This window comes from Lysinibacillus sp. NPDC093197, assembly GCF_044754025.1.
In the GTDB taxonomy this organism is placed as follows: domain Bacteria; phylum Bacillota; class Bacilli; order Bacillales_A; family Planococcaceae; genus Lysinibacillus.
In genome coordinates, this window is record NZ_JBIVOH010000007.1 from 1 (window position 1) to 57671 (window position 57671).

Below are 57671 nucleotides of genomic sequence, written 5' to 3' on the forward strand. Positions count from 1 at the left end.
ATGTCCAAAATTTTGTTTCGTTCACTAACGAAGTTAGCTAGTAAAAACTATATTGATTACGTTTTGCTTGTTCAGTTTTCAAGGTTCATTTTGTTTCGTTTTGTGTGTCACCTCTTGGCGACTCATTAATAATATCAAGTTTCATAATCTATGTCAACACTTTCTCTAAAAAAAATAAAATAGTTTTTAATAACATTAATTCACTCTTATATTACAGCAAGTTAATAAGGCAATCAGAACCTTAATGACTGCCTTATTAATACTTTGTCGACGCTATTCATTTGTAATTATTCGTGAAATATAAAAAGTACGGTTTTTACCTAAATCAAAAATCTCACCAGTAATACTTAATTTAACTATTGGGCGAGTTGGAGCATATTTGTTAACGAACATTACTTCCCCGCGCTCTAAATTTGAAAGCTCAATAATTGTACCAATAGGTAGGTCTGCCACTAAATCAATCAGTGCTCTTACTACTTTAATATCAAACTTTCCAAACTCCGACTCATTAATCATTTCTATAACTTTAAACGACGATTGTTTAGATCGATAGATACGCTCACATGTCATAGCATGAAAAACATCCGCAACAGCAATGATTTGTGCAAAGATAGATATATTAGCGATTTTCTCACCTTTAGGATAGCCGCTTCCGTTTAAGCGCTCATGATGCTGGAAAATAGCTTCTTTTATTGTATCTTTTAAGATTGTTAAATCCTTTATCATGTTGTAGCTATATATAGGATGTTTATAAATCTCTGCAAATTCTTGTTCGGTTAAAGTCGTTTTTTTATCTCGAATACGCGGATGAATTTTAGCCATTCCGCAATCTGCTAATAAACCACCAATTGCAATTTGAATCGTTAACCCTTTATCATAACCTAATTTTTGAGCAATAACAGAAGAAATCAAAGCTGTAGCTACACAATGATGATATAAATAATCTTTAGGGCTAGAATACTCGTTTAAATTAAAAATTACAGTACGATCTTCTAATACCATATCCAGTAAAGGCAAAATAATTGTACGAGCTTTTGTAATATCTACCTTTGCACCAGCCTCCCAATTTTTGAACTCCCTTTTAAATTGTTCCACAGAATTGTCGTATACTCTTTTAAAGGTTGGGATAGCTTCCGGTTGTATAGCTAAATCTATTTCTTTTTCGGTTTCTACTAAAACATCCTTCACATTATCTTTATATACAGGCGCTCTTGAAATATTGAATGCACTAAAAACTTGTAAATGTTCATGGGATACTACTGTATCTTTAAAGATAATAGGATATTGTGTATTAGCAAAAATATCTTCAGAAATAACTTTTCCTAAACGTAATTCTGAAATTGGGATATGTACCGTTTCCACGAAATTAAACACCTCTTTACTATTTCACTTACTTAAACTAAGGTCTATTAATATATTATCACGAATTTCAAAATTATTACTTATTTTTCATGATATATAATAAAAACCGATGAGCAGCAACAAGGGCTGTCTTCATCGGCCTTTTTTTTATTCTTCTATTTGTTCATCTTCATCTTCGTCGGACACATCTTCATCTTCTTTTTCTACTTTTGCTACAGTAGCAACCAGTTCGTCATCTCCTAAACGAATTAAACGAACACCTTGAGTACTACGACCGATTAATGAAATATCATTTATATCCATACGTATAAGCATTCCGTTGATTGTAATAAGCATTAAATCTTCAGAACCATCCACAGTTTTAACAGCTACCATAGGACCGTTTTTGTCGGTAATTTGAATTGTTTTTAAACCAACGCCACCGCGACTCTGTAAACGATACTCCTCTTCGGTTGTACGTTTACCATAGCCTTTTGCGGTAACAACTAAAATTTCTTGTCCTGGTTCAACAATTTCCATTCCAACTACTTCATCGCCGTCACGTAGTTTAATACCACGGACACCGCCTGCTGTACGACCCATTGATCGAATATCATCTTCTTGGAAACGAACAAGCATCCCATCACGTGTACCTATAATAACTTGTTTTATACCATCCGTTAAACGAACAGCAATTAAATCATCATCTTCTCGTAAACTAATAGCAATTAAGCCATTTGTACGGATATTAGCAAATTGCGATACTGGTGTACGCTTCGTAATACCTGTTTTCGTCGTAAAGATAAAATAAGCATCCTTATCAAATGAATCAACGCGAATCATTGCAGTAACTTTTTCACCTTTATCGATGTTGAGTAAGTTAACGATAGGTAAACCTTTAGCTGTACGGCCATACTCAGGAATTTCGTAACCTTTTGCACGGAATACTTTCCCCTTAGTTGTGAAGAATAAAATCGTATCATGCGTAGAAGTATTCATAAGATGTTCTACGAAGTCATCATCGTTTGTACCCATTCCTTGTACACCACGGCCACCACGCTTTTGACTGCGGTATGTATTGGCAGCTAAGCGCTTAATATAACCATTATGCGTTAAAGTAACAACAGAATTTTCTACAGGAATTAAATCTTCATCTTCAATCATTTCCATACCGCCAGATGTAATTTCTGTACGACGGGCATCATTGAAGCGCTCTTTAAGTTCTAATATTTCAGTACGAATAATCTCAACAATTTTAGCTTCGTCAGCTAAGATTGCTTTTAATTCAGCAATTAGCACTTGCAACTCTTGATATTCTGCTTCAATTTTTTCTCGTTCTAATCCACTCAAACGGACTAAGCGCATATCTAAAATGGCTTGCGCCTGACGTTCAGATAAATTAAATCGCTCCATTAATTGTGGTTTTGCTTCTTCACCACTACGAGAACCACGAATAATCGCAATAATTTCGTCGATATGGTCAAGTGCAATACGTAAGCCCTCTAAAATGTGTGCACGATCTTCCGCTTTCTTTAAGTCAAATTCAGTACGGCGTCGAATAATGACTTTTTGATGCTCTAAATAATGATACAGCATCTCTTTTATGCCCATTACTTTTGGTTGACCATTTACTAACGACAGCATATTAACACCAAAGCTTGATTGCATCGCTGTTTGTTTATATAAATTATTTAAGACTACATTAGCATTTGCATCTTTTCGTACTTCAATAACTACTCGCATACCACGGCGGTCAGATTCATCACGTAAATTTGTAATGCCATCGATTTTTTTATCGCGTACTAGCTCAGCTATCTTTTCGATTAGTTTTGCTTTATTTACTTGGTAAGGTAATTCATGAATAAGAATTGTTTCCTTACCATTAGATTTTTGTTCAATTTCTACTTTAGCTCGAATAATAATTGAGCCACGGCCGCTTTCGTAAGCACGGCGAATACCACTACGTCCTAAAATTATCCCACCTGTTGGGAAATCCGGACCTGGAATGATTTCCATCAATTCTTCGGTTGTAATAGCAGGATTTTCAGATAGTGCTAACACTCCATCAATCGTTTCCCCAAGATTATGTGGAGGAATGTTTGTTGCCATACCAACGGCAATCCCCGCTGCACCATTAACTAATAAGTTTGGATAGCGACTTGGTAAAACAATTGGTTCTTTTTCAGAGCCGTCATAGTTATCTGTGTAGTCAATTGTGTTTTTATTTATGTCACGAAGCATTTCCATTGCAATACGAGACATACGTGATTCTGTATAACGCATCGCCGCAGCTCCGTCACCATCGACAGAACCAAAGTTCCCGTGACCATCAACTAGCATGTAACGATAACTAAAATCTTGCGCCATACGTACCATTGCATCATAAATAGAGGAGTCACCATGTGGATGGTATTTACCCATTACATCCCCAACGATACGTGCTGATTTTTTATACGCTTTATCTGCTGTATTACCTAGCTCTTGCATGCCGTATAAAATACGACGATGAACTGGTTTTAATCCGTCGCGCACATCTGGTAATGCACGCGAAACGATTACACTCATTGCATAATCGAGGAAGGATGTTTCTATTTCTTCTGTTATATTAACTCCTTTTACACCGGAGCGTTCTTGTTCTGACAAAGTGTAGACCTCCCCTCAAGAAAAATTAAATATCTAAATTAGCGTATACTGCATTTTCTTCAATGAATTGACGACGAGGTTCTACTTCATCGCCCATTAAGCGTTCGAAAGCTTCATTTGCTTTAATCGCATCATCTAATTCTACTTGTAACAATGTACGGTGCTCTGGATCCATCGTTGTATCCCATAACTGCTCTGCATTCATTTCCCCAAGACCTTTATAACGTTGAACAACAGGCTTTGGCATACTTGATAATCTTCCTAAAATCTCTTGTAGCGCAATATCATCATAGCAATATTCAACATGCTTACCTTGCTTCACTTGATAAAGTGGTGGCTGTGCAATATAAATATAGCCAGCATCTACTAGCGGTCTTAAGAAACGGAAGAAGAATGTTAAAAGTAACGTACGGATATGCGCTCCATCTACGTCGGCATCCGTCATAATAATAATTTTATGATAACGGGCTTTTTCTAAATTAAATTCCTCACCAATACCAGTACCGAATGCTGTAATCATTGCTCGAATTTCTGCATTCGATAAAATTTTATCTAATCGTGCCTTTTCAACATTCAAAATTTTACCACGCAAAGGCAAAATGGCTTGGAAATGACGGTCACGTCCAGATTTTGCTGAACCACCGGCAGAGTCACCCTCTACAATGTAAATTTCACATTCTGCAGGATTTGTAGAAGAACAGTCCGCAAGTTTACCAGGCAAACTTGATACTTCAAGCGCTGATTTACGGCGTGTAAATTCACGAGCCTTTTTCGCTGCTACACGTGCACGAGCAGCCATTAAGCCTTTATCAATTATTTTACGTGCTACAGTTGGATTTTCTAACATAAAACGTTCAAATCCATCTGAGAATAATGCATTCGTTATTTGGCTTACTTCTGAGTTACCGAGCTTTGTTTTCGTTTGTCCTTCAAATTGCGGATCAGGATGCTTAATAGATACGATAGCTGTTAATCCTTCTCGAACGTCTTCACCTGTAAGGTTGGCATCAGCTTCTTTTAATAAACCATTTTTACGTGCGTAATCATTGATAACACGAGTAAGAGCTGTTTTAAAGCCAGACTCATGTGTACCACCCTCGTACGTATTAATATTATTAGCGAATGAGAATATATTCGAAGAAAAGCCTGCATTATATTGCATTGCAATTTCAATTGAAATACCATCCTTTTCACCAAGAACATCGATTGGTTCATGGATAGGCTCTTTAGATTTATTTAAGTGCTCTACATAAGAACGAATACCACCCTCATAATGATATGTAGTAGAACGAATCTCATCTTCACGCTCATCTGCAATTGTAATTCGAATACCGCGATTCAAATATGCTAGTTCGCGAATACGATGTGCTAAAATATCGAATTCATAAACGGTTGTTTCTTTGAAAATTTCTGGGTCTGCTTTGAAACGAGTAGTTGTTCCGTTATGATCTGTTTCGCCAATAACAGTTAATTCTTGTTTAGTTTTGCCACGTTCGAATTTTATTTCATGAATATGTCCCTCACGGTGAACTTGGACGATTGTCTCGATTGATAAAGCATTTACAACCGACGCCCCTACACCATGAAGACCACCAGATACTTTGTAACCCCCACCGCCGAATTTACCTCCGGCATGGAGCACTGTCATAATTACTTCGACAGCTGGTTTACCCATTTTTTCTTGAATACTAACAGGAATTCCTCGTCCATTATCTTCTACACGAATCCAGTTATCTTTTTCAATCGTAACTGAGATATCAGTACAAAATCCTGCAAGTGCTTCATCAATACTATTATCAACGATTTCCCACACCAAATGGTGAAGTCCTTTAGAGCTTGTTGAACCGATATACATCCCAGGTCTTTTACGAACCGCTTCTAAACCTTCTAATACCTGTATCTGATCGGCTTCATACGCTTGATCTTGTAAACCTTCGTTTTCTATAGCCACGGCTTCCATCTACTCCTTCATAACATCATTGTGTGTAAATGAATGAACAGTCAACCGAGCTGACTATTACCATTCTTTTATAATCTAAAAAACTCCCTGGCTAACTTTCTTCAATCGCACCTTGTTTCACGTGGAACAGCTGTGCATGTTCCATCGTCTCATGATGAATTCCGTCAACACTTGTAGTCGTTACAAAGGTTTGGACTTCACCCTGAATGGTATTTAATAAATGCGATTGGCGATAATCGTCGAGTTCCGACAATACATCGTCTAAAAGTAGAATGGGTGTTTCATTTGTTTCTTGTTTAATTAACTCAATTTCGGCAAGCTTTAATGATAAAGCAGTTGTACGTTGCTGCCCTTGGGAACCATATGTTTGCACATCATAGTTGTTCACCAAAAATTGCAAATCATCTCGATGTGGACCAACCATAGTGACGCCACGATCAAATTCACGATCCTTAACCTCTATTAGCTTTTTAAGCAAGAGATCTTCAATTTCACCAGTCGTCTGTCCTTTATCAATACCTGCTACGGTGCGGTATTTAATAACTAAAGTTTCCTTACCTTGTGAAATTCCTGCATGAATTGGTTCTGCCCACTCCTGTAACAAATCCATAAATTGAAATCTTTTTCGAATAATTTGGGTAGCTGCGTGAATATACTGCTCATTATAAACATCATACATCACGTCGTTAGTCATTACCTTGCCCTGATTCATCTTCAAATAGTGATTACGTTGTTTTAAAATCTTTTGAAAGGTTAATAAATCATGTAAGTAGACTGGCGAAATTTGGCCAATCTCCATATCGATAAAACGTCGACGTATTTGTGGACTTCCCTTTACAACATTCAAATCTTCTGGCGCAAACATCACTACGTTCATTTGACCAATATAATGGCTTAGGCGACTTTGTTCAATATGATTAATCTTACCTTTTTTGCCCTTTTTCGTAATACTAAGCTCTATCGGTAAAATACCATGCCTTTTTTGAACGGCCCCTTCTATTTTACCATAGTCTGAATCCCAACGTATCAATTCTTTATCGTTCGTCGTACGATGCGATTTAGCCATCGCTAAAACGTAGATAGATTCCATGACATTTGTTTTACCTTGGGCATTTTCACCAATAAATACATTTATTTTCGGCGAAAAATTTAACGCCAATGCGTCATAATTACGGTAATTTGTAAGTTTTAACTGCTCTATATGCATAATTTATTGTCCAATAGGCCCAACAATTCGGAATCGGCCAGATCCAGGGATATTTACAACATCTCCGTTACGTAATTTGCGACCACGGCGATCGTCTACCTCGCCATTTACGTAAACATCATTTTCGTGTAAAAACCATTTGGCCATTCCACCTGAGCTAATAGCATCGGTCATTTTTAAAAGTTGCCCTAATGTGACAAACTCTACGTCGATTTCAATGTCTTTCATAGCTGTGTTACCCTCCAAATACAGAATGTCTATCTCTCTATCATACCTAAAAATACATCATAAGTAAAAAAAGATAGCCGCAACTAGCGACTATCCCAAAGTTTATCCAAATAAAGTAAACGTAACACAAATATCTTTTCTCAGCATTGCTCAACTAATAAAAATTAGAGGATCAATATGTTCGTACTGGTAAAATTAATTGTAGAATTGCATCATCATGGACAGAACGTAAAATAAACGGTCTCATTGCGCCTGTAAATTGAATCACTACATCTTGGCCATCAATTGCTTTCAATGCTTCCATCATGTATTTCGCGCTAAAGGAAATTTTTAAGTTTTCCCCTTCTAATGCTTCAACAAGTATTTCTTCTTGTACTTTACCAATCTCCGGAGAATTCGATGAAACTTCAACCGCTTGACTGTCTAAAATTTCAAATCGCACGACATTATTACGATCACCTCGCGCCACAAGTGATGCACGATCGATTGCTTGTAACAATGCTTTACCGTTAATCGTTACATTTGTTTGATATTCTTCTGGAATTAAACGTGATGTATCTGGATAGTTACCTTCAAGCAAGCGAGAGAAGAATAATACATCTCCTGTTTTAAATAAAACTTGCTGACTTGTAATAACAATTTGGACAAGGTTTGTAGAGTCTTCTAACACTTTGTTTAACTCATTTAAACTTTTACCAGGAATGACAACGCTATGTTCAACTTCTGGTAAGTCTTCTAATTGTACTTTACGTCTTGCTAAACGATGGCTATCTGTTGCAACACAGATTAATGCTTCATTTTTTATCTGCCAGTTTACACCTGTCAACACCGGTCTGCTTTCTGAAGTAGCAACAGCAAATACTGTTTCACGGATAATTGATTTTAGTAGGTCTGCAGGTATAGTAAATTTTTGATCTTCGGTTAATTCGGGTAATAAAGGATATTCAGCTGCATCTGAGCCAATTAAATGGAATTCAGATTTACCTGAGCGAATATGCGTTTGGAAACCTGTTGTAACTTGAAGTTCTACCTCATTTGTTGGTAATTTACGTACGATTTCATTGAACATACGTGCTTGTACAACAATTGAACCTGTTTCTGTAATGTGAATAATTTGTTGTCCATCTTCTTCTACTGGGATAAATGTTTGAATTGTAATATCAGCATCACTACCAGTTAAACTAATTCCTTCGTTTGTCACATCAATTTTAATTCCCGTTAATATTGGAATAGTTGTTTTTGAACTTACTGCTTTCATGACATCATTTAAACCTTCTAGTAAACGGTCACGTAAAATATCAAATTTCATTTCTTTTCCCTCACATATTTATATTATTTATTTATTTAAATATAAAAGATATAGTAATAGGCCCTGTGGATTTGTGGATAAGTGCTTCTATGTGAATAAAATCAGTCTATCCACATGTAGATAGACTGTGCATAAGTTTGTGTTTAAATATTTGAGTTGTCCACAAGATTATTTCCCTAGCATGCTACGAATTTGTTTAATATCTTGTTGCAACTGGGTGTCATTTTTCAACAACGAAGATATTTTTTCATGAGCATGAATAACTGTAGTATGATCACGACCACCAAATTCTTCGCCAATTTTCGGCAATGAGAAATCTGTTAATTCGCGCGATAAAAACATCGCAATTTGTCGAGGAAAGGCGATTAGTTTTGTTCGTTTTTTAGCTGTAAAGTCTTCTAAACGAATATTAAAGTGCTCTCCTACGGCATTTTGAATGTCTAAAATAGTTACAGTTCTTGGCTTCGTATTAGGAATAATATCTTTTAACGCTTCAGCGGCTAATGTAGCATTAATATCTTTGTTAACTAGCGATGAGTAAGCTACGACACGAATAAGCGCACCTTCAAGCTCCCGGATATTGGAGTCAATCTGGTTCGCGATATAGAGCATTACCTCGTTTGGTACATCCAAACCGTCCGCTTTAGCTTTTTTTCGTAGAATCGCAATACGTGTTTCTAAATCTGGTGGTGCTATATCAGTAATAAGCCCCCATTCAAATCGAGAACGTAAGCGATCCTCTAAAGTAGGGATTTCCTTTGGTGGACGGTCACTAGAAATGACAATTTGTTTTGATTCTTCGTGTAATGTGTTAAAAGTATGGAAAAATTCTTCTTGAGTAGATTCTTTTCCAGCAAGGAATTGAATATCATCAATTAGCAGAACATCTACATTACGATATTTATTGCGAAAATCGAGTGCTTTATTATCACGAATAGAGTTAATAAATTCATTCGTAAATTTTTCTGATGATAAGTACACGACTTTTGCATTTGGATTATGTTCTAACACATAATGGCCAATAGCGTGCATTAAATGCGTTTTGCCAAGCCCTACTCCCCCATATATAAAGAAAGGGTTATAAGCCTTTGCAGGGGCTTCAGCGACAGCTAATGATGCAGCATGAGCAAAGCGGTTTCCAGAGCCAATAACGAACGTATCAAATGTATATTTCGGGTTTAACATTCCTGGTGAAATATCATGATGGTCGTTATTTTTAGCTTGGATAATCGGCGCTGGTAAGTCAAAATCGTCCGAATCCTGGTTTTTTTGAACAACAAATTTAATAAGCAAGTCTTCGCCTGTTAGCTCCGTTAATATACCTGTAATCAAATGAATATAATGATTTTCAAGCCAGTCTCGAGCAAACGAATTTGGCGCGGCAATTGTCACTGTCGAACCACTTCCATTGTAAGAAAGTAATTTTGTAGACTTTAGCCACGTTTCAAAGCTTGGTTTAGAAATTTTTTGTTCAACTTGAGCCAGGACATTATTCCATAATTCTTCTAAATGTTCCAAGCTGCTATTCTCCTTTACAGTTCAATACATATACAGCAATAAAAAAAATATAGTGCATTTATGTGATAAGTAAATACGTTCATTTTACGACTAATCCACAAAATCACAAGCTGTGGATAATACTTAACCAAAGGCTGTGATAAAAATTATCCACAGCATATCAACAGTTGTGGATAAAAGAATAGTTCGTTTTAGTTTTCAACAAAGTGAAGCACAGTAATCGTATCAGAAAAACAAAGCCATTTCAATAGTTTATGAAACTTATCCACACAACCTTGAATTACTCACTATTGAGTTGTCCACAAGCACTGCTTATGTGAAAAAGCTGTAGATAACCGTTGTGGATAAAAAATAAGGCAAAAAATACTATACACAGGTCTGTGTAAAAAAAACAAGTATTCTGTGGATAATTTAAAAGAGGGAAATTAAAAACATAGATTAGACGGATTAAAAGAATTTTTTAAAATTCATTGACAAAATAGCTGTTTACTTTATATAATATGCAGGTCTGTATGTTGAAAAATTCAACTTTCATTCAGGAGGTGTCTATATACAATGAAACGTACTTACCAACCAAAGAAACGTAAGCACAGCAAAGTTCACGGTTTCCGCGCACGTATGAGCACGAAAAACGGTCGCAAAGTTCTTGCTGCTCGTCGTCGTAAAGGAAGAAAAGTTTTATCAGCATAAAATAAGTCCACTGAGCCACATCAGTGGTCTTTTTTTTCTTTATTTTTTGAAGCCGATAAGGATCAAAAGTATAATTTAGTAGCAGGTGAAAGTAATGAAAAAACGCCAACGAGTGAAAAAGAATGAGGATTTTCAAAAGGTGTTTAAAAAGGGTAAATCTTTCGCGAATCGACAGTTTGTCGTTTATTTTTTCCCAAAAGAGGGACAAACAGAATTTCGTGTAGGTTTATCAGTTAGTAAAAAACTTGGTAATGCGGTAACACGCAACCAAATTAAACGTTATATTCGACAAAGTATTCATGAATTAAAAGATGAACTAAAGCCGAATATGGACTATGTTATTATCGCCAGACATCCGGCGGCCACTATGGATTTTCATGAAGTGAAACAAAGTTTGCAGCATGTACTACGAATTGCTAGAGTATTGAAGAAATCGTAATACATACGGCAACCAAAGTGGCGATAAAGTACACTTATAAAAGATTCCACGATAACTTTTGTAAATTTAGTAAACACTTTACTGCATGAGCCTATAATAATTGGCATATTTAGTAGAGTGAAAGCTAATTTGCATGATAAAATAACTGATAACTTTATTCAGAGTCAAAATGATTAAATTGAATAAAGACAACGCATATAGATTTAAGAAAAGTGAATAGTAATTGTAGGGGGAAGACGGTTGAAGAAACAACTTTGGGTGATTTTGTCGCTAGTATCAGTAGCATTACTACTATCTGGATGTACAGAATTTAATGAACCAATATCCAAAGAAAGCCAAGGCTTCTGGAATGAATTCATTGTTTGGCCGCTAGTATCAGCAATTAAATATTTTGCTGATTTACTTGGTACGTATGCATGGGGGATTATTGCGGTAACAATTATTATTCGTTTAGCAATTCTTCCATTGATGATTAAACAAACGAAGAGCTCTAAAAAAATGCAAGAAATTCAGCCAAAATTGAAGGAATTGCAGAAGAAGTATGCTTCTAAGGATGCACAAACACAGAAACAGTATCAGCAAGAAATGATGAAGCTGATGAGTGAGTCCGGTGTAAACCCAGTTGCTGGATGTTTACCGGTAGTCATTCAAATGCCAATTTTAATTGGTTTCTATCATGCGATTAGTCGAATGAATGCTACACCCGCTTTTGATTTAGGAAATTTCTTTATCTTCCCATTAGCAGAATCTGCGCCTGCTTTGGCAATAACTGCTGGTATCATGCAATTTTTCGTGTTACGTACGGGTCCAGCAATGGATAACCCTCAAATGAAAATAATGATGTATATTATGCCATTCATGATTATCGGTTTTGGTATGGCGTTACCAGCTGCATTATCACTATATTGGGTAATCGGGAATATTATCTCGATTCTTCAAAACCTGTATATTTATAAACCTTGGCAAAAAAATAAAACACAACCTGCTCAAAATGGAGGGGCTAAAAAGTGAAACAACTTACGCAAATAGGCGCAACAACACAAGAAGCGATCTCATTGGCGTTACAGAAACTTGGCAAAACCCGTGAACAAGTAGATGTTGAAGTTTTACAAGAAGGTAAAAAAGGATTTTTAGGTTTTGGAGCACGTTCTGCAGAAGTGCGTGTGACTGTAAAGGAAGTACAAGTTCGTCCAACTACAGAAACAGAAATAGTAGCTGAGCAAGGCAATACGGCTACTGAGCAATTGAACGAACAAATGGTAGTGGATGACGTTGAAAAAATAAGTTCACAAGTTTCAGAACAACCAATGGATATTGAAGCTATTCAACAAGTAGTTAAAAAAGAGGAAGAAGATCACTCTATAAATCCAATTGAAGAAGCAAAAGCTTACCTAGTAAGTATAGCTAAGCAATTGGACATTCAAGATCTTGAAATTGAAACAAAGCGCGAAGGTAAATATGTGATGTTTCAATTGAATAGTGAGAAGGCAGCGCTGCTTATCGGGAAACGCGGTCAAACGTTAAATTCCTTGCAGCAATTAACACAACTTGTATTAAATAAAACGGCTAAACAGTTCCTAATGGTTAAATTAGACGTTGAAAACTACCGAGAACGTCGCCAAGTAGCCTTAGAGCAACTGGCGGATCGTATGGCTGATAAGGCACTTCGTTTAAATCAACGTGTGGCATTTGAGCCGATGCAATCATACGAAAGAAAAATTATTCATAATCAATTAGCGAATCGCCTTGATATTGAAACATATTCAGAAGGAACAGAACCGAATCGCTATTTAGTTATTGAACCAGTAAAGAACGCTTAGGCTCTCTTTACGAAAAGGCATACAGACATATGCTATAAAAAAAACGGTCATTTTATCATAGATAAAGTGGCCGTTTTTTACTGTCTTATAAGCCAAATAATATGTGTAACAATACAACAAGTCGTAAAATGTCGGATATTGCATGTTTCAAAGCGAAATAGATGAAGGATTAATAATTTAAGCTTATCCACAATTGGAAATTATCCTTACTTTAGATTTTATCGAAAATATGTTAGTCTAAGATGTTAGAAAGTGTTGATCGGTTAATTATCCACATGTGGATAACGTTGAGGAGGTAATGAAATGGAGTTCGATACAATTGCTGCGATATCCACACCTATGGGTGAAGGTGCTATTGCTATAGTTCGCTTAAGTGGAGATGAAGCGGTAGCCATTGCAGATAAAATATTTAAATCGCCTGGTGGGAAAAGTTTAACGCAGCAGGCTTCACATACAATTCATTATGGGCATTTAGTGGATCCTAAAACAAATGAGGTAGTAGAAGAAGTTATGCTATCGTTAATGCGAGGACCGAAAACGTTCACGCGTGAGGATGTAATAGAGATCAATTGTCACGGAGGACTTGTGTCAGTTAATCGAGTATTAAAATTAGTATTAACGAATGGTGCAAGACTTGCAGAGCCTGGTGAATTTACAAAACGTGCATTTTTAAATGGACGTATTGATTTATCGCAGGCTGAAGCGGTGATGGATTTAATTCGAGCGAAGACAGATCGTGCGATGAATGTAGCACTTGGTCAAATGGATGGGAAATTATCTCGCCTCATTGGTGATTTACGCCAAGCATTGCTAGAGACATTAGCGCAAGTAGAGGTTAATATAGATTATCCAGAGTATGATGATGTAGAAGAAATGACAGTGCCCGTATTGCTTGAAAAATGTACATGGGTGCGTAATGAAATTATTAAACTTTTACAAACTTCTTCTCAGGGAAAAATTTTACGTGAAGGCTTATCGACTGTTATTTTAGGACGACCGAACGTAGGGAAATCTTCACTTTTAAATAGTTTAGTGCAAGAAAATAAAGCGATTGTGACAGATATAGCAGGTACAACTCGTGATATTATAGAAGAGTACGTAAATGTACGTGGCGTACCTCTTCGTTTAGTCGATACGGCCGGCATTCGTGAAACAGAAGATATTGTAGAGCGAATTGGTGTTGAACGTTCTCGTGAGGCGTTACAAAGCGCAGATTTAATTTTATTCGTATTAAACTATGCGGATGAATTAACGATTGAGGATGAGCGTCTTTTCGAAACAATTGAGGCGATGGATTATATCGTCATTGTCAATAAAACAGATTTACCGCAAAAAATCGATTTAGACCGTGTAAAAGAATTAGCAGGTGGTCATCGTATTGTGACAACGTCTCTTTTACAAGAAGAAGGAATAACAGAATTAGAGGAAGCAATTGCAGCATTATTCTTCGAGGGTCAAATTGAAGCGGGCGATTTAACATATGTATCAAATGCACGTCATATTGCATTACTCCACCAAGCGCAAGCGACCGTAGAGGACGCATTAGCTGGAGCACAGGCTGGAGTACCGGTTGATATGGTGCAAATAGATGTAACAAGAACTTGGGAAATACTTGGTGAAATTATTGGGGATACAGTGCAAGAAAGCCTAATAAATCAGCTGTTTTCACAGTTCTGTTTAGGAAAATAATTCTACTAGAGAAGGGAAGATACGAGCATGCCAACACAATATGAGGCAGGCACGTTTGATGTGATTGTTATTGGAGCAGGTCATGCAGGCGCAGAAGCCGCTTATGCTGCTGCTAAAATGGGCGCTAACACGCTCATGTTAACAATTAACTTAGATATGATTGCATTTATGCCATGTAACCCATCCATTGGTGGCCCTGCAAAAGGGATTGTCGTACGTGAAATTGACGCACTAGGTGGAGTCATGGGGAAAGTTATTGATAAAACGCATATTCAAATGCGTATGTTAAATACAGGGAAAGGTCCAGCTGTACGTGCTTTACGTGCCCAAGCGGACAAAGTTTTATATCAAAACGAAATGAAACGCGTGTTAGAAGAAAACGAAAACTTAACTATTCACCAAGCTATGGTGGAAGAGCTTATTATAGAAGAAGGCGAAGTAAAAGGTGTTATTACACAAATTGGTGCTATTTATCGTGCCAACGCAGTAATCGTCACAACAGGTACATTCCTACGTGGTGAAATTATTATTGGTGACATGAAATATTCAAGTGGTCCAAACAACCAACAGCCTTCAATTCGCTTAGCGGATAATTTAAAAGAATTAGGTTTTGACCTTGTACGCTTTAAAACAGGTACTCCGCCTCGTGTAAATAGCCGTACAATTGATTATTCAAAAACAGAAAAACAACCAGGTGATGATGTCCCACGTGCATTTAGTTTTGAAACAACTGAATTCATTATGGATCAACTTCCTTGTTGGTTAACATATACAAGCCCTCAAACACATGAAATTATTGAGGCTAATTTACATCTTTCACCAATGTACTCAGGTATGATTAAAGGAACTGGCCCGCGCTATTGTCCTTCAATCGAAGATAAAGTAGTGCGATTTAATGATAAGCCGCGCCACCAAATCTTTTTAGAGCCAGAAGGACGCAATACACGAGAAGTCTATGTACAAGGTTTATCGACAAGCTTACCTGAGCATGTACAACAGCGTTTGCTAAAATCAATTCCAGGTTTAGAACAAGCTGAAATGATGCGTGCAGGCTATGCTATTGAATACGATGCCATTGTTCCAACGCAATTATGGCCAACTTTAGAAACAAAACGCATTAAAGGTTTATATACAGCAGGCCAAATTAATGGAACATCTGGCTATGAAGAAGCAGCTGCTCAAGGCTTAATGGCAGGGATGAATGCTGCTGCCAACGTTCTTGGTAAAGAAGAGCTGATTTTAAGCCGTTCAGAAGCTTATATTGGTGTCTTAATCGATGATTTAGTAACGAAAGGTACGAATGAGCCTTATCGTCTCCTAACATCTCGTGCTGAATATCGTTTACTACTGCGTCATGATAATGCAGATTTACGCTTAGTAGAACACGGTTATAAAATGGGTATGTTATCAGCGCAACGTTACGAAAAGTTCATGGAGAAAAAATCATTAATTGAAAATGAAATTGCACGCCTTCGTGAAGTCATAATTAAACCGAATGAAGCAACGCAATCTGCCATTCGCTCTGTAGGTGGTAGTGAACTGAAAGATGGAATTCGAGGAGCAGATTTATTAAAACGTACGGAAATGCACTATGATTTAGTCTCTTCATTAATACCAGCTGATATTGAATTTTCGGATGAAATAAAAGAGCAAATCGAAATTCAGCTAAAATATGAAGGTTATATTGAAAAGGCATTGCAACAAGTTGAAAAGCTTCATAGAATGGAAAATAAAAAAATTCCAGAAAACATTGATTATGACGCCATTTCAGGTCTTGCAACAGAAGCACGACAAAAATTAAAACAAGTAACGCCACTTTCTATTGCACAGGCGTCTCGAATTTCTGGTGTAAACCCTGCAGACATTTCGATTTTACTTGTTTACATCGAACAAGGAAAAATCGCGCGTGTAAGTGGCGAATAATAGAGGAACAGCAAAGTGAATAAGAGGCGGGCATACCATTGTGCCCGCTTCCTATTTTTAGGCTATATTATGCCTCAAGGTTGATTGCTTCCTACTAGGCATGACAATCAGCAATAGACTATACTGAGCCAATTTTTAAAAGGAGACCTTACATGAACGAACAACAATTTATTGAGGCATTGAAGGACAAGGGCATCGAGCTTTCTGAAAAGCAAGTTGCACAGTTCAAAAAGTATTTCGAACTGCTTGTCGAGTGGAATGAAAAGATGAACCTAACTGCTATCACAGATTTTGAAGGGGTCTATTTAAAACATTTCTATGATTCAATTAGTGCCTCGTTTTATTTTGATTTTACAAAGGTAACAACAGTTTGTGATGTAGGAGCAGGAGCTGGTTTCCCAAGTATTCCTATTAAAATCTGCTTCCCACATTTACAAGTAACAATTGTAGATTCTTTAAATAAACGAATTACATTTTTAAATCATTTAAGTGATGAATTACAGTTAGACCATATGAATTTTGTTCATGCACGCGCAGAGGAATTCGGTCAAAACGTAAAATATCGTGAGCAATTTGATGTTGTGACAGCCCGTGCAGTAGCTCGCTTGTCTGTACTATCAGAATTATGTGTGCCATTAGCAAAACAGGGTGGTTATTTTGTTGCATTAAAGGCTTCTGCAGGTCCTGAAGAATTAAAAGATGCAAAAAAAGCATTGAGCACTTTAGGTGTTTCACTAAAAGAAGAATATTCTTTCTCTTTACCTGTTGAAGAAAGTGAACGTACTTTATATGTTTTTGATAAAATAAAAGGAACACCAAAAAAATACCCGCGTAAACCTGGTGTACCAAATAAAACACCTATTCAATAATTAGTGTTTCATGTGAAACTTCTCAAACTGGAAAAATATTTTCTCTAGTTTGAGCATACATACTAGTTATGGATGGTTCACGCAAATGACATCTATGAACTATATACATTTTAGGAAATATAATAAATAATAATAGAATGAGACAGAGCAAGATAGTTACTTAAAGGTGGTGCCACTTGGATGAAAAGTCCTTTTTCACGTTTTTTTGGAGGCGGAAATAAAGCAGAGCCTATTGTGGAAAATGAAGTAGAACAAGCAGAGGCGGTTCGTGCAACAGAAGAGGTTATTAAGCTTCCAATCGATCAAATTGTACCAAACCGTTTTCAGCCACGTACTATTTTTGATGACGAAAAAATTGAAGAATTATCAAGAACCATTCATACTCATGGTGTAATTCAACCAATTGTTGTACGTAGCACAGCAAACAATCAATATGAAATCATTGCTGGTGAGCGTCGTTACCGGGCAATGAAAAAGCTACAATGGACGGAAGTTCCTGCGATTGTACGAAATTTAACGGATAAGGAAACAGCATCAATTGCATTAATCGAAAACCTTCAGCGTGAAGAGTTAACGGCAATTGAAGAAGCGGTTGCCTACCAAAAATTATTAGAGCTTCATGAACTAACACAAGAAGCACTGGCTCAACGTTTAGGAAAAGGACAATCCACGGTAGCCAATAAATTACGTCTATTAAAGCTTCCTGAAGAAGTACAGCAAGCTATTTTAAAGCGTCAAATTTCTGAAAGACATGCACGTGCACTAATCGCAATTAAAGACCAACCTTTGCAATTAGAAATTTTGCAAGGAGCCATTGAAAATGATTGGAATGTGCGTCAACTAGAAGAGCACATTTATACATTGCTGCATCCTGAAGTGGTGGATCAAGAAGAAGATATTCCTAAAAAGGTGAAGCCGAAAAGGAAAGCGATAAGTAAAGATGTTCGTATCGCCTTGAATACGATTAAGCAATCGCTATCAATGGTGACGAAAAGTGGAATAACGGTTAAAACAGAGGAAGAAGATACGGAAGAATATTATCAAATTACAGTGAAAATACCTAAAAAGAAGAAATCTTAATGAATATTTAATTATACTAAAAAAGTAATTTGTACTGTATTATATCTTCTGTACAGAGGAGGATCTTAGAATTATTTCTAAGATGCCTCCTTTTTTGTATATATTCTTAATATTTTATACAACTCTATTCGTTTTTTTTGATAGAATGATAATTAAGATAGCGGTATTGAACAATGATTTTACAAATGGATTTGTCAAAGCAAACTTTGATAGATGAAAGCAGGTGCTTTTAAATGGGTAGAATTATAGCAATCGCCAATCAAAAGGGTGGCGTAGGAAAAACAACGACATCGGTCAATTTGAGCGCTTGTCTGGCATACTTGGGGAAAAAAGTGCTATTAATCGATACAGATCCACAGGGCAATACAACAAGTGGACTTGGCATTAATAAAGGTGAAATACAAAGTTGTATTTATGATGTCCTAATCGATGATGAAAATGTTGAAAATGTCGTTCAACAAACAAATGTAGAAAATCTATCAATCGTTCCTGCAACCATTTCACTAGCGGGAGCAGAGATTGAATTAGTTTCAACTATTTCGCGGGAAGTACGTTTAAAGCACGCACTTCAAGATGTGAAAGAAGACTACGACTATATTATTATTGATTGTCCACCGTCACTAGGGCTTTTAACGATTAATGCTTTAACTGCGTCGGACGCGTTGATTATTCCTGTACAATGCGAATATTATGCATTAGAGGGTTTAAGCCAATTATTGTCCACTGTACGTTTAGTGCAGAAGCATTTGAATCAACAGCTTTATATTGATGGTGTATTATTGACAATGCTTGATGCAAGAACCAATTTAGGTTTGCAAGTAATTGATGAAGTAAAAAAATATTTTCAAGATAAAGTATATAAAACGATCATTCCTCGTAATGTGCGATTAAGTGAGGCTCCGAGTCATGGACAGCCTATTATCATTTATGATGCAAAATCAAGAGGAGCTGAAGTTTATTTAGAGATGGCGAGGGAAGTGATTAAAAATGGCTAAAGGTTTAGGAAAAGGTATTGGTGCTCTATTTCCAGGAGAATCGTTAGAACAAAGCGGACAAGTAGAAGAAATACAACTACAGCTAATAGTCGCAAATCCATTTCAGCCTCGTAAAATATTTGATGAAGAAGCATTGCAAGAATTAGCAGATTCAATTCAAGAGCATGGTATTTTACAGCCGATTGCTGTACGAAAAAAGGCACGAAAATACGAAATTGTAGCGGGCGAACGTCGTTTTAGAGCAGCACAAATAGCTGGGCTAGACATAATACCAGCGATTGTTAAAGAGCTCACAGATTCTCAAATGATGGAACTTGCAATATTAGAAAACCTTCAGCGTGAAGATTTAACGGTTATTGAAGAGGCAGAAGCATATCAAAGTTTAATGGAAAACTTACACTTAACACAAGAGGAGCTATCCAAGCGATTAGGTAAGAGTAGACCACACATTGCCAATCACGTTCGATTGTTAGCTTTGCCAGAAGATGTTCGTGCCTTAATGAATGACGGTACATTATCAATGGGGCAAGGCCGTGCATTACTAGGATTGAAAAATAAAAGAAGAATTCCAGAAATTGCACTCAAGATTATAAAACAAGGTTTAAACGTGCGCCAAGTTGAAATTTTAGTGCAAAATTTAAATGAAGAAGTTTCACGTGAAACATCGCAGCCGAAGAAGAAGGATATTTTTGTTGTAGCGAAGGAATCTCAGTTGAGAGATTATTTTGGTACAAATGTCCAAATTAAAAAAGCAAATAATAAAGGTAAAATTGAAATCGAATTTTACTCAGAAGATGACTTAGAACGTATTTTGGAAATATTAAACATTCAAGAAGATGATTAAGGGACCATTAATGTAAATTAGAGCGCCGACATACTAGGCGCTCTCTATTTTTTAGAGAGAAAGAAGGCCTTTTAGTGGTAATTTTAGGAGCATTAATTAATGCACTACTAATAGTAGTAGGGGCATTGGTAGGGCGCATTTTCAAAAATATTCCTGAGTCGATGAAAACTTCTGTATTATCGATTATTGGCTTATCTGTCGCACTATTAGGAATAAAAATGGGCTTTGAGAGTAATAATTTTATTATTTTAGTGGTAAGTTTAGTAGTAGGAACTGTGATAGGAGAATGGTTAGATTTAGATAAGCAAATGAATCGACTTGGTCAGTGGATTGAATCGCTTTTTAGTAAAAGGCGTAATAGCGACAATCAAATTAATATTGCAGAAGGCTTTGTAACTGCTTCATTAATATTTGTTGTTGGATCAATGGCGATAATAGGTGCACTCGATAGTGGTCTTCGTCATGACCATAACGTCCTAATAACAAAAGGCATTATTGATGGATTTACATCTATTATTTTAGCGTCTACTTTAGGTATTGGCGTACTATTATCAGCCGTTCCAGTATTTGTTTATCAAGCTATTATTGCAATTTTTGCAGGTGTTATTAGTGTTTATATCCCAGATGATGCACTACAGATGTTCATTACAGAAATGACTTCTGTAGGGGGTGTTATGATTTTAGCGATAGGTTTAAATATAGCTGGCTTAACAAAGATCAAGGCTGCCAACTTGTTGCCGGGTATCGTCGTTGTCGGTATTATGGTTGCCGTCATCTATCCTTTTCAGTGAGTAACGATGTGCAGCAAGCAGTAAAGCTCTTGAAAGCTTTTCAGCCATTGCGTAAGATATATGCAACCTAGTATTTTGTAAAACAAGCATTTCCATAAAGCCTCCAATATTGACGATTCCTTTAACGGAAATGTCACCGATTGGGGGCAATTCTTTTTTTACAGCTTTCCCAGGCAATATTGGTCCATCCTGCACGGCAATATGACCAACATTTTGTTCACTACCGAGACATGCATCAATCGCAATGATAAATGGTTTCGTAGTATGATGGTGTAGCTGTTGTATTGAAGTATCTAAGTTGAGGGCATGTAATGGATTTTCCAAAGTTCCTACAACTTCATAAGGAAAACTAACAGACTTTTTCAAAAAGCTACCGGTTAATGGACCGAGTGTATCGCCAGTACAACGATCACTTCCGATACAGCAAAAAACAAGACGTTCATGATGGAAAGGGATATACTCTAAAAATAATGTACTCAATTGCCAAACGGCATTTTTACTTTCATGATGAAGAGAATAGGGTAGTACTAAATTAGGTATAGTATTCATAAAAAAACTCACTTTCATTTTTATTTGTTGGAAGTGCTCAATTTTTATGCAGTATACGCAAATTTTTAACAAGTTATTCAAGAGGTGGTAATAATGGATTCAAAAACGAAATGGATACAGAAGAAATGGGATATAGTGACGTCCGAGACATTTTGGGATCAGATAATTGATGCAACATTTGAGATTACGATAATCCTTATTGCATCGTGGTTAACAGTGCGATTAGGTAAAAAATTTATCAAAAAAGTATTCCTAATACGAATGCGCTCACCATTAAATCACTCAGAGCGCCGCCAACGAACAATAGCGCGCTTACTACAAAGTATTATTTCCTATGTAGTCTATTTTTCAGCCATTATCGCGATTCTATCTTTACTCCATATTAAAGTAGCTGGTTTACTTGCAGGAGCAGGGATTGTCGGTTTAGCAATCGGTTTTGGTGCACAAAGTTTAGTGAAGGATGTCATTACAGGGTTCTTTATTATTTTTGAAGACCAATTCGGTGTAGGGGATTATATTAAAATAAATGCAGCAGAAGGAACTGTTGTAGAAATAGGATTACGTACAACAAAAATTAATGGTTCTACTGGAGAGCAATTTATTATTCCAAATGGTTCAATTGGAGAAGTGATTAATTACTCTATCAATAACTCGAAAATTTTTATAGATTTACAAATGACAACAGATGCAGACTTTGAAAAAGCGGAAGCAATTATTAAAAAGTATTTAGATACATTACCAGAAGCGCATAAAGAGCTCGTGGCAGCACCTGCCTTTTTAGGTGTGCAAAATGTAAAAGGAACTGAAGTGACGATACGTATTGTCGCGGAAACATTACCACAGCAACAATATGGTGTGGCACGAACAATTCGTCGTGATGTAACAAAACTGTTTGAGGAACATAATATTCCTATGGCGTATCCTAATATGATGTTATATGGTGGAAATGGAAAAGAAGATGGGAGTAGTGAATAATATGGAAGCGAAAAAGTTTGAACTAAATGATATTGTCGAAATGAAAAAACAGCATCCTTGTGGCACAAATGAGTGGAAAATTATTCGGATGGGTGCGGATGTGCGCATTAAATGTGAAGGGTGTCAGCACAGTGTGATGATTCCACGTCGAGAATTTGAGAAAAAAATGAAAAAGGTCCTTAAGCATGCAAGTGAAGCCTAGCTTTTTGCGTATTAGACTTTTTATGGGCGAATCAATATAATAGATAGGGTTATACAGAAATCTCTAACTTGCTTCAAAAGTCCTCAAAGGGATGAATATCAACTATGCACTTAAATTCATTGAGCATTCTAACCTCAGTTGAATCAAATTCAATACCCCTGCGAATGTCACAGATTTTCAAAAAGATTTTCGGACAGGTTCGCAAAGAAATCTGGATGCAATTACGCGGGGACGTAATTGATTGTGTGTGGTTTACTTCAATCTTACCGATTTATGGACGGCATATGGACTAAGAGCGTCACATCGGCTAAGAAGAAGTAATGAACGAATGTTGGACTGAACAGTACTGCTTAGACGGCTTACGCAGATATGCTGTTTGAAGTAAGAATTTTAGCACCTAATAATATAGGATAAAAACAACAAATTGAACTGATCATAGAAAGGTTGTGTCCATTTATGGCATTAACAGCTGGAATCGTTGGTTTACCTAACGTTGGAAAATCAACACTATTTAACGCAATTACAAAAGCAGGCGCGTTGGCTGCAAACTATCCATTCGCAACAATCGATCCAAACGTAGGTATCGTGGAAGTACCAGATGCACGTTTAGATAAACTTACAGAATTAGTAGTACCGAAAAAGACAGTTCCAACAGCATTTGAATTTACTGATATTGCTGGTATCGTAAAAGGCGCTTCTAAAGGAGAAGGGCTAGGAAATAAATTCCTTGCACATATCCGTGAAGTTGATGCAATTTGCCAAGTAGTACGTTGCTTTGTAGACGAAAATATTACACACGTATCTGGCGCAGTAGATCCAATTGATGATATTGAAGTCATTAATTTAGAGCTTGCACTAGCTGATTTAGAATCAGTTGATAAGCGTTTACAACGCGTGAGCAAAATGGCGAAGCAAAAAGATAAAGAAGCTATGGTTGAAGAACCAATTCTTCTTAAAATCAAAGCTGAATTAGAAAATGGCAGACCTGCTCGTGCAGCAGAGCTTTCAGAAGACGAGTTCAAAGTCATTAAAGGTCTTCACCTATTAACTATTAAACCAATGCTATACGTTGCAAATGTTTCAGAAGACGAAGTTGCAGATGCAGATAATAATGAATATGTTCAAAAGGTACGTGAATATGCAGCGGCTGAAGGTGCTCAAGTAATTACAATTTGTGCAAAAATCGAAGAAGAAATTTCAGAGCTTGACGATGAAGAAAAAGCGATGTTCCTAGAGGAATTAGGTATTAAAGAATCAGGCCTAGATCAACTAATCCGTACTTCTTATGATTTATTAGGTCTTGCTACTTACTTCACTGCTGGCGTACAAGAAGTACGTGCATGGACATTCCGTAAAGGCATGAAAGCACCACAATGTGCTGGTATCATTCATACTGACTTTGAGCGCGGATTCATTCGTGCAGAAACAGTTGCTTACAATGATTTAGTAGAGGCTGGCTCACAAGCTGCTGCTAAAGAAGCGGGTAAAGTACGTCTTGAAGGTAAAGAATATATTGTACAAGACGGCGATATCATGTTATTCCGCTTTAACGTCTAAATAAAATACAAACTGCTGTGCTACCCATAGGTGTGATGTTAATTACATCGTTATCGAGTGCTTTCTGCCGTACAATGTACATTTGTCTTTTCTGTGGGATTCTATGCGGTTTTTACGAAAAGTTATACAAACAAAATAGGCTTCTCCTAGCGTAGTATTTGGACGTTTGGAAAAGCCTATTTTTGGTTATATAATATCAGAATTTTCAATTTCCACAGGGGGATATTATGAACATAATAGAAATAAAAGAACGTGCATTAGAAATCGAACAGTTAGGAAAGTTGCCACAAGATATTTTAGAGGTTATTTATGAGCAACAATTGTTTAAATTGTTTATAGCAAAGGATTTAGGTGGCAAAGATTTAGATTTACTAGAAGGAATAAAAGTGTTTCAGCGTATGTCCGCTATTGATGGAAACTTCGGATGGCTTGTGACAATTGGAACAGGTGGTAATTTATTTATTCCTACGTTAAATCAAGAAATAGGAGAAAAGATTTTTTCACCAAGTGATGCTGTCATAGCGGGAAGTGGCTACCCTAATGGCACGGCCGTAAAAAAGGATGGCGGCTATACTGTAACAGGGCAATGGAAGTTTTGTAGTGGTGCTGACTATGCAACAACCTTTACAATGAATTGCTTTATTAAAGAAGATGGTATTATGACAGATAAAATCATTAGTTGTGCAGTAAGTCGTGAGCAAGTGGAAATCCTAAATGACTGGCAAGCGATGGGTTTAAAGGCTACAGCAAGCCATACAATTCGTCTTCAAGATGTATGGATACCGTTCGATAAAACATTCCAATTAGGCATTAGTAAAAATAGATTTAATAATGTAGTCCATAGTTTTCCGTTCGCTACTTTTGCAGAAGCTTCTTTTTTAAGTGTCTGTCTCGGAATTACAGAGAATTTTTTAGATGAAGCTTTTTCCCTAATGGAGCAAAAAAATAAGAAATCCTCTTATAGTGACCGTATAGGCGCACTGCAATTTTTATTTATGCAGCAAAAAAAGCGCTTTTTACAAGTTGAAGAACAATTTTACGCTATGCTAACAGACTATTGGCAAAAACATAAACTTGGGGTTGAATTGACAGAGCAAGAATTACAACAATTTACGCAAATGAGCAAGGAAAGTGCAGCTGTCTGTGTGGATATTGCAAATAATATCATTCGTAGTCTTGGAATGGACGCTATTATTGAAACAGCCACTATTAATCGAATTTGGAGAAATTTATGTACAGCTGCACAACACGGATTTTTAACACCATAGAAAAGATGTAATTACTTTTGAGATAGTTTCTTTTTCTGTTGGGAATAAACATAGAGCTTTGGTAACTGAGGATCGTCTTGTACAAGGGCGTTTTTTGGATATTTGCGTAAAGCCTTATACATGGCGAAATCTCCTACTGCTCCCGCTATTAAAAAGGCACCAGCAAGTAATAAAACAGTACTGTTAAAATAAAAGCCAGCAATCGTTGGTACAATTCCAGTTGTCCAAAATGGTAATAGCAACGCTTTTTTCATTGCGTGATTAGGGAGTAGCTGGTCAGTCGTTGCATAGGCAATACCAAGCTCTAAATTAACACCGTACTTTAACGATTTGTAGGGCACACCCCCGAAAATCATAAAGCCTATCAAATGAAAAGCTTCATGCAGGACGATAAGCACAATATAAAGTATGACAAAAAGGACAAATCCGCTTAGCATGCTCCATAACGAAAATTGAAAATCTTTTAGACAAATATATTGTATGGCAATAAATAATATAGAGAGACCACTAGTAATAACGACACTATCCATCATTAGCTTTTTAATATCTAATTCAATTACATTAGGTTCTTGATCTGGTAGCATAGAAATAGTTCTCCTTTATAAAATTAATTATGGTCTTTATTATATCGAATGAATTATTTGATTGCGACTTGAAAGACAGATGCCAATGTGTTACAATTCATTGATGTGAGTAATATTTATTGCTTACTCCTTGCTCCCTGTAAACAGGAGAGCCTGAGTCCATAAGGAGGTGTAAACAGATGAGAAAATACGAATTAATGTACATTGTACGTCCGAACATTGAAGACGAAGCGAAGAAAGCTTTAGTTGAACGTTTCAACGAAATCTTAACTTCTAACGGTGCTGAAGTCATCGAAGCAAAAGAGTGGGGCAAACGCCGCTTAGCTTACGAGATTCAAGACTTCCGCGAAGGTTACTACCAAATCGTAAAAGTAAACGCTCCTTCAGAAGCAATCAACGAATACACACGTCTTGCTAACATCAGCGAAGATATCATTCGTCACATTGCAGTACGTGAAGAAGCAAAATAATTTTAAACAAAATGCTGAAAAGGAGGTTGCATTCTGATGATAAATCGTGTCGTATTAGTTGGAAGACTAACAAAAGACCCTGAGCTGCGCTACACACCGAATGGTATTGCGTCTACTCGTTTTACAGTAGCTGTAAATCGTACATTCTCAAACCAACAAGGTGAAAAAGAAGCAGATTTCATTAGCTGCGTTGCTTGGCGTAAACAGGCTGAAAACTTAGCGAACTTCATGAAAAAAGGAAGTTTGATTGGAGTAGAAGGTCGTATCCAAACAGGTAGCTTTGAAGGACAAGATGGTAAGCGTGTATATACAACTGATGTTGTGGCAGATAGCGTACAGTTTTTAGAGCCTCGTAGTGGTGGAGGTGCTCCTGCATCAAACCAATACGGTGGACAATCTTACGCAAATAGCCAACCGTCATATGGCGGTGGTCAACCACAGCAACAGTATGGTGGCGCGATGCCTCAGCAAGGTTCATTTGGCGGCGGTAATTCTTATCAGCAAAATCAACCACCAATGAATCAGCCGAACTATACACGAGTAGATGAAGATCCATTTGCTAACAGCAAGGGACCAATTGAAGTATCTGAAGACGATCTTCCATTCTAATCTTCAAACTACAAAAACTATAAACTTATAAGGAGGAGACATCACTATGGCACCACGTCGCGGAGGCCGCAAACGCCGTAAAGTTTGCTATTTTACATCTAATAACATTACACATATCGACTATAAAGATGTGGATTTACTTAAAAAATTCATCTCTGAGCGCGGTAAAATCTTACCACGTCGCGTAACTGGCACTAGCGCTAAGTACCAACGTAAATTAACTTCAGCTATCAAAGTTTCTCGTATTATGGGATTACTTCCATTCGTATCTGAAGATAAATAAGATTGCTAAACACAACAAGGTTTATACCTTGTTGTGTTTTTTTTTGTTTGAAAATAGAGGTTACAATTCGAGAAGTGGTAGCGGATGTACATAAATGCTTGAACAAAAATCTTAGTATAAAACTATCAAATTTTTTTAATTATGAAAATTGACAAATAAATAAATATCGATTTATTATAATGTTTAAAATTATCAAATTTATTTTGTAAATCAAGGGGTGTTTTAATTGAAAACTACAAAATGGATGTTGGTAGGTGCACTTACATTAAGTTTAAGCGGCACAATTTTATCTTCAGCAAATGCAGTAACACTAGATGACCCAACGATTTATGGTGGGTGGAGTGAAGATACGGGCTATTTTACTGTACGACAAGATAGTGATATTTCTTCATTTGCTACTAGTAACCCGATACATAGGGCAACAAAAGATTACACTAGAAGAGGTTCAGCTGTTTATGAGCGGGTCATTGCAGACACGACATGGCCAGGTGTATACCATTATTCTAGAGCTCGTTACGAATCCGCTATTTCTGGTCGTGCAGAAGCAGATAGCGGCCGTGTATGGGATTTTGGTACAACACAAGCAATTAGCGGTTGGCACCCTGGGGACTTAGACTGGGTTGCGAAAACTTACTATGGAAAATAACATACATGAAGAGATAATCAATTGATTATCTCTTTCTTGCAATGAAGGAATAAACATGATGAAAAAATATATAGTATCCAGCAAATTTGTGTTACTAACTGCACTATTGTTTGCTAGTGCCGCTGCCCTGCTTTATATAATGGACTCTGTTAGCTATACCAATATGATTAACAATGGCTATATCGACAAAAACGCTGTTGAATTCATTATCAATACAGAAGAGTCTTCTCTAGATATCGACTTAGAAGAGCCCTATTTGTTAATGCAATATAAACTAGATAATCCACAATTAAAATATATCTATATTAACAAATCGGTAAAGTTGCCACCTATAAACTATAAAAAACAACCACTATCAACAGACTATATAATTACAGGTACCGTTTTTCCAGAAGGTTCACTTTCAAAAAATTTGAAAAGCCTCATTATTGGCCAATTTGACACATCAGGCTCTTATTTGAATAGGGAGGCTTGGTATATATCAGAGTCTCAACAAATCAACTTACAAAATGGGACAAAGTTTATTCTCAATGTAGAAAGTGGAAATCCACATAAATTGATGCAAAAAATGTTTCCTAATACGAGTTATAAGCTTCTTGAAACCGAGGATAGAGGTACTTCCATATTGAAGTCAAATATTTTATTGAAAGGGTTCTTACTCATTTCTTTACTGTTTGTAATCATCACTCAAGCTGTTACAGTCCATTATTCAATTCAAAGGAAAAAATCAATTGTTCAAATATTGTATTTAGCAGGCGGGAAATTGCAAATCATATTTGTTAAAGTTTTTAAATCAGAATTCATTGCGTTATTCGTGATAATGTTATTGGAATCTTTAGTATTAATAGCCGTTAACCATTTCTATGCGATTTGGGGGAATCATTGGTACTACGTATCGGTTTTCTATATGTTCATAACATTTATAGGATATTTTTTCGCCTGTCTACTTGTAACAAAGTCCTTGATTAAAAAAGGAGTAAGATCGTTTTGAATACAACTAGACTTTTATTGAAAAATAAAAAATTGTTTACGTTGTTAACTGTGCTACTTTCATTTATATTTTCTCTCGTTTTATTTGTTCTGTTAGTAAATATAATTATTTCCAAAATAGAAATACGTTCAGCAAGTAAATTTCATAACTACAACATCTATCAGATTTCGGATGATTTAATAGGTGAAAGGGAAATTGAATTTTTCAAAGATGTAAAAAACTACGATATACTCAATGATTTTAATAATCGGGTATTTAAAAATAGTAAAGTGGTCTTTTATAATGCCGTATCGCAACAAATAGGCTTAAAAGAATATCCTCCTGATAAGAAGTTCTCCGCCTATTATGAATGGGGCTCTAATAATGATATATATGAGTACGAAGGTGAGTTTTATCAAACCACTAAATCGATACAAGTGACTAAATCTGTATTTGATTATAATATCGTTGAACTGATGGAAGGACAGCCATTTGATGATTCCGCTTATGTCTACGTAGCAGGGAGAAAGGAAATACCTGTCATTCTCGGCTCTGAATATCGTCCATACTATAAGTTGCATGACCAATTAGAGATTCATTATTATTTTGAAAAATTTATTGGGCGAGTAGTAGGCTTTGCAAAGGAAAATTCATCTATTTTCACTAACCTTGAACCGCAACAAGTACTCAATCGTTATATTCTACTGCCTTCCATGTCGCTTTCTGAACAGCCCACTAAGTTGTTACAAAAAACGGAGGTAGATGAAGTATTCTTTAGGGCACTTCTTTTAAGTAAAATGGGAGGTCATTTAATGACCAACTTAAACGCCCTTGAAGTAAGAAAGGAAATTGGAGAGATAGAAAAAGCGACGAATTTCACTGATTATCAAATTATTGGTGCGAATTCGCTATCAGTTGATCTCTTATATAAAATGATTGATGCCAATCAAACACATATTTTTACAATATCGGGTGTTGTATTTATTTTTATTTTGTGTGCCTTCTATTTGTTCGTTAAAAGCTTTATAAAAAGACAATTTGATACGTATTTAGTGTTCATTATGAGTGGGGTTGCAAATCATAAAATCAAAAAAAATATACAACTTGAATTTTCAATCCTCAATGGCATGAGTATAGGATTAGCATTGTTGTGCACCGTTCTATTCATGCAAGACATTTCGATTATATCCATTTTAATAATTGCCGGGTTCTTTGTTTGGTTGTTATTCAATGTCGTTGTTTACATGTTAGTGAATAACTTATTAGCGACAACGAATGTCATTGAAAAGTTAAAGGGTGATTAAAATTATAAACTTTATATCATTAGTTAACATAGTAAAAGCGTATAAAGAAAAAACGATATTGACCAACATTAATTTAGAAGTTGCCGACAATCAATTCATCTCTATAAAAGGGCCAAGCGGTGTCGGTAAAAGCACGCTTCTAAATATATTAGCTGGACTTGAAAAAGCAGATAGTGGTCAGTATGTTATGGATAGTATAAAAATGCATGAGCAAAATCGTAACGAACTTTCGAATATAAGAGGCAGTCAAATCGGATACATTTCACAATACAATCCAATGATACGCAACCTCACAGTTCGAGAAAATATAGTAGCACCGTTATTATTAGGTAAATATGATAAAAAACAAACCATGGCGTGTATTGATGAGCTGAGTGCGTATTTAAAAATTAACCATTTACTTAATAAGAAAATCGACAAGTTATCTGGAGGAGAAAGACAACGGGTAGGGGTCATTAGAGCATTAATTAAAAAGCCTAAATTGTTAATAGCAGATGAGCCTACTGGATCATTGGATGACGATACGACGATGTTAGTGTTCAACCTTTTTAAAAGGTTATGCGAGAACGAAACGACTATCGTTATGGCTACTCATAGTCACTTAAGTTCTCAGTATGTTGATAAAGAGTATGTTATGAGTTCTGAGGGGATTCTCTTGAATACCCAAAACTCTAAAGGTTGAACTGTGCGCGATCAATAGCCATTATCTTTAAAGTCACGTCTGTTATTTCGCGAGGGTTATAAAAATGAGTTCGGTATTGCGCCGGACTCATTTTTAATTTTTTCTTCATCCATTTTCTTTTTACTGATTAAAACAGTAAAATGCCATACGATTTACCTTTTTTTATTAAGAAATTTTACTTTTGACATCAATTGATCATAAAGCATACAGACGTTCTTAGCGTTTTTTGTTCAATAAGGTGAAAAAATGGTACAATAAAGTTTAGTAAGTTTGACTGACAAAAAGGAAGGTTTTCAATGCCGAATAATCAAACAAAGGCGCTTGTACAAGGCTCGATGATGGTTGCAATTTTTACAATCTTAATGATTGCTTCAGCGTATGTACCAATCATTTCTATGGTAGCCTTATTATTTACTCCATTACCGATTGCTTGGTATAGCGCAAGTTACAAGCGTTCCTCATCAATACTCGTTGCAGTTGTTGGCTGTATTTTAACAGTTTTAACGAGTGGACTATTTATGCTGCCATTTGCCTTTATTATGGCGTTGCTTGGAGTAGTCATAGGTAATGGAATTCAATTGAAGAAGAGCAAACTTTATTTATTCATGTCATCAGGTATCGCGGTACTTTTATCGTCAGCACTTGTGTATCTAGCCTATGTGCAATTAGCGGGAATTAACGTGATTGAAATGAGTTTGGATCTTGCTCGGGACAGTTATGAGCAATCCAACGAGCTTGCTAAAAGTGTAACGGGTCAAGTTGCAATTCAACCTGAACAAATGGAGGTTCTGCTTAAAACTATTGAGCTAACAATACCTTCGACGGTGACAATCTTAGCATTTTCAATAGCTTTTATTGTTATTACACTAAATTTACCAATTTTAAAACGATTAGGTATAAAAGTTCCTAAATTCTCACCGTTTGAAAATATGCGACTTCCACGTTCTGTGTTATGGTACTACATGATTATATTGTGTATTAATCTATTTTTACGTCCAGAAGCAGGCTCTATGCTAGATGTTATCGTATTAAATGTGTCTTATATTTTGTGGCTTTTATTAATCCTTCAAGGGATATCATTTATACATTATTTCATTACAACGAAAGGAATGCCGAGTGTTGTAAAATGGATCGCTACGATTTTAGCCATTCCACTTGCATCATTCATTATTTTACTCGGTATTATAGATTTAGGTTTCGACGTGCGTTCACTTGTAAAAGGGAAGACTAAGGAATAAGGGGCTGATGTAATGGGGACTTTTAGAAGACGACCAATCCGCTATCCGCTTTTTGTTCTTTCCATTTTTGGCATTGTGACGTTTGTGCTTCTATGTATATGGAATATTGGGATTGGTATTGGCTATGGAATAGGCTTCGCTATATTAATGGCCTATACATGGAAAATTGAAAAAGCTACTTTTGAAGAGACAGAAAAGCATATTGAATCCATTTCCTTCCGTATGAAAAAGGTTGGAGAAGAGGCATTACTAGAAATGCCAATTGGGATTTTGCTGGTGAATGAGGAATATGAAATAGAATGGTCCAATCCATATATGCAAAATGTGTTAGACAATGAGGCATTAGTGGGTGAGGGGATCGTTAATATATCCGACGACATCTATGTACTGATGAAGACCGAGGAGACAAAAGAAGCTACGATTACGCTGCGTGATCGGAAATATCGTGTCTTTTACAAAGAAGAAGAGCGTTTACTATACTTCTTCGATATTACTGAACAAATCGCTATTGAAAAACAATATTTCGCAGATCGCACAGTCATTGCAATTTTATTTGTTGATAACTATGATGAAATTACGCAAGCAATGGACGATCAACCACGTAGCTTAACAAATACGATGGTAACATCCATTGTCAACGACTGGGCAGCGGAGCATGGTATTTTTGTAAAACGCATTTCATCGGACCGTTTTTTAGCGGTTTTAAATGAGTCCATTTTAACGGAACTAGAAAAGAAGAAATTTGCTATTTTAGATACGATCCGTGAAAAGACAGCACAAAAAAACCTTTCCTTAACGCTGAGTATTGGCGTTGGAGCAGGCTCTTCTTCATTAGTGGAACTTGGTGAGTTAGCCCAATCAAGCTTGGACCTTGTATTAGGTCGAGGTGGGGATCAGGTAGCCATCAAGCAGCCTACTGGAAAGCTTAAATTTTACGGTGGTAAAACCAACCCTGTAGAAAAACGTACTCGTGTAAGAGCGCGTGTTATCTCACATGCATTACGTGACTTAATACAAGACAGTGACCAAGTGTTTGTAATGGGACATAAAAACCCTGATATGGACTCTATAGGGGCATCTGTCGGGGTGCGCAAAATGGCACAAATGAATGATGTAAAGGGCTATGTAGTTATTAATTTTGATGAATTAAACGGTAGCGTAACACGTTTAATGCATGAAATTGAAAGTAAATCCGACTTCTATGAGCATTTCTTAACGCCAGAAGAAGTTGCAGCGAAAATGACTGAAAAATCGTTACTGATTATTGTGGATACACATAAGCCTAATTTAGTAATCGATCCATACTTATTAAAGCTTGCGGAAAAGGTAGTAGTTATCGACCATCATCGTCGTAGCGAAGACTTTATTGAAAATCCGACACTCGTTTATATGGAGCCGTATGCTTCGTCCACAGCAGAGCTTGTAACTGAATTGCTAGAGTATCAGCCAAAGCGAGCAAAAATTAATATGCTAGAGGCGACAGCATTATTAGCGGGAATCATTGTTGATACAAAAAGTTTTACACTTCGTACAGGTGCACGTACTTTTGAGGCAGCTTCATATTTACGAACAAATGGTGCCGATACAGTGTTAGTGCAGCGGTTATTAAAGGAAGACATCATTACGTACATCGAACGTTCAAGAATTGTGCAAACGGTAAAATTCGTGAAGCCTGGCGTAGCAGTAGCTGTAGGTGAAGAATCGAAAATTTATGATTCCGTATTAATCGCACAAACGGCTGATATTTTACTTACAATGAAAGACGTTAACGCATCCTTCGTCATTGCGCATCGTGCTGACGGTAAAATCGGTATTAGTGCAAGGTCGCTAGGGGAAGTAAATGTACAGCTTATCATGGAAAGGCTTGGCGGTGGCGGGCATTTAACGAATGCAGCTTGCCAAATAGAAGCACTTTCCATTGATGAAGTAAAAAAATATTTAGAAGAGGCCATATATGAGGTACTCGAAGGGAGTTCTGAATTATGAAAGTAGTATTTTTAAAAGATGTTAAAGGTAAAGGAAAAAAAGGGGAAATAAAAAATGTAGCAGATGGCTATGCACAAAACTTCCTAATTAAAAACGGCTATGCTGCAGAAGCAAATGCCCAAGCAATGAGTCAATTAGAAGGCCAAAAGAAATTAGAACAAAAAAATGCAGCAGCAGAATTAGCAGAAGCAAAAGCTTTAAAAGAAAAGCTAGAAGCATTAACTGTTGAGCTAAAAGCAAAATCAGGTGATGGCGGTCGCCTATTTGGTTCGGTTTCTACAAAACAAATTGCTGAAGCACTTCAAAAAGTACATGGCATTAAAATAGATAAACGTAAAATGACTTTACCTGAAGGAATCCGTGCACTAGGCTTTACAAATGTACCTGTAAAACTACATCACGAAGTATCAGCAACATTAAAAGTACAAGTAACGGAAGAATAAGGGGCGACTATCCATGAACGAACCGATGATAGACCGCGTTCCACCGCATAACCGGGAAGCGGAGCAATCGGTTATCGGTGCGATTTTTCTAGAACCACAGGCATTAATCACAGCATCAGAAATATTGCTAGCCGATGATTTTTACCAAAACGCACATAAGAAGATTTTTGAAACAATGCTGCGTTTAAGTGATCTAGGAAAAGCGATAGATGTTGTAACAGTTACTGAGGAATTATCAGCAAAAAAAGAGATTGAGGATGTTGGCGGGCTATCGTATTTACTAGAGCTCGCCAATGCTGTCCCTACGGCAGCAAACGTTGCTCACTATGCAAAAATCGTTGAGGAAAAAGCGCTCTTACGACGTTTAATCCGTGTAGCTACAAAAATTGTAGAAGATGGCTACACACGTGAGGATGAGGTAGAGGCATTACTTGGCGAGGCAGAGAAGAAAATGATGGAGGTCGCCAACCGCAAAAATGCTGGCGACTTTAAACATGTAAAAGACGTTTTAGTAGAGACATTCGATAATATTGAACAGCTTCAATCACGTAAAGGTGATGTAACGGGTATTCCAACAGGATTCCGTGATTTAGACCATATTACAGCTGGCTTCCAACGCAATGACTTAATTATAGTCGCGGCACGACCTTCTGTAGGGAAAACAGCTTTTGCGCTAAATGTTGCACAGAGTGTTGCTGTACAAGCACGTGAAAATGTTGCCATCTTCTCATTAGAGATGGGTGCAGAGCAACTAATCATGCGTATGCTATGTGCGGAAGGAAATATTGATGCACAAGTTTTACGTACAGGTGCTTTAACAACCGAAGATTGGGGTAAACTAACGATGGCAATGGGAAGTTTATCGAATTCGGGTATTTTTATTGATGACACACCAGGTGTACGTATCAATGAAATTCGAGCAAAGTGTAGACGTTTAGCACAAGAGCATGGACTTGGAATGATTCTAATCGATTACTTACAGCTTATTCAAGGTAGTGGTAAGCCAGGTGAAAACCGTCAACAAGAAGTATCAGAAATCTCACGTTCGTTAAAACAATTAGCGCGTGAATTAAAGGTACCTGTTATTGCATTATCACAGTTATCACGTGGCGTGGAACAACGTCAGGATAAGCGACCAATGATGAGTGACTTACGTGAATCAGGAAGTATTGAGCAGGATGCCGATATTGTTGCCTTCTTATATCGTGATGATTATTACGATAAAGAGTCCGAGAGTAAAAATATGATTGAAATTATAATTGCTAAACAACGTAACGGTCCAACTGGAACAGTTACACTTGCTTTTAAAAAGGAATTCAATAAATTTATAAACGTGGATTGGTCACAAATGCCACCACCACCTCCACGTGATTAGTAATATTTATCTAAAATAGAGATAATATTCATACCATTCCGTCATTAAACACGAACGTTAAATCATAGTAATTGATTTTATGTTCGTGTTTTTAACTGTTTTTTGTTGACGAGTCGTTTCTATCATTGTTACAATAATTTACGGCTTGATTAATGAGATACAATACGTATCTAACGGAGGTGCTGATTATGACATCAGTTGTAGTTGTAGGAACACAGTGGGGAGACGAAGGAAAAGGTAAAATTACAGATTTTCTTTCACAAAAGGCAGATGCAATCGCTCGCTTTGCAGGTGGCGATAATGCAGGACATACCATTAAAATTGGTGGAGAAACATATAAACTCCATTTAATCCCATCAGGTATTTTCTACAAAGAAAAAACTTCTGTAATGGGGAATGGGATGGTTATTAATCCGAAGTCGCTTGTAACAGAGCTAAAAGGACTTCAAGAGCGAGGCATTAATACGGATAATCTTCGTATTTCAAATCGTGCCCATGTCATTTTGCCATATCATATTAAACAAGATATCGCAGATGAAGAAAGCCGTGGCGAAAATAAAATCGGTACAACTTGTAAAGGAATTGGTCCTTGCTATCAAGATAAAGTGGCACGTATCGGTATCCGCATGGCTGATTTATTAGATAAAGAAGTATTTGAAGAAAAACTACGTCATAATTTAGCAATTAAAAATAAATTGTTTGAGAAGTTTTATGAAGTTGAAGGTGTAACATTCGAAGATATTTTCGAAGAGTTTTATGGTTACGGACAAGAAATCGCAAAATATGTTACCGATACTTCAAAAATTTTAAATGATGTGTTAGATGAGGGTGGCAAAGTATTATTTGAAGGCGCACAAGGTATTTTACTTGATGTCGATCAAGGAACTTATCCATTTGTTACTTCTTCAAACCCTGTTGCTGGTGGTGTAGCGATTGGTGCAGGTATTGGCCCATCTAAAGTATCAAGTGTTATTGGTGTATGTAAAGCCTATACTTCACGTGTAGGAGATGGCCCGTTCCCAACTGAATTATTTGATGATGTTGGTCAACAAATCCGTGAAGTTGGTCGCGAATATGGTACAACGACTGGACGCCCTCGCCGTGTTGGCTGGTTTGATACCGTTGTAGTTCGCCATTCACGTCGTGTAAGTGGTATTACACATCTATCACTTAACTCAATTGATGTTTTATCTGGCTTAGAGACAGTAAAAATTTGTACTGCTTATAAATATAAAGATGAAACAATTACGGAGTACCCAGCGAACCTTCATATAATTGAACAATGTGAACCTATCTATGAAGAGCTACCAGGCTGGTCAGAAGATATTACAAGCTGCCGTACATTAGAAGAGCTACCAGAGAATGCACGCCGTTACGTTGAACGTGTAAGTGAATTAACGGGCATTCAAATTGCTACTTTCTCTGTCGGCCCTGGTCGTGAACAAACAAATGTGTTAGTAGATATTTGGGAAGTATAAAAAAGAGGCATGTACAAATTTTAAAAGAGGGACAAAGGTGTTCGTATTTCCTCACAATTTAAAATGTATGAAACCTTAGTTATACTTGCTATTGTAATAAATGAAAAATTAGAAGAGAGCACTAGTTGATGGTAGCGGAGGCGGTGACTCCTGCGGGAACAGCACAATACGTAAGACGTAACAGGCGGCGCGACAGCGACGGTTGCGGCTTACGATGTGCCCGCGGAAAGCAACCGCCGTAGCGAACATCAACGGCAAAGCAAAAAGGTGTTAGATTGATTGTAATCAATCTAACACCTTTTTCTCTTTTGTCCGAGCTGCTCTTTTTTAGTGAATGTCTTTCTTCTTGAAGCGACCACCTTTTACTTCTGCAATATTCCCTATTGCAAGGAATGCATGGTCGTCAATTTCAGCGACAATCGATTTTAATTTTGATTCTTCTAATCGCGTAATGACTGTAAAAATAACTTTTTTGTCATTCCCAGTATAGGCTCCTTCACCATGTAGAAACGTAACCCCACGACCAAGCCGATCCATAATTGTTTGCCCAATTTCATCAATTTCATCGCTAATAATATAAACAGATTTTGATTCTTCCATCCCTTGTATCACAATATCTATCATTTTGTAGGCAATATAATAGGCCATGATAGAGTACATTGCCTGCTCCCACGTAAAAACAAAACCTGCAATTGTGAAAATAAGAAGGTTAAAGAACATAATAATTTCTCCGACCGAGAAGGGGGATTTTCGGTTAAATAAAATGGCTAAAATTTCAGTACCGTCTAAAGAACCACCATAACGTATAACGATACCAACACCAATGCCCAAAATAATACCACCAAATACTGTGGCGAGTAATGTGTCTGTTGTAAATGGCTGAAGATTATGTAAGAAGATTGTTGTTCCAGAGAGCACTGTAATGCCGAGCCCTGTAGAAAGTGCAAATGTTTTACCGATCTGTTTATATCCTAAAAAGATAAAAGGTAAGTTTAAAACGAAGATGAATATGCCTAGGGGTAAGCTTAATAAATGTGAGGCGATAATGGAAACACCAACGATGCCACCATCCATAATATGGTTGGGTACTAAAAATAGCTCAAGTCCTACTGCCATAATGATAGCACCTATTGCAACCATAATCGTTCTGGTGGTAATTTTCCGCACTGTATTCTTTTTTTGTTGTTTTGCTTTCGCTACCTTCAATGAGGTCTGTGAATCACTCAATTCAATCGCTCCAATCAACTAGTCTCTTACTCTATTTTATCGAAATATTTAAAAACTAAAAAGTAATAAGTTCTAAATCTGTTTTGAAATAAAAAATTAAGGATAATATTTCTTGATTTTTAAAAAAGAGGAGTAGGAATGAGTACTGTAAATTATAGGTATTATGTAACAATTAGTAGAGAAATAATACATTTTCATTACAAAAAGGATAAATTATTCAAACAACATTTTCTTTATGGTACATTATAGTGGTGCAAAATTCTTTGTGGGTAATTAAACCTATGTTAGGTTAAAGTTGGAAGGGGCTTTATTGAATGAGTTCGTCTTGGAATAAAAAAGAAGGAAGCAATCGATTCACCTACAATTTTTCTTCTTTTAAGAAAGTATCAATTATTGCAGTTTTAATGGCAAGTTTCGCAATAAACGTGGGCTTTACAAAAGAAAATAATCATAAAGAAGCATTAAATAAAATCTATCATGTATATGTAGATAATGAATATATGGGTGCTGTATCTGATGACAAAGCTGTTCATGAAATTATTGTTTCAAAAGAACAACAAGCAAGTAATCAGTACAAAGACTTATTAATTGATGCTAACTCAGCGGTGAAAATAATACCAGAGCAAGTGTTTAGTAATGAAACAAAGGACGCAGAAACTTTAGCGAAGCTTGAGCAATCATTAGTAGCTCAATCGCCTGCCTTTGCATTATTAGTAGATAATAAGCCAATCGCCTATTTAAAAGATGCGGATGCCTACGAAGAAACAATTCGTATGTTAAAGCTACAATATGTTTCACAACAAGAGTTAGACTCGCTTGCTAACCAGCAATCTATAAATAATTTACCAGCTTTACAGTCTGGTGAATCACGCCTTTTAAATATTACGTTTAAACAAGGCATTTCTGGGGTAACACAAAAGGTAGCTCCAGAAGCTGTTGTATCACCTGAAGAGGCAGTTAAGTATTTAATGACAGGCTCCCTTAAGCAAGAGGAATATCAAATTCAATCAGGTGATGTATTAGGAGCAGTCGCTAAAAAACATGACTTAACAACGGCTGAATTAATTGCATTAAATCCTGGCCTTACAGTTGATACAGTATTACAAATTGGACAAGCATTAAATGTTACAGTTGCAAAACCATTTGTAGCAATAGAAGTAAAACAAGAAAAGAAAATTACAGATACAATTCCATATAAAAAAATAACTGAAGAAGATCCTACGATGTACAAAGGTGAAACAGTTGTAAAACAGCAAGGTGTTAATGGTAAAAAAGAAACTTCTTACTTAATCACTGCTGAAAATGGAACAAGAACGTCAAAAGTAGCTTTAGAAGAAAAAGTACTACAACAGCCAGTAGATCAAATTGAAGTTGTAGGAACAAAAGTTATCTCATCTCGTGGAACGGGAGAGTTTTCATGGCCAACAGTAGGGGGCTATATTTCAAGTGGAATGGGGCAACGTTGGGGTGCCAACCATCGTGGGATTGATATTGCTCGTCCTAGTAACTACAATATACTAGCTTCAGATAATGGTGTAGTTGTAGCAGCTGGTGTTTCTGGCAGCTATGGTAATCGCATTGTTATTAATCATAAAAATGGCTATACGACGCTTTATGGACATTTATCTTCTATAAAAGTTAGCGTTGGACAAGTAGTTGAAAAAGGTTCGGTTATTGGGATTATGGGCTCTACAGGAAATTCAACAGGTACACATTTACACTTTGAAGTTGAGAAAAATGGAGAGCTTGTCAATCCATTATCATATGTAGGTCAGTAATTAAATTGCTTCAGCAAACATCCTTTACTTCTATTAAGTAGAGGATGCCAGAGATGCATTGAATTCAGTGGGGATTTAACCCCAAGCTGTATCAAGTTAAAGGCCCTAGCGGATGTCACAGATTTTTATGAGGAGCTTTTTAAGTAGTTTAAATCTGGATACAAATACGCTGAGGCGTAATTGATCTTTTGTAAATGGCAGTCCAAATAGTGGGCTGCCTTTTTGTATAGTAAGCATAAAAGGTAAGTTATTTCCCGAGAAATAATTGTCGAAATAGGGAAACTGGACATGAATAATGCATGGAAGCTAAAAGCATGTTAGAGTTAAGAGTAGTAACTTTACAAATACACATTGTTTAGAATAGATGAATAGCGAAAGGGAGAGAATGTATGAGTAAAACAATTTTAGTTGTTGACGATGAGAAACCAATCGCAGATATTTTACAGTTTAATTTAATTAAAGAAGGCTACAAAGTAATTTGTGCTTATGATGGAGATGAAGCATTAGAAAAGGTTGAGGAAGAGCAACCAGATTTAATGCTATTAGATATAATGCTACCAAAAAGAGATGGTATGGAAGTTTGTAGAGAAATTCGAAAAAAATATGATTTCCCTATTATTATGCTAACAGCTAAAGGTTCAGAGATTGATAAGGTGTTAGGCTTAGAAATGGGCGCGGATGATTATGTAACGAAGCCATTTAGTACGCGTGAACTTATTGCACGTGTAAAGGCTAATATGCGTCGCCTTCAAGTAGTGGCTCCTGCAGCTGAGGAAGAAGAAGAAGCATCAAATGAAATTGTAGTAGGGTCTCTTGTTATTCAGCCTGACGCTTATCAAGTGATGAAGCGTGATGAAGCAATTGAGCTAACACATCGAGAGTTTGAATTGCTACATTATTTAGGTAAACATATTGGCCAAGTGATGACTCGTGAGCATCTTTTACAAACAGTATGGGGCTACGATTATTTTGGTGATGTACGTACAGTCGATGTAACGATTCGTCGACTTCGTGAAAAAATAGAGGATAATCCAAGTCATCCGGCATGGATTGTCACTCGACGTGGTGTAGGGTATTATTTACGAAATCCTGAACAGGAGTAAAGGAAATGCAGAAAGTAAGCTTCTTTAAATCAATTCATGTCAAGCTTGTATTAATTTATATTTTGTTGATCATGTTAGCATTACAAATTATAGGCATCTATTTCGCAAAGGAATTAGAGCGGAATTTGAAAAGTAATTTTCAAGAGTCTATTTTTCAGCGTGTAGATTTGATGCAATATAGCATTCGTGAAGAAATTTTGAAAGAACGCGATGAAAGTATGCCTTCACTTGAGGAAAGTCTGAAATCCATCGTAAAGGAATTTTCAACAGGATTGAAGGATGTATCGACAGGTGATATTTTAGAAATTCGCGTAATTGATAGTAGACAGCGTATACTTGCAACTTCAGAAGTAGATAATCAAAGTTTAATTGGACAGCGTTCGAATACAGACCTTGTCCGGCGAGCGATATCAGCAGAAACATTATTTGATATTATAAAACTTGATAATAAAACAAGAAACCGAGTATGGGTGCTAGCAACGCCAATCCGTGATGGAGCAGGCCCTGACGATGAAATTATCGGGGTGCTTTATATTGAAGCAAATATCGAGTCTGTTTTTGAACAGATGAATGATATTAACCGTATTTTCCTAGGTGGTACAGCCGTATCGTTAGTAGTTACTATTTTCTTAGGCATTTTAGTGGCACGTACAATTACGCAACCTATTGCTGATATGCGTAAACAAGCGCAAGCAATGGCGAAAGGAAACTTTTCTCGCAAAGTACGGGTTTACGGAACAGATGAAATTGGGCAGCTTGCCACGACCTTTAACCATCTGACCAATCGTTTGCAAGAGTCTCAATCAACGACAGAGGCAGAACGGCGAAAACTCGATTCTGTTCTTAGTAATATGACCGATGGCGTTATTGCAACAGATCGCAAAGGACGTATAATTCTTATTAATGATCCAGCATTAGAGTTATTGCATATTTCAAGAGATATTACGTTAGGACGTCCTATCGCATCCGTTTTAGGAATTGATCAGGAATATAGCTTTGAAGATTTAATCCATATGAATGATGCAATCAACTTGGATTTTAGTACGTCAGAGGCTCCATATATTTTACGTGCTAATTTTTCGGTTATTCAAAAAGAAACAGGGTTTATTAATGGTTTAATTACGGTCCTTCATGATATTACAGAGCAGGAAAAGATCGAAATGGAACGTAGAGAGTTTGTATCAAATGTATCACATGAGCTTCGTACACCATTAACAACGATGCATAGTTATTTGGAGGCATTAATGGATGGTGCATGGAAGGATGACAATATTGCACCAACATTTTTAAACGTTACCCAAACGGAGACCGAGCGTATGATTCGTTTAGTGAATGACCTACTTCAATTATCTCGAATGGATAGTAGTAATTATAAATTGAATAAGGACATTGTGTTATTTAATTCATTCTTTAATCGAATTATTGATCGCTTTGAAATGTCTAAATCAGAAAATGTAACATTTGAACGATTACTTCCGGAGACATCGTATTACGTTGAAATTGATACGGATAAGGTGACGCAAGTAATTGATAATGTTATTTCGAATGCCATTAAATATTCTCCAGATGGCGGTAATGTCCGTTTTGGTTTTACTGTACAAGGAAATATGCTCAAGGTAATGATTTCAGACGATGGGATGGGTATTCCAAAAGAAAATGTAGGTCGAATTTTTGATCGTTTTTATAGAGTGGATCGCGCAAGAGCACGCTCTATGGGGGGGACAGGCCTTGGATTAGCCATTGCACGGGAAATGATTGAAGCGCATGGTGGGAAGATTTGGGCTGAGAGTGAAGAAGGATATGGTACAACAGTCTTCTTTACACTACCATTTGAATTAGATGATTTTGACGAGGCAGGTGAGTGGGGATGAAATATATAGAACCGGTAAAATCCATTGTTTTATTTCTACTCGTCATGCTAAGCGTTGTGCTTACCTTCATTATTTGGACCTATACTCCTGATTACAAAGTAATTGAGCAAACAGAGGGCAAGGAAATTTTAATTGGCACACAAAAGAAAGTGGAAGACGTCATAAAGCCGTATAAAGCAATTTATAGCAATGACGATGAATTAACAGGTACAGTATCAAATGGCACAATGAAAGATATTATGAATATCTTTGATGGCTGGAACATTCTTGACCTAGTTCGAGTGAATAATAATATTTCACCAACCTATATCAATGAAATGATACGTACTAATAATCGTATGACTGTGTTTTTCGCTGGAGAAATACCTTTCTCAGAGCTAAATACAATTTTCAATTTTGATGAAAAAGAGTTACCAGAGACAACTTTCAATCGTATTATTATAGATTGGACCAATTACTCAAATAAAGAAGTACAGATGTATTTCGTTAGTAGCTCTAATAAATCACTGTTACGCTCACATGTAAGTATTACAAATGCCAATGAATTTGCTAAAGATATTATTGAACCGTCAAAATTGCAAAGTGCGTATAAAGAAGTAGAGCGTGATGGCTATACTTCCCTTTACGTTCCTAGCGATAAAATTGAGTCTGTAAAATATACGTATTATATGAATGAACTATCACCAGAGCTATTTAAAAATGTCTTATTCTCAGAGCCAAACGTTGTACAACGCAATGTTGAAAGTGCGACATTTGAAAAATATACAGATGGATTGTCTCTTATGACGGTCGACACAAGGGCTAAATCATTAACATATGTATATCCAGCTGCAGAAAGTAGCGAACGAATTGAGCCATCGAAGCTCTTCCAGGATAGCTTTGAATTTATTAATGAACATGGGGGCTTCACAGCGGATTACCGATATGTATCAAGCAATCCGAGTAAAAATCAAATAGATTATCAGCTTTATTTACAAGGGTTCCCTGTCTATAGTGATCAAGCGACAACTCGTATTTCAACGGTATGGGGAGATAACCGCATTTTCCGTTATAAACGTCCTTATTTTTCTTTAGACATATCGGAAAAAGAGATTAAAGAACTGCCATCTGGAGCGGAAATAGTTGAAAAAATTCATAAGCTAAATAATATTGTATTATCAGATATCGATGAAATTGCCGTTGGATATTATTTAACGCAAGATGAAAATCTAAGATTATTTACGTTAGAACCGAGCTGGTTTATTATCCGAAATGGTTCATGGATTTTACTGACACCTGAAATGCTTGGGGGTGTAAAAAATGGATTGGAATAGAACAAAATCCATTTTTATCGTCGTCTTTTTAATTTTAAATATTTTCTTATACTCTTTGTATGTGAATCGTTACAATGAGGCACAAAGCGTTGAGGTTCCAGGTGAGAAAACGACAGATGCTCGTTTGAAAGAGGACAATATTACATATGGTGTCCTGCCGAGTGGCGTCGAATCAGCTACGTATATTTCAGGTAAAGTTCATACGTTTACGGCTGCTGATTTTACCGATCCAAATCATCAAGCAAATACTACCGATCCAAAAGAGGCGCGGGTAATTTTACTAAGTCCTGTGAAATTGAGAAATGTGAATGATGATGCAAGCTTTACAGAGTTTGTGCAGACAAATATTAAAGAAGGTGGTTCCTACGGATTATGGAAGGTCAACCGTGATGAACGTATAGCCATCTTCTTTCAAAAAACAAATAATCGAATGCTCTATTACAATAAGAGTGGTCTGTTAAAAATACAGTGGAATGCGGATAATGAAGTAACCATGTATGAGCAAACGATGCTTGATAATATTGAGGAAGTGGAGCAACAAGAAAGTGTACTTCCGCCGATTCAGGTGATTCAGGCATTATATGCAAAAGGGCTTTTAAAGCCAGATTCACGTATTGAGCATATGCAGCTAGGCTATTCAACACTTGTTTATTTAACGCAAACACAAGTATTATTGCCAACATGGGAAGTACGCGTAAAATTATCAGACGGTGAAATTGAAGAGTATTTTGTCGATGCTGTGGAAGGTAAGATTATTGAAATACAAGAGGAAAAGCAAGAGGTTGAAGAAGAAGACTGGGGAGTTTAATGATGCGATTTAGTGTTTTAGCAAGTGGCAGTACAGGCAATTCGATTTATGTAGAGAACGATAATCATGCATTTATTGTCGACGCTGGCTTTAGTGGAAAAAAGATGGAGCAGCTCTTTGCAAAAATCGACCGCAATATGAAACAGCTAAGTGGCATTTTAGTTACTCACGAACATAGTGATCATATTAAAGGAATTGGCGTATTAGCGCGTAAATATAATGTACCGATATATGCGAATGCAAAAACGTGGCAGGCAATGGACGGACTCGTAGGAGATATTCCTGTAGAGCAACGTTTTGAGTTTGAAATGGAGACGGTGAAGCATTTTGGCACACTATCAATTGAATCTTTTGCCGTTTCCCACGATGCAGCAGATCCGATGTTTTATACATTTCATGAGAATGGTCGTAAACTCGTGATTATTACCGATACAGGCTATGTTAGCGACCGTATGAAGGGTATTATTCGCGGCGCAGATTCCTTTGTGTTCGAAAGTAATCATGATGTCAATATGCTACAAATGGGACGTTACCCTTGGTCCATAAAGCGTCGTATTTTGAGTGATGTAGGACATGTATCAAATGAAGATGCAGCTATTGCGATGAGTGAGGTTGTGTTTGAAAAGCCAACGAATATTTACTTATCACATTTAAGTAAAGATAATAATATGAAAGAGCTAGCGCGCATGAGCGTTTCCCAAACGTTGCAATCTTGTGGGATTATTGCAGGTGAGTATGTCCGTTTATTAGATACGGATGCTGAGGAGCCGACAAAGCTAGTAACGGTTTAAAAATAGGACAAGAGTGAGTATCGAGTTAGCATAAAGGCTATGAGAGATTTCTTGCCTGTTTATCTGCAAAAATAAATAGAGTCTATATAGTTAAAAAGATAAGCTGTTCAATTGCATTTTATTATTAATGCATTGAACAGCTATTTTTTATACCCATTTTATTTATTTTTCATGTAATTTTAATGTTTGAATCGTATGATAAAGGCAAGAATTAATAGATAGAGCAGTCGCACGAAAGGATGAGGAACATGAGTTATTTTAATGAAGATGATAAAAACAGTGATTTTCTAAATAATGATGAAATCCAGAAATCACCTCTACAAGAGAGACTTGAACGTGAGGAAAAAGAAATGCAAGAGAAGCGTTCGAAAAAGAAAGGTGGAGGCAACGGAAGTGGTGGCGGTAAAGGGGGTTATTTCTTTAGTGGACTAGTTGGCGTAATCATCGGTGCTTTACTCGTTTGGCTAATGCTTCCTGGACTTGTTAATCAAATGCCGGGGACAACAACAAGTAGTACTGGCAAAAATGATACAACCATCAACCAAGTAGCTACAGAAGTAACGACCGATGTCACAAGTGCAGTCGATAAAGCATCAGGTGCTGTTGTAGGGATTACTAATATTCAAGAAGTCGCAAGCGGCGGTTTTTGGAATCAGCAAACGACACAAGATACAGAAACAGGAAGTGGCTCAGGTGTTATTTATAAGATAGAGGGTGATAAAGCCTTTATCGTAACAAATAACCACGTAATTGAAGGGGCAAAACAATTAGAAGTAACAATGCAAGATGGCTCAAAAGAAGAGGCACAATTAGTCGGTAGCGATGTTTGGACAGATTTAGCAGTTATTTCAATCAGTTCGAAAAATGTTAAAACAGTTGCGACATTTGGTAACTCAGATGTACTAAAACAAGGCGAAACAGTTATTGCTATCGGGAATCCACTAGGATTAGAATTTTATGGCTCTGTTACAACAGGTGTTGTTTCAGGGAAAGATCGTTCTGTACCAGTTGATTTAAATGGCGACAAAGTAGCAGATTGGCAACAAGAAGTATTACAAACAGATGCAGCTATTAACCCTGGTAATAGTGGGGGTGCACTAGTGAACATAGCTGGTGAATTAGTAGGCATTAACTCCATGAAAATTGCTGAATCATCTGTTGAAGGTTTAGGCTTCTCGATTCCAATTAACTCAGCAATACCAATTATTGAGGAACTAGAACGCAACGGAGAAATGAAACGTCCAACAATGGGTATTACATTAGTTGATTTAACAGACGTACCAGCATTCTATCAACAACAAACATTAAAACTGCCTAAAGACATCACAACAGGCGTTGTCATTACAGATGTTATGGGCAACTCACCAGCTTCAAAAGCGGGCGTGCAACAATACGATATTATTGTTGAAATGGATGGAGAAAAAATCGAAACATCAATTGATTTACGTAAACACTTGTATAACGATAAAAAAATCGGAGATAAATTAACAATGAAAGTTTATCGCCAAGGTAAATTAGTTGATGTAACATTAACATTAACAAATAGCGATTCATTGTAATGACAGTATCGGTAGTAGATGTATAATCTACTACCGATTTTTTTAAATAAATCAGGATAAAAAGCTCCCTAACGATTAGGAAATAAATTAAATACAGGTGTGGATAACTAGAAATTTGTGAATAACAACTTTACACAGCGAGTAGCGGTATAAAGCCTTCCTTCCCTACTCGCTATTCCTTTGTTACAATAGGTTGTGGATAACATAGACGGAATTGTGAATAAGTTTGTGGAAATTTCGGAAAATAAGGAGAGACTATTAAATGGAAAAATACAGTTGTGAAAAGCATATAGATCACGCTTTAGACATGTTTGTCGCGGAGCAAAAAGTATTCCCAATTATGGATAAAGTAGAAGAGGAAAAAAAGTTATCCACAAAATGTAGTTACTGTGAACAGTCAGCAGAATATATTGTATCAAGTAAATAACTTTACACAATATATAGAAAACACTTGTGGATATGTTGATAACTTTTGTGGATAATTTGTTTGTAAATGAAATGTAAAGGTGGATAACGTGTGAATATAACAATTGTATCAGTCGGAAAACTTAAAGAAAAGTACTTAAAAATGGGGATCGACGAATACGTAAAACGCCTAGGTGGCTACGCAAAAATGGACGTAATTGAAGTACCTGATGAAAAAGCACCTGAGCAGCTAAGTGATGCAGAAATGGAAATTGTGAAGAAAAAAGAAGGCGAACGCATCCTTTCCAAACTTAGCTCAGACACATACGTTATTGCCCTTGCGATAAACGGCAAAATGAAATCTTCTGAAGAAATGGCAGCAGATATCGAGTCATTAATGACCTATGGAAAAAGTAAAATTGCCTTTGTTATAGGCGGTTCCCTCGGCTTGCACGACGATGTCCTCAAACGAGCTGACGAAAAACAATCATTTGGCAAGATGACATTGCCACACCAGTTGATGAAGCTCGTATTGATTGAACAAATTTACCGAAGCTTTAGAATTATGAAGGGTGAACCGTATCATAAGTAAGTGCGGTTTTTAATAAACCATCGATTACAGTTATTTTAATGTAGTTGGTGGTTTGTTTTTTTGTTTGCTGGGATTTGAGAATTTGCAGATACATTGGGGTAGGACGTAACGTATTCGTTCTAAAATAAAAATAGAAGATGTAATAGAGATATTATTATTAAATTTAAAATTGAATGAAGTATATTAATTCTTATTTTTACTTTTTTTGTATTTTTTATTGATTGTCTATATAATATTTTAAAAGATAATTTAGGTGTGATTTTATAGGAAGGTGTGAATTAATTTGGCTAAGGATTTAACTAGTTCAAATATTCAAAGACAAAATATATAAAATAATGAAGGAATAAAGCTAAAAATTCTAGAAGCAATAGAACAGGGAGAGCTATTAAAAAAACTACAATTAGCCGCATTACGGAAAACCGTATCATAATTAAGTAAGGTTTTTCAATAATACAAATATTGGTTATCTCATTGTAAATCTTTAGGGGTAATCTATTAATTTATTTATAAATAAAGGAGTGTAAAATCGAAAATGTTTAATTTATCGAAAATAACAACACAGGACTTAATTCAATGCGTCGGAATATTATTAACACTTGTTGTAATTGGTGTTTCGATTAGTCAATTTAGTAAAAATGTAAGTAATTCAATTAGTCAAGCCAAAAAGCAAATGGCATTAGAACAAACAAGTGAATTGCCACTACAAGTTTCAGTGTTTTGTAGCAATGCAAGTAATGTGGCTACTGGGGTTTGGCTTACAGAGAATGGTATTAATATGGATGTTGCAATGGAAACAGAATATAAAGCATCTAAAGAAAAACTAGAGGCACAGTTACCAATAATAAAAAATAATATTTTAGCATATGCCTCAAATGATGCATTACAATTATTTATTGAGTTTGAGAAAGGGATATCAAATCCTGATAAAAATCAAATTGATATTAATGTTTACTACTTGTTGCCTCTCCTCCTTTCGCAAGTAAAAATGGATGTAACTGGAGAAGTAGTAGATCCAATGATTTTTTTTAATTCATTAATGCCTCAATTTAAAGAACATAATCCCAGGGCTAAGGATTACATTAACGAGTTAATCGTTGGTTTAAACTTAGATAAAGAACTTAGTCCGAAATAATTGTTTGCGTCGCAGGGACAGCTTTTAACAATCACCTTACCATTATTACCTTGTTTGCCTATTTCTAATGAAAGGCACAAAGTGTTCGTTAAGTTCTGAATAGTGCGAGAACTAGGCTCCTTTTACTGACTGGAAAAGCCTATTAGTAGTTAAGGCTAAACAATTTCGATCAGGCAAGTGATGTCGTTACGTCCAACTCTTTCAGTATTACAGGTACAGGCTCGCATTACGCAACAGGAGGTACCTCTCACACTGCTTCCCTAACATGTAAAACAGGTTACAACCAGTTTGATCGTACCAAGGGCAGATACGAAAGGAAAAGAATATTTAATGTAAAAACCGCACTTTGACTAGAAGCGGTGAACCGTATCATAAGTAAGGGTGGATAATGTGGGATTCTTTCATTAAATTGATACTAAAGCGTTAAGTTGAAATTAAGAAACGATAAAGCTAGTTTTTTTAAGCTCATAATGAAAGGAGAAATGTAAATGAACGAAATCATTCAAAAGAAATTGTTAGAAATTGAAGAGAAATATAAGGTAAAGATTTTATATGCTGTCGAATCAGGAAGTAGAGCATGGGGCTTTCCTTCCAAAGACAGTGATTATGATGTTCGATTTATTTATATACATTCTCCTGAATGGTATCTCTCGATTGATCCACAAGGAATTGGAGTAAAGAGAGATGTAATTGAAGAACCAATTAATGATTTATTAGATATAAGTGGTTGGGAAATCACAAAAGCGCTACGCCTATTTAGAAAAAATAATCCGCCACTTTTAGAATGGTTAAGAAGCAATATTATTTATTATCAAAAATACTCATTTGTTGATAACATACGGTCTTTGGAATCGAGTGTATTTTATCCAAATTCGATGCTCCACCATTATTTAAACATGGCAAAAAATAATTATCGTGAGTACCTGCAGGGACCAGAAGTAAGAATAAAAAAATATTTTTATGTACTTCGGCCGATATTGGCTTGTAAGTGGATAGTGAAATATAATACGACACCTCCAATTAGCTTCCATGAACTATTGGAAGATAGCCTTCAGGAGGGCGAATTAAAAAATGCAATTGAGCATCTTTTAAAACGAAAGCTAATAGGTGATGAGTTAGATATTGAACCCCGTATTCATGTGATTAACGACTTTGTAGAAAGTGAAATGGAACGACTCGAAGAATATGTTAAATCACTCAAAGTTGAAGCGAAGGATCCTACTAAAATATTAGATGAATTGTTTAGAAATACATTGCAAGAAGTTTGGAAATAAGTAAATGTGGCTTATAAAAAGAACCACCTAGAATATTGTAGTGTCAGCGTTCTAGATGGTTTTCATTTATCCATATTCAATAATGTTAGTTTTAATAAATGAGGGTAGTAACTTTTGTACAACTTCTAATGATGAAAAGTGATTTTCCTTTGAAAAAATATCAGTACCTTGGAAGTTATGACTAAATAAAAATGCAGTTGTTGGTTCGTTAAAATGAATATACAGGGTTTCCTCTATAATAAAACGAATAAAAGAAAAACTGGATGGTTTAAGTCCAGTTGAGTATAGAAAAAACTGCCTTTCGCTACAATCCATCACCAACTAAAATAGTGATTTACTAAAAAGGATACAAAAAAACAGGTATAGAAAAAGTTCTCTTTTTCTATACCTGTTTCCATTTAAGAATTTGTTGGATAGTCCTTTTTCTCCAAACTGAGTTTAAGAATAAAATGGGAATATAGTAGATTTATGAATCAAAATGATTCGGAGAATGTAGCTCATGCAAACAGAATCAACAATCAGTTCTTATTCATCGGTATCATATGTATGGTCTATTGAGGGGATAGAGTCATTGAAGGTGACTGGCAATGGAATAATAGCAGGAACTAACAAAAGCGAATTGGAGTTATTAGAAGCCTTATGGTCGTTCCTATCATCGGGTCGAAACAAACTAGCGCTATCACGGTAAACCGTACCATAAGTAAGAGAGGTTTTCCATGTATAATAGGATACAGATATAATATAAACTAATTTAGAACTAGACTGTTAGCTAGAAATTATACTTTTACTTTTAGTAGGTTTTGATTGGAGACATTGTGAATGTTAAGTGAACAGACGAGATATTCTAGGCTCGCGAGTATAACCAAAGTAATTAATACAAAGTTAGAACTACGTGAAGTTTTACAGCGTGTAACGCAGGCAATTTCCGAGGAAATCGTGCAATGTAACTCGGTGGGTATTTATTTACCAGAAAAAGATGGCACATTTAGAGGATTTGTGGGAAAGCCAGAAGATATGAATGGCATAACCCTCGATACACAGGTAATTGATGTTGAAACAGACTTACTGGCTAAAGAGGTTATTGAAACTAAAAAAACCATCTATATCTCTGATACCTCAAAGGATAATCGGCCGGACCCGAGATCGGTAGAAGCCTTCAAAATTAAATCCTTATTAGCACTGCCTATTTCATATGAGCAAGAGATATTTGGTTTAGTTTTTTTATTTGATTATGGAACACCGATGAATTTAACAGAATCAGAAATTCAGAGTGTTGAAGCATATGTAAATATGGCTGCAGTTGCAATTCAAAACGCAAATAATTTAAAGCAAAAGGAAAACCTTATTGCAGAAAAACAATTGTTACTCAATGTTACACGTGATTTGTCGATGTGTTCCTCCGTGCAGAAAAGTCTTGATAAATGTTTTTACTACTTAGGAAAGGTTTTAGGTAGCGAAAAAAGTGCAGCCCACCTCCTGGATCCATTGGGAAAAAACACAATGACATTCATGAAATTTAATACAGACTGTGATTGGACAGAAGCCGATTGGATGGAGAATCTAAAAAGCATAGGAATGAACCAAAGCTACGAAGCTATGATTCAACAGATTATTGAAACAAAAAGTATAATTCTCACTCCAAATATAGATAGTATGAGTCTTTTTATGATGCCACTGATTTCAATGGGGGAAGTATTAGGGGTTATAACAGTTGTCAATTTAGGAGGGGAAACATGTAATTTCCATGAATCTCAAATTCAATTAGCAAAATCGATAGTCGAAGCCACAGCGCCTACAATTTCAAACTTGTTATATATGGACCAACTTGAAAATATGGTAGAAGAGCGAACAAGGGAACTAGCTGCTGCTAATGAAAAGGTTACAAGTGTTATTGAAAGTATAACGGATGGATTCTTTGCATTGAACAAAGAGTGGGAATTTCTTTACATGAATAAACATCAATATTTGCCGCAAAGGAAAACGGCAAAGGATGTATTAGGACAAAGTATATGGGAAATTTTCCCGAAATGTGTAGATACGGTCATGTATAAAGAATTTCATCGTGCGATGTCAGAGCGAATAGCAGTACATTTCGAAATGACCTCAGCTTATGGTGATTATTGGTACGAAGCAGTTGCGTACCCATATGATGAGGGAATCTGTTGCCTTTTAAAAAACATAACTGAAAAAAAGAAATATGAGAAGGAATTGAAAAGATTATCAAACCTAGACTTAATAGGTCAGATGGCAGCAGGTATTAGCCATGAGATTAGAAATCCTATGACAACAGTACGAGGATTTTTGCAGCTATTAAAAAAAGAGAGCGAATTCGAAAAACATAATGATTACTTTAATGTCATGATCGAAGAGCTTGACCGTGCTAATTCTATTATTACTGAATTTCTTTCTATAGGTAATACTAAGACATCCGATTTACAGATGTTAGATTTAAATTCTATTATTCGCGATATTACGCCTTTAATAGAGATAGATGCATTTAATCAAAATAAAATTATTCAATTTAATCTGAATGACATTCCAGATTTACTTTTAAATCGTAACGAAATACGACAATTGATAATAAATCTATACCGTAATGGCTTAGAATCAATGAACATAGGTAAGGTTCTATCCATCAGTACCTACAAAGGGGATGGGAATTGTGTAATTCTTGCAGTACAGGATCAAGGAGAAGGTATCAGTCCTGCGATAGTAGAGAAATTGGGTACTCCATTTTACACGACCAAAGATAATGGCACTGGCTTAGGTCTAGGTATCTGCTATGCAATTGCTGCCCGTCATAACGCAAAAATTGAATTTCAAACAGGATCTGAAGGAACTACTTTTTTTATAAAATTTACTTATATATGAAAAGATGAAACGCTTCTTTAGTGTTGTAAGGTATTGACATTTGATGCTCTGAATAAATAAATTTATAAGTCCAAATTTCAATAAACTATTTTGATAATTATTAATAGCTATGATGAAATCTGCGCTATATTGATATGCTATTTCGAAGGAGGTATAGAATGAAGCAACTTTATATAAAGCAAAAGGTATTCAGTCTAAGTAGCAAATTCACAATAAAGGATCAGCAGGAAAAGGATGTTTATTACGTAGAAGGTAGTTTTATGCAAATTCCAAAGACTTTCTCCATTATGAATAAAACAAGAGATGAAGTAGCCCTTATTACGAAAAAGGTGTTCAGCTTTTTACCGAAGTTTTTTATTGAGGTAAATGGTCGAGAGGTGTTAACGATTAAGAAAGAGTTTTCTTTCTTTAAAGCACGCTATACGATTGATGGGGCAGACATGGAGATACACGGTAACTGGTGGGATATGGAGTTTCAGGTCTTACAGCATGGTGAAGTCATCGGTAAAGTGAACAAGGAGTGGTTCACTTGGGGAGATAGTTATAAAGTTCAAATATTGGATGAGGAGATGGAGGAAATCATTATTGCATTCGTTGTTGCAATTGATTGTGTGAAGGCTGACGCAGCTGCTTCCTCAGCAGCGACTTAGAAAATTAATAACCTCCATTAAAGGTGCAACGGTGAACCATATCACAAGTAAGTGTGGTTAATTAAGGCAGTATCAATTTTATATTGGTGCTGTTTTTTTAGTAGACAGTTGTAGAGAAGAAGGTTTAACGATTCAAAGACATATTTGTACCACACCATTTGCTTATAAAATTGTCTTCCATAGTGAGTACTAAAGCATTTGGGCAATTATATAAACAAAGTATTTGAACAGTCAGTTTATATTGATGAGAAATGTTATATTAAATTCACCAATGAATAATCTTTTTTTAACGTCTAAAAAGCATCAATATTTGAGGAGAGAGAACACTTGAAAGAGATGTATATAAATTAAAAATGTTTCAAAAGTGTCGGGTACTATTAACAGTGCTTGACACTTTTTTGTTTTATCAGGAGTGGACAGGGTATTAACTATCATAAGCAAGTTACATAGTAACAGGCATTGTAGGAATAATCGAAAGGGAAAAGGAGTCATAGCCAACATGTTGTTGAATAAAAAGTTAATATTGGTCTTTAGTATAATCGTAGTCTGCTTTTTGTCTGGTTGTACAGAGAAGAAGCAGCTTGAGGATGGATCTGAACTGATAAATAAAAACCAATTTGTTTTTGCTACTTCTGGTGAATTTAAGCCATTTAGTTATATGAATGACGATCTCACAATGTCGGGCTTTGATATTGAGGTTGGGGAAGCGATTGCAAAGGAAATGGGCCTTGAGCCGGTTCAGAAACGAATCAAGTTCAAAGGGATTGTAGAAGGGGTAAAAACAGGCCGAGCGGATGCAGCGGTTGCGAGCCACACGATTAACCCGCAGCGAAGTAAACATGTTTCTTTCTCTACACCGTATTACTATTCTGGACCGAAAATTTTCACCAGACCTGACAGTAAAATTAAGACTGTCGAAGATTTAAAGGGAAAGGAAGTAGCTGTTGCAAAAGGATCGACATATGCCGATACAGCTTCCGAGTATACAGACAATGTAAAAACATATGACAGCGATATTACAGCTTTAAAGGCGTTGAGCACTGGACGTCATGATGCGGTCATTACAGATTTTGTTACAGGAAAAACAGCTGAAAAAGAAGGATTTAAGATTAAAGGACAGCAATTAATTAATCGCAGTGAACAGGCGATTGTGCTGCCCCAGGATAATCCAAAACTATTGAAGCGAGTAAATGAATCTTTGGAACACCTCCGGGAAAATGGGACACTGACTCAAATCAGTATTAAATATTTTGGTGAGGACATTACCAAAAAACCAGAATAAATCAATGCTATAGAAAGAAAGGAAGTAGTACTTTGCCAAGTTTTTCGCATTTTTTTAACATACTAATGGAAACAAAAGGAATATTTTTTAAAGCAATGCTATTAACATTAGAGCTGACGGTGGTTTCTATCATACTAGGAATTGTCATTGGACTTGTCTTTGCTCTATTAAAAATTTCTAATATCAAAATTTTAAAACTTATTTCAGATATATATGTCTATTTGGTCCGCGGAACACCGCTGATTGTCCAAATATTTATTCTTTACTTCGGAATAAGCGGGATTTTCCTTATTCCTGATTTTTGGGCTGCTTCACTTGCTCTAGCGTTACATAATGGAGCTTATATTTCTGAAATCCTTCGAGGCGCAATTCAGGCAGTCGATAAAGGTCAGGTTGAGGCAGGCCGCTCTTTGGGAATGACAAAGATACTGACATTAAGAAGAATTATTCTTCCACAGGCATTTCGTCGAGCGTTGCCGCCTTTAGGCAATCAATTTATCATCAGTTTAAAAGATTCTTCGTTGGCCGCATTTATCTCCATGAATGAGCTGTTTAATGTGGCGACAACACTAGGATCAAATAATTTTGATGAAATGACCTATTTACTCATCGTAGCAGTCTACTATTTATTACTGGTAGCGTTGATGACATTTGTAGTGAACCGAACTGAACTGAAATTAGCAATAAGCGACAGATAGGAGCTGAAAAAAATGGACACCAAGGAAATGATTAAAATAAATCAATTGAATAAATCGTTTGGAGATTTACATGTATTGAAAAATATCGACATGACAGTTTACGAGAGTGATGTTGTTTGTCTAATAGGATCGAGTGGGTCAGGGAAAAGTACCCTCCTTCGCTGTTTGAACTTTTTAGAAAGAAAGGATAACGGCAATATTATAATCGAGGGAAATGAAGTCAATCCACGGACAGATGACCTTAATAAGATTAGAGAAAAGGTAGGTATGGTGTTTCAAAATTTCAACTTATTCCCACATAAAACGGTTTTGGAAAATATTATTGAAGCACCTATTATGGTAAAGGGTGTAG

53 protein-coding genes (1 of these 53 running past the window's edge) are annotated in these 57671 nt (G+C 36.3%); 43 read left to right on the forward strand and 10 right to left on the reverse strand.

All coding sequences use genetic code 11. The features are described from left to right. Positions 1-273 precede the first annotated feature (273 nt). The 7 genes from ACIP9G_RS16835 to dnaA all read right to left on the reverse strand — a co-directional run bounded on the left by ACIP9G_RS16835 (position 274) and on the right by dnaA (position 10206). Entirely contained in the window at positions 274-1362 is a 1089-nt protein-coding gene (locus tag ACIP9G_RS16835) for an HD-GYP domain-containing protein (protein ID WP_340821507.1), read from the reverse strand. A 147-nt stretch (positions 1363-1509) separates the two neighbouring features. Further along, positions 1510-3984, reverse strand: a complete 2475-nt coding sequence (gyrA, locus tag ACIP9G_RS16840) for a DNA gyrase subunit A (protein ID WP_401020867.1) — start codon at positions 3982-3984, stop codon at positions 1510-1512. Positions 3985-4009: 25 nt separating this feature from the next. After that, positions 4010-5944 (reverse strand): DNA topoisomerase (ATP-hydrolyzing) subunit B, encoded by a 1935-nt coding sequence (gyrB, locus tag ACIP9G_RS16845; RefSeq protein ID WP_340821509.1) that lies wholly within the window; start codon positions 5942-5944, stop codon positions 4010-4012. A 91-nt stretch (positions 5945-6035) separates the two neighbouring features. Beyond that, positions 6036-7151 (reverse strand): DNA replication/repair protein RecF, encoded by a 1116-nt coding sequence (recF, locus tag ACIP9G_RS16850; protein ID WP_340821510.1) that lies wholly within the window; start codon positions 7149-7151, stop codon positions 6036-6038. A 3-nt stretch (positions 7152-7154) separates the two neighbouring features. Next, positions 7155-7379: a S4 domain-containing protein YaaA gene (gene yaaA / locus ACIP9G_RS16855; RefSeq protein ID WP_340821511.1), complete on the reverse strand. Its 225-nt coding sequence runs from the start codon at positions 7377-7379 to the stop codon at positions 7155-7157. A 172-nt stretch (positions 7380-7551) separates the two neighbouring features. Continuing rightward, positions 7552-8688 carry a DNA polymerase III subunit beta gene (dnaN, locus tag ACIP9G_RS16860; RefSeq protein WP_340821512.1) on the reverse strand — a complete coding sequence of 379 codons (1137 nt, stop codon included), beginning with the start codon at positions 8686-8688 and terminating at the stop codon, positions 7552-7554. 168 nt (positions 8689-8856) lie between these two features. Beyond that, positions 8857-10206 carry a chromosomal replication initiator protein DnaA gene (dnaA, locus tag ACIP9G_RS16865; protein ID WP_340821514.1) on the reverse strand — a complete coding sequence of 450 codons (1350 nt, stop codon included), beginning with the start codon at positions 10204-10206 and terminating at the stop codon, positions 8857-8859. A gap of 555 nt (positions 10207-10761) precedes the next feature. Here dnaA and rpmH point away from each other — a divergent pair. From rpmH to ACIP9G_RS16920, 11 genes are all read left to right on the forward strand, one after another. Next, complete coding sequence (gene rpmH, locus ACIP9G_RS16870; protein ID WP_004233310.1) at positions 10762-10896, forward strand: 50S ribosomal protein L34; 135 nt, start codon at positions 10762-10764, stop codon at positions 10894-10896. A 94-nt stretch (positions 10897-10990) separates the two neighbouring features. Then, positions 10991-11335, forward strand: a complete 345-nt coding sequence (gene rnpA, locus ACIP9G_RS16875) for a ribonuclease P protein component (protein WP_340821516.1) — start codon at positions 10991-10993, stop codon at positions 11333-11335. 240 nt (positions 11336-11575) lie between these two features. After that, a complete protein-coding gene (gene yidC / locus ACIP9G_RS16880) occupies positions 11576-12346 on the forward strand; it encodes a membrane protein insertase YidC (protein WP_340821518.1) in 771 nt (256 codons plus the stop codon). After that, positions 12343-13155: an RNA-binding cell elongation regulator Jag/EloR gene (gene jag, locus ACIP9G_RS16885; RefSeq protein WP_340821519.1), complete on the forward strand. Its 813-nt coding sequence runs from the start codon at positions 12343-12345 to the stop codon at positions 13153-13155. The genes yidC and jag overlap by 4 nt, the downstream gene beginning before the upstream one ends. Before the next feature lie 303 nt (positions 13156-13458). Then, positions 13459-14844: a tRNA uridine-5-carboxymethylaminomethyl(34) synthesis GTPase MnmE gene (gene mnmE, locus ACIP9G_RS16890; RefSeq protein ID WP_401020874.1), complete on the forward strand. Its 1386-nt coding sequence runs from the start codon at positions 13459-13461 to the stop codon at positions 14842-14844. 27 nt (positions 14845-14871) lie between these two features. After that, a complete protein-coding gene (mnmG, locus tag ACIP9G_RS16895) occupies positions 14872-16767 on the forward strand; it encodes a tRNA uridine-5-carboxymethylaminomethyl(34) synthesis enzyme MnmG (RefSeq protein WP_401020877.1) in 1896 nt (631 codons plus the stop codon). 152 nt (positions 16768-16919) lie between these two features. Further along, positions 16920-17636 carry a 16S rRNA (guanine(527)-N(7))-methyltransferase RsmG gene (rsmG, locus tag ACIP9G_RS16900; RefSeq protein ID WP_340821525.1) on the forward strand — a complete coding sequence of 239 codons (717 nt, stop codon included), beginning with the start codon at positions 16920-16922 and terminating at the stop codon, positions 17634-17636. 180 nt (positions 17637-17816) lie between these two features. Next, positions 17817-18716, forward strand: a complete 900-nt coding sequence (gene noc, locus ACIP9G_RS16905) for a nucleoid occlusion protein (RefSeq protein WP_340821526.1) — start codon at positions 17817-17819, stop codon at positions 18714-18716. 233 nt (positions 18717-18949) lie between these two features. Beyond that, entirely contained in the window at positions 18950-19711 is a 762-nt protein-coding gene (locus ACIP9G_RS16910; RefSeq protein WP_173479136.1) for a ParA family protein, read from the forward strand. After that, positions 19704-20555: a ParB/RepB/Spo0J family partition protein gene (locus ACIP9G_RS16915; RefSeq protein WP_340821530.1), complete on the forward strand. Its 852-nt coding sequence runs from the start codon at positions 19704-19706 to the stop codon at positions 20553-20555. The genes ACIP9G_RS16910 and ACIP9G_RS16915 overlap by 8 nt, the downstream gene beginning before the upstream one ends. Before the next feature lie 74 nt (positions 20556-20629). Next, positions 20630-21346: a DUF554 domain-containing protein gene (locus ACIP9G_RS16920; protein ID WP_401020881.1), complete on the forward strand. Its 717-nt coding sequence runs from the start codon at positions 20630-20632 to the stop codon at positions 21344-21346. On the opposite strand, the gene yyaC is transcribed toward ACIP9G_RS16920, so the two are convergent. Further along, the gene (gene yyaC / locus ACIP9G_RS16925; RefSeq protein WP_401012255.1) at positions 21263-21895 is read right to left on the reverse strand and encodes a spore protease YyaC; all 633 of its coding nucleotides are present in this window, start codon (positions 21893-21895) and stop codon (positions 21263-21265) included. The two genes, ACIP9G_RS16920 and yyaC, sit on opposite strands and share 84 nt — an antisense overlap. A gap of 93 nt (positions 21896-21988) precedes the next feature. On the opposite strand from yyaC, the gene ACIP9G_RS16930 reads away from it, so the two are divergent. From ACIP9G_RS16930 to ACIP9G_RS16945, 4 genes are all read left to right on the forward strand, one after another. Continuing rightward, a complete protein-coding gene (locus ACIP9G_RS16930; RefSeq protein ID WP_340821534.1) occupies positions 21989-22870 on the forward strand; it encodes a mechanosensitive ion channel family protein in 882 nt (293 codons plus the stop codon). Position 22871: 1 nt separating this feature from the next. Further along, positions 22872-23072, forward strand: a complete 201-nt coding sequence (locus tag ACIP9G_RS16935) for a DUF951 domain-containing protein (RefSeq protein WP_340821535.1) — start codon at positions 22872-22874, stop codon at positions 23070-23072. Positions 23073-23528: 456 nt separating this feature from the next. Continuing rightward, positions 23529-24629 (forward strand): redox-regulated ATPase YchF, encoded by a 1101-nt coding sequence (gene ychF, locus ACIP9G_RS16940; RefSeq protein WP_340821536.1) that lies wholly within the window; start codon positions 23529-23531, stop codon positions 24627-24629. Positions 24630-24856: 227 nt separating this feature from the next. Continuing rightward, entirely contained in the window at positions 24857-25897 is a 1041-nt protein-coding gene (locus ACIP9G_RS16945) for an acyl-CoA dehydrogenase family protein (protein WP_401020888.1), read from the forward strand. A gap of 11 nt (positions 25898-25908) precedes the next feature. On the opposite strand, the gene ACIP9G_RS16950 is transcribed toward ACIP9G_RS16945, so the two are convergent. After that, positions 25909-26481: a DUF3267 domain-containing protein gene (locus tag ACIP9G_RS16950; protein ID WP_401020890.1), complete on the reverse strand. Its 573-nt coding sequence runs from the start codon at positions 26479-26481 to the stop codon at positions 25909-25911. A 179-nt stretch (positions 26482-26660) separates the two neighbouring features. Between ACIP9G_RS16950 and rpsF the strand changes: the two genes are divergently transcribed. The 12 genes from rpsF (at position 26661) to ACIP9G_RS17010 (ending at position 37965) form a co-directional block, all read left to right on the forward strand. After that, entirely contained in the window at positions 26661-26951 is a 291-nt protein-coding gene (gene rpsF / locus ACIP9G_RS16955) for a 30S ribosomal protein S6 (RefSeq protein WP_024364644.1), read from the forward strand. Between the two features lie 36 nt (positions 26952-26987). Further along, positions 26988-27560, forward strand: coding sequence for a single-stranded DNA-binding protein (ssb, locus tag ACIP9G_RS16960; RefSeq protein WP_173479143.1), 573 nt, complete (start codon positions 26988-26990; stop codon positions 27558-27560). A gap of 46 nt (positions 27561-27606) precedes the next feature. After that, positions 27607-27843: a 30S ribosomal protein S18 gene (gene rpsR / locus ACIP9G_RS16965; RefSeq protein ID WP_024364646.1), complete on the forward strand. Its 237-nt coding sequence runs from the start codon at positions 27607-27609 to the stop codon at positions 27841-27843. Between the two features lie 226 nt (positions 27844-28069). Then, positions 28070-28489 (forward strand): hypothetical protein, encoded by a 420-nt coding sequence (locus ACIP9G_RS16970; protein WP_401020894.1) that lies wholly within the window; start codon positions 28070-28072, stop codon positions 28487-28489. A gap of 55 nt (positions 28490-28544) precedes the next feature. Next, positions 28545-29480, forward strand: coding sequence for a hypothetical protein (locus ACIP9G_RS16975; protein ID WP_401020897.1), 936 nt, complete (start codon positions 28545-28547; stop codon positions 29478-29480). Further along, positions 29477-30763 (forward strand): hypothetical protein, encoded by a 1287-nt coding sequence (locus ACIP9G_RS16980; protein ID WP_401020900.1) that lies wholly within the window; start codon positions 29477-29479, stop codon positions 30761-30763. Before ACIP9G_RS16975 ends, ACIP9G_RS16980 begins: the two co-directional genes overlap by 4 nt. After that, positions 30756-31445, forward strand: a complete 690-nt coding sequence (locus tag ACIP9G_RS16985) for an ABC transporter ATP-binding protein (protein WP_401020903.1) — start codon at positions 30756-30758, stop codon at positions 31443-31445. Before ACIP9G_RS16980 ends, ACIP9G_RS16985 begins: the two co-directional genes overlap by 8 nt. 296 nt (positions 31446-31741) lie before the next feature. Beyond that, positions 31742-32683: a YybS family protein gene (locus ACIP9G_RS16990; RefSeq protein WP_340821546.1), complete on the forward strand. Its 942-nt coding sequence runs from the start codon at positions 31742-31744 to the stop codon at positions 32681-32683. Positions 32684-32695: 12 nt separating this feature from the next. Next, a complete protein-coding gene (locus ACIP9G_RS16995) occupies positions 32696-34669 on the forward strand; it encodes a DHH family phosphoesterase (RefSeq protein ID WP_401020905.1) in 1974 nt (657 codons plus the stop codon). After that, entirely contained in the window at positions 34666-35112 is a 447-nt protein-coding gene (gene rplI / locus ACIP9G_RS17000) for a 50S ribosomal protein L9 (RefSeq protein WP_340821548.1), read from the forward strand. Before ACIP9G_RS16995 ends, rplI begins: the two co-directional genes overlap by 4 nt. Before the next feature lie 13 nt (positions 35113-35125). Continuing rightward, on the forward strand, positions 35126-36487 hold the full coding sequence (dnaB, locus tag ACIP9G_RS17005) for a replicative DNA helicase (RefSeq protein WP_173479150.1): 1362 nt from the start codon (positions 35126-35128) through the stop codon (positions 36485-36487). 188 nt (positions 36488-36675) lie between these two features. Further along, a complete protein-coding gene (locus ACIP9G_RS17010) occupies positions 36676-37965 on the forward strand; it encodes an adenylosuccinate synthase (protein ID WP_340821549.1) in 1290 nt (429 codons plus the stop codon). A 327-nt stretch (positions 37966-38292) separates the two neighbouring features. Here the strand turns inward: ACIP9G_RS17010 and ACIP9G_RS17015 are convergent, their stop codons facing one another. After that, positions 38293-39105, reverse strand: a complete 813-nt coding sequence (locus tag ACIP9G_RS17015) for a YitT family protein (protein WP_340826390.1) — start codon at positions 39103-39105, stop codon at positions 38293-38295. 401 nt (positions 39106-39506) lie between these two features. Here ACIP9G_RS17015 and ACIP9G_RS17020 point away from each other — a divergent pair, with 401 nt between their 5' ends. From ACIP9G_RS17020 to ACIP9G_RS17095, 16 genes are all read left to right on the forward strand, one after another. Then, positions 39507-40970 (forward strand): peptidoglycan DD-metalloendopeptidase family protein, encoded by a 1464-nt coding sequence (locus tag ACIP9G_RS17020; protein ID WP_401020911.1) that lies wholly within the window; start codon positions 39507-39509, stop codon positions 40968-40970. A 389-nt stretch (positions 40971-41359) separates the two neighbouring features. Then, positions 41360-42073 (forward strand): response regulator YycF, encoded by a 714-nt coding sequence (yycF, locus tag ACIP9G_RS17025; protein WP_173479152.1) that lies wholly within the window; start codon positions 41360-41362, stop codon positions 42071-42073. A 5-nt stretch (positions 42074-42078) separates the two neighbouring features. Continuing rightward, the gene (gene walK, locus ACIP9G_RS17030; RefSeq protein WP_401020913.1) at positions 42079-43944 is read left to right on the forward strand and encodes a cell wall metabolism sensor histidine kinase WalK; all 1866 of its coding nucleotides are present in this window, start codon (positions 42079-42081) and stop codon (positions 43942-43944) included. Further along, positions 43941-45257 carry a YycH family regulatory protein gene (locus ACIP9G_RS17035; protein ID WP_401020914.1) on the forward strand — a complete coding sequence of 439 codons (1317 nt, stop codon included), beginning with the start codon at positions 43941-43943 and terminating at the stop codon, positions 45255-45257. Before walK ends, ACIP9G_RS17035 begins: the two co-directional genes overlap by 4 nt. Then, positions 45244-46065 (forward strand): two-component system regulatory protein YycI, encoded by an 822-nt coding sequence (locus ACIP9G_RS17040; protein WP_401020915.1) that lies wholly within the window; start codon positions 45244-45246, stop codon positions 46063-46065. The genes ACIP9G_RS17035 and ACIP9G_RS17040 overlap by 14 nt, the downstream gene beginning before the upstream one ends. Before the next feature lie 2 nt (positions 46066-46067). Beyond that, positions 46068-46856 (forward strand): MBL fold metallo-hydrolase, encoded by a 789-nt coding sequence (locus ACIP9G_RS17045; protein ID WP_401021127.1) that lies wholly within the window; start codon positions 46068-46070, stop codon positions 46854-46856. Between the two features lie 248 nt (positions 46857-47104). Beyond that, positions 47105-48415, forward strand: coding sequence for a S1C family serine protease (locus tag ACIP9G_RS17050; protein WP_340821555.1), 1311 nt, complete (start codon positions 47105-47107; stop codon positions 48413-48415). Positions 48416-48677: 262 nt separating this feature from the next. Beyond that, complete coding sequence (locus tag ACIP9G_RS17055) at positions 48678-48842, forward strand: CxxH/CxxC protein (RefSeq protein WP_340821556.1); 165 nt, start codon at positions 48678-48680, stop codon at positions 48840-48842. 90 nt (positions 48843-48932) lie between these two features. Beyond that, positions 48933-49412 (forward strand): 23S rRNA (pseudouridine(1915)-N(3))-methyltransferase RlmH, encoded by a 480-nt coding sequence (gene rlmH, locus ACIP9G_RS17060; RefSeq protein WP_401020917.1) that lies wholly within the window; start codon positions 48933-48935, stop codon positions 49410-49412. Between the two features lie 532 nt (positions 49413-49944). Beyond that, positions 49945-50544, forward strand: coding sequence for a hypothetical protein (locus ACIP9G_RS17065; protein WP_401020920.1), 600 nt, complete (start codon positions 49945-49947; stop codon positions 50542-50544). Positions 50545-51032: 488 nt separating this feature from the next. Then, complete coding sequence (locus ACIP9G_RS17070; protein ID WP_340821575.1) at positions 51033-51818, forward strand: nucleotidyltransferase domain-containing protein; 786 nt, start codon at positions 51033-51035, stop codon at positions 51816-51818. 819 nt (positions 51819-52637) lie between these two features. Beyond that, positions 52638-54689 (forward strand): GAF domain-containing sensor histidine kinase, encoded by a 2052-nt coding sequence (locus tag ACIP9G_RS17075; protein WP_401020922.1) that lies wholly within the window; start codon positions 52638-52640, stop codon positions 54687-54689. 158 nt (positions 54690-54847) lie between these two features. After that, complete coding sequence (locus ACIP9G_RS17080; protein ID WP_401020924.1) at positions 54848-55339, forward strand: LURP-one-related/scramblase family protein; 492 nt, start codon at positions 54848-54850, stop codon at positions 55337-55339. A gap of 499 nt (positions 55340-55838) precedes the next feature. After that, positions 55839-56621, forward strand: a complete 783-nt coding sequence (locus tag ACIP9G_RS17085; protein WP_401020926.1) for a transporter substrate-binding domain-containing protein — start codon at positions 55839-55841, stop codon at positions 56619-56621. 32 nt (positions 56622-56653) lie between these two features. Beyond that, positions 56654-57319 (forward strand): amino acid ABC transporter permease, encoded by a 666-nt coding sequence (locus ACIP9G_RS17090; RefSeq protein ID WP_401020928.1) that lies wholly within the window; start codon positions 56654-56656, stop codon positions 57317-57319. A gap of 12 nt (positions 57320-57331) precedes the next feature. Next, positions 57332-57671, forward strand: partial view of an amino acid ABC transporter ATP-binding protein gene (locus ACIP9G_RS17095; protein WP_401020931.1) — the start only. 404 nt of this gene lie beyond the right edge of the window; the window shows 340 of its 744 coding nt (coding positions 1-340); its start codon is at positions 57332-57334; the stop codon falls past the right edge of the window.

What these genes read in the sequence shown, in the direction of transcription:
- rplI (WP_340821548.1), top strand. Translation starts at nt 34,666, where the DNA reads ATGAAAGTAGTATTTTTAAAAGATGTTAAAGGTAAAGGAAAAAAAGGG.
- yaaA (WP_340821511.1), bottom strand. Translation starts at nt 7,379, where the DNA reads ATGAAAGACATTGAAATCGACGTAGAGTTTGTCACATTAGGGCAACTT.
- ACIP9G_RS17070 (WP_340821575.1), top strand. Translation starts at nt 51,033, where the DNA reads ATGAACGAAATCATTCAAAAGAAATTGTTAGAAATTGAAGAGAAATAT.
- ACIP9G_RS17020 (WP_401020911.1), top strand. Translation starts at nt 39,507, where the DNA reads ATGAGTTCGTCTTGGAATAAAAAAGAAGGAAGCAATCGATTCACCTAC.
- rpmH (WP_004233310.1), top strand. Translation starts at nt 10,762, where the DNA reads ATGAAACGTACTTACCAACCAAAGAAACGTAAGCACAGCAAAGTTCAC.
- yycF (WP_173479152.1), top strand. Translation starts at nt 41,360, where the DNA reads ATGAGTAAAACAATTTTAGTTGTTGACGATGAGAAACCAATCGCAGAT.
- rnpA (WP_340821516.1), top strand. Translation starts at nt 10,991, where the DNA reads ATGAAAAAACGCCAACGAGTGAAAAAGAATGAGGATTTTCAAAAGGTG.
- recF (WP_340821510.1), bottom strand. Translation starts at nt 7,151, where the DNA reads ATGCATATAGAGCAGTTAAAACTTACAAATTACCGTAATTATGACGCA.
- ACIP9G_RS16975 (WP_401020897.1), top strand. Translation starts at nt 28,545, where the DNA reads ATGATGAAAAAATATATAGTATCCAGCAAATTTGTGTTACTAACTGCA.
- dnaN (WP_340821512.1), bottom strand. Translation starts at nt 8,688, where the DNA reads ATGAAATTTGATATTTTACGTGACCGTTTACTAGAAGGTTTAAATGAT.
- ACIP9G_RS17040 (WP_401020915.1), top strand. Translation starts at nt 45,244, where the DNA reads ATGGATTGGAATAGAACAAAATCCATTTTTATCGTCGTCTTTTTAATT.
- ACIP9G_RS17035 (WP_401020914.1), top strand. Translation starts at nt 43,941, where the DNA reads ATGAAATATATAGAACCGGTAAAATCCATTGTTTTATTTCTACTCGTC.
- ACIP9G_RS17010 (WP_340821549.1), top strand. Translation starts at nt 36,676, where the DNA reads ATGACATCAGTTGTAGTTGTAGGAACACAGTGGGGAGACGAAGGAAAA.
- ACIP9G_RS16910 (WP_173479136.1), top strand. Translation starts at nt 18,950, where the DNA reads ATGGGTAGAATTATAGCAATCGCCAATCAAAAGGGTGGCGTAGGAAAA.
- ACIP9G_RS17045 (WP_401021127.1), top strand. Translation starts at nt 46,068, where the DNA reads ATGCGATTTAGTGTTTTAGCAAGTGGCAGTACAGGCAATTCGATTTAT.
- yyaC (WP_401012255.1), bottom strand. Translation starts at nt 21,895, where the DNA reads ATGAATACTATACCTAATTTAGTACTACCCTATTCTCTTCATCATGAA.
- gyrB (WP_340821509.1), bottom strand. Translation starts at nt 5,944, where the DNA reads ATGGAAGCCGTGGCTATAGAAAACGAAGGTTTACAAGATCAAGCGTAT.
- mnmG (WP_401020877.1), top strand. Translation starts at nt 14,872, where the DNA reads ATGCCAACACAATATGAGGCAGGCACGTTTGATGTGATTGTTATTGGA.
- ACIP9G_RS16950 (WP_401020890.1), bottom strand. Translation starts at nt 26,481, where the DNA reads ATGCTACCAGATCAAGAACCTAATGTAATTGAATTAGATATTAAAAAG.
- walK (WP_401020913.1), top strand. Translation starts at nt 42,079, where the DNA reads ATGCAGAAAGTAAGCTTCTTTAAATCAATTCATGTCAAGCTTGTATTA.
- ACIP9G_RS17065 (WP_401020920.1), top strand. Translation starts at nt 49,945, where the DNA reads ATGTTTAATTTATCGAAAATAACAACACAGGACTTAATTCAATGCGTC.
- mnmE (WP_401020874.1), top strand. Translation starts at nt 13,459, where the DNA reads ATGGAGTTCGATACAATTGCTGCGATATCCACACCTATGGGTGAAGGT.
- ychF (WP_340821536.1), top strand. Translation starts at nt 23,529, where the DNA reads ATGGCATTAACAGCTGGAATCGTTGGTTTACCTAACGTTGGAAAATCA.
- ACIP9G_RS16930 (WP_340821534.1), top strand. Translation starts at nt 21,989, where the DNA reads ATGGATTCAAAAACGAAATGGATACAGAAGAAATGGGATATAGTGACG.
- noc (WP_340821526.1), top strand. Translation starts at nt 17,817, where the DNA reads ATGAAAAGTCCTTTTTCACGTTTTTTTGGAGGCGGAAATAAAGCAGAG.
- ACIP9G_RS17055 (WP_340821556.1), top strand. Translation starts at nt 48,678, where the DNA reads ATGGAAAAATACAGTTGTGAAAAGCATATAGATCACGCTTTAGACATG.
- ACIP9G_RS17015 (WP_340826390.1), bottom strand. Translation starts at nt 39,105, where the DNA reads ATGGTTGCAATAGGTGCTATCATTATGGCAGTAGGACTTGAGCTATTT.
- rpsF (WP_024364644.1), top strand. Translation starts at nt 26,661, where the DNA reads ATGAGAAAATACGAATTAATGTACATTGTACGTCCGAACATTGAAGAC.
- ACIP9G_RS16945 (WP_401020888.1), top strand. Translation starts at nt 24,857, where the DNA reads ATGAACATAATAGAAATAAAAGAACGTGCATTAGAAATCGAACAGTTA.
- ACIP9G_RS17075 (WP_401020922.1), top strand. Translation starts at nt 52,638, where the DNA reads ATGTTAAGTGAACAGACGAGATATTCTAGGCTCGCGAGTATAACCAAA.
- ACIP9G_RS16990 (WP_340821546.1), top strand. Translation starts at nt 31,742, where the DNA reads ATGCCGAATAATCAAACAAAGGCGCTTGTACAAGGCTCGATGATGGTT.
- ACIP9G_RS16915 (WP_340821530.1), top strand. Translation starts at nt 19,704, where the DNA reads ATGGCTAAAGGTTTAGGAAAAGGTATTGGTGCTCTATTTCCAGGAGAA.
- ACIP9G_RS16935 (WP_340821535.1), top strand. Translation starts at nt 22,872, where the DNA reads ATGGAAGCGAAAAAGTTTGAACTAAATGATATTGTCGAAATGAAAAAA.
- ACIP9G_RS16995 (WP_401020905.1), top strand. Translation starts at nt 32,696, where the DNA reads ATGGGGACTTTTAGAAGACGACCAATCCGCTATCCGCTTTTTGTTCTT.
- ACIP9G_RS17085 (WP_401020926.1), top strand. Translation starts at nt 55,839, where the DNA reads ATGTTGTTGAATAAAAAGTTAATATTGGTCTTTAGTATAATCGTAGTC.
- ssb (WP_173479143.1), top strand. Translation starts at nt 26,988, where the DNA reads ATGATAAATCGTGTCGTATTAGTTGGAAGACTAACAAAAGACCCTGAG.
- dnaB (WP_173479150.1), top strand. Translation starts at nt 35,126, where the DNA reads ATGAACGAACCGATGATAGACCGCGTTCCACCGCATAACCGGGAAGCG.
- ACIP9G_RS17080 (WP_401020924.1), top strand. Translation starts at nt 54,848, where the DNA reads ATGAAGCAACTTTATATAAAGCAAAAGGTATTCAGTCTAAGTAGCAAA.
- ACIP9G_RS17050 (WP_340821555.1), top strand. Translation starts at nt 47,105, where the DNA reads ATGAGTTATTTTAATGAAGATGATAAAAACAGTGATTTTCTAAATAAT.
- rpsR (WP_024364646.1), top strand. Translation starts at nt 27,607, where the DNA reads ATGGCACCACGTCGCGGAGGCCGCAAACGCCGTAAAGTTTGCTATTTT.
- rsmG (WP_340821525.1), top strand. Translation starts at nt 16,920, where the DNA reads ATGAACGAACAACAATTTATTGAGGCATTGAAGGACAAGGGCATCGAG.